We start from the raw sequence: 57,671 nt of genomic DNA on the forward strand, positions 1-57,671 counted from the left end.
TCATTCCTCTTTTGTGTATTCTAGTGAAATGACACAGATTTCTAAACACTACCTTTTTTGCCGCTTAGACTCCTTATGTTGCTATTTCTTTGCTATGGATGAATACTTAGATACATTCACCTGGTTATTACAACTTACTTCCTCTGAAAATAAGTGATTAAGAAATTTAAAAAGCAGCTCGCTAGCCCTAATATTCCGGATTGCTATAGCGAGCTGCAAAATTAATTTATTTTAAATGGTGACAACCAAAGTTAACTTATTAATTCTAAATATTCTTCCTCTGTTAACACTTCAACACCTTTATCACGGGCCGCATTAATTTTGGTTTCACCAACTTTCTCACCTGTTACCAGATAGTTAGTATTGCCGGTGACTGATTTAGCCACTTTGGCTCCAAGAGCTTTTGCTTGCTTTTCCATATCACTACGAGAACCTTGTTGCATAGAGCCGGTAAAAACGACTACTTTTCCAGCGATAGGAGAGCTTGAGTTTTCTCTATCGTATTCCTTTGGTGTGACACTTAAGTTAAAACCAAGGTTGTACACCTTGAAAAACTCTTCTCTAACGTTTGCAAGTCCCTCGACAATTGCTTCTGCACTTAGTTGTGCAAAGCCATCAATTTTAACCATCTCCTCGACTGATACTTCGAAAAGCTCAACGATTGAGTGATGTTGAAGTAATTTTTCACAGTTTCCTCCAGCTAATCGGCTAACACCAAATGCTGCAAGAAATTTCCAATCTTCAATTTCGATGTCTTTACTTGCTTGCAATTGGTCAACGAGGTTTTGAGATGTTTTATCACCGAATCCAAAACCAACAAACTTATGCTTTGGTATTTCATAGATTTCGTGAATATGCTTTATGCCGTAATTGGTTATTTTTTCAATGACTTTCGGGCCAAAACCGTCGACATTACCTAATGTCTTAAAGAAATGAATAAGCGTATTCTCTGTTTGAGCAGGACAATCTGACTTATTTGGACACATTAAATGATCACCTTCCCAAATAAGGTGAGCATTACAGCTAGGGCATTTTTCTGGCAACTCAGGTTTTGTTGGTTTTATAACCATTTCAATTTTTGGAATAACCAAGCCACTTCTAACTAGCTTAATGATTGCCCCAGGACCAACTCCATTTGTTTTCACCATATTATAGTGATGGACTGTTGCTTTGCTTAAAGTAGCTCCACTCAGTTTGGTCGGGACCAATTCAGCTACAGGGGAAACACGACCAGTCCTTGAAGTCTGGGGAATAACTCTCAACACTTCAACTTCAGCAGATTCATTATTCACTTTGAACGCAATTTGCCACCTATGGAACTTTCTAGTAGCCCCCATATGTTCTTTAACTAGCGTATTAGTCGATTCTATGATTAATCCATCAATATCAAAATCAACTGCATTCCACATCTTTTCAAGAATACTCTCGAAATTTGACAACAATTCATCAATACTTCCTGTCCAGTTTTGTAATTCTGAAAAAGGGTAGAAAACACAGGCGCCGTCGTCGATTGCTTTTTGGACGTCTTCATCGACTTTCTTTTCAGCAATAATCGCTGCTTGTATATTTCGAGAGTTCTCAAATTTATCACTTAATACTTCATCAAAATAACTTTTCTTAATTACGATTTCACCGGGTCCTAATCCTCTTGCTGCGTTATTTGCAACTTTGAGTCCTCGTTCAAATGCACGAGTAATGTCTTGGCCTCTAGTACCATCACCTCGGGTATAAAGTTTGCTCCCATCATCATATGCAGCATAGCCATCAAGCTTTGGAGTAATTTTTAGCTCAATTAACTTTTGATTAAAGTTAATTTCTGAGGCTGCTTTGACAATTCTTTCAGTCCACTTTTTAATTTCTTCAAAGGAATAAGCCTTATCAGTCGACAGCATTTTTTGAGGGAGAGGGACCGTTTTACTGTCAATTAGAACTTCAGGCTCTACATTTGATAAGAAGGGATTGTCAGGATCTAAATCACGGAAGTAAGCTAAAAAGCCATCGTATGTTTCATCTTCAATAATAGGGGAACCAGATCTATAAAGTGCATTGGCAACTTTAAGAAGTGTTTCCAACTCTTCAACGCTGTGCTCGTTTAAAGAAAAAAGACTCTCTACATCAGTGACACTAAGTTCTAGATTTAGCTTTTCAATAATAGCGATTTGGTTTTCGTTTAATTTATAGTTAGACATCACTACTACCCTTATGCTGCCATTTGGAATTCTAATTGCGTTCTATTTGAAACATTTGTGTTCAGGGTGACACCCATTGCCCCTGTACGCCCAACTTGAAATTCAACATCCAATAATTGAGTAATTTCTTCTTGTGCTGGGAATTTGAAAGCAATGGCCCATCTTGGTGCCCGAGCCACAAAGCCAAGCTGCTCCTGCTGTTGTTTGTTATTGACTTTGATCACCACGCCATCAATTTCATAAGGCAACTCACTTCGGCGTGCCATGATGTCTTGATAGTAACCCAGCGCTTGCTGGGCATTGTCTACTAACTTGGTCTCTGGGCTCATGGGCAGCCCCCAACTCTGAAGTTGTTGCAACTGAGCATAGTGCTCATCAGCCAGTTCACCCCCTTCAACTAGGCCCATTGAGTAGGCATAGAACATTAAAGGGCGCTTTGCGGTGATCTTGGAATCGAGTTGTCGCAGGCTGCCAGCTGCAGCATTTCTAGGGTTAGCGAAGGTTTTCTCGCCTTTTGCTTGTGCGGTGGCGTTTAACTTCTCAAACCCCACCGTATCTATAAAAACCTCACCTCTGACTTCCACTTCTTGCGGAACGTTCTCACCTCTGAGCTTCAGCGGCACATTGCGAATGGTCTTAACATTCTCAGTGATGTTCTCACCGACCTGACCATCACCACGAGTTGCCGCCTGAACTAGCACGCCATTGCGATATAAAATCGATACTGCTAAGCCATCAAGTTTCGGTTCACAACAGTAGGCGATGTCGTTACTTACCATTAAGCGCTCTTTTAAACGGCGATTAAACGCTGTGAATTCAGCTTCATCAAAGGCATTATCCAACGATAGCATGGGGACTTTATGGGTCACTTGTTGAAACTTACTCAGCGCTTCTCCCCCCACTTTTTGCGAGGGTGAGTCGGGGGTCAGTAATTCTGGGTGCTGTTGCTCCAAAGAGATAAGCTGCCGCATCATACGGTCATACTCAGCGTCAGGCACGCTTGGGTTGTCTAATACATAATACTGATAATTAAAATCTTCTAGTTGCTGTCGCAATGCAGCGATTTGACTCTCGACGGTTCCTGACATCTTAATCATTACCTCTAAACGTAAAAAGCCACCAGCGTGATCTGGTGGCTTAGTAGCAAATTAATCGATTGTTATGCGGCAAACTCGCGCACTTTCTCAACATACCCTCTTACGGCTTCTACAGTAAGTGGTTCACGGTCTTTATCAAGTACAGTGGCACCAAATTCTTCAGCGAGCTTTTTCGCAGCACTATGAAGCATATTGAATGCGGCCAAGTTATCGCCTTCACAGGGTAACGTCATAAACAAGCTGATCCCTGCAGTACTAAACTGTTCCATATGATCAATATCAAAGGTGCCCGGGTTATACATATTCACTAACCTAAACAGCACAGGGCCATTTCCCGAGGGCTCTAAATGGCGATTGAAAAAACCTTCGTCTGAATACTTAAAACCCAAACTTAACACCGCAGGCAACAGGCGAGATCCTGCCATAGTCAGACCCTCAGGCATTTGCACGTGCAGAATAATAAAGTCTTGTGGCTCGCTGACCTGACTATCGCTCTCCTCTTCACTAACAGCCTCAGACGTGTCTGTCTCGGGCTCATGGTCGACAGTTGGCGCTTCAGTCACCGGCTCGTCATCTACCGCAGTAAACGCCATTTCTCCAATCTCAGGTTCGTTTGGCTCTTTAATATGATCGCTTGTTGTGTCATCAGCTCGCTTCGGTTGCGACCCTTCTGCGTCTTTCTTTCTCACCGACCAAAGTCCATGGATCAAAAGTCCACCTATGACCAACGCACTGATCACGATTAATGCCCATCTTAACTCTGTGGCCATTGCTCACCTTTTTGTTGTTATGCCTGTGCCATTTGCACTGCTTGTTCTATATCTACGGCAACCATGCGAGACACCCCTGGTTCCGCCATAGTTACCCCCGTCAGTCTGCCCGCCATTTCCATCGCGACTTTATTGTGACTGATATAAATAAATTGCACCGTTTGTGACATTTCTTCTACTAAGCGACAAAATCGCCCAACATTGGCATCATCAAGTGGTGCATCTACCTCATCCAGCATACAAAACGGCGCTGGATTTAGTCTGAATATTGAAAATACCAATGATAATGCGGTCAGCGCTTTTTCTCCACCACTTAGCAGATGAATTGTTGAGTTTTTCTTACCAGGAGGCCTTGCCATGATGGATACCCCACTTTCTAATAGGTCATCACTGGTGAGTTCTAAGTAAGCACTGCCGCCACCGAAGACTTTAGGAAATAGCTCAGCCAAATCTGAATTCACCTGCTCAAAGGTCGCGCTAAAGCGCGCCTTAGTCTCTCTATCAATTTTTCTTATAACCCCTTCAAGTGACGCTAGCGCATCACTGAGGTCTTGCAATTGCGCATCTAAATACTCTTTGCGCTGCTTTGCTTCAGCAAACTCATCAATTGCCGCTAAGTTTACCGCCCCCAACTTTTCAACATCACTACTGATTTGGTTCAGTTGCGCTTGGTAGCGCCCCAGGTTGGCATCATCAGGCAAATTTTCTAGCTCAGTTTTAAGCTGACGCCCTAACACCTCTAAAGGCTCCAAGGCATTTTGTGCTTTTAACATCAAGCTTTGTTCATCCAGTTTGAGTTGCTGTAACGACTCAGTGAGTTGCTGCACTTCACTTTGCGTCTCTTTTAAACTGGCTTGTTTTTCACTCAAGTGCTGCTTTGCTTGTTGCATCTGCTCAAAGTAATTGTGTTTTTGCTCTTGCGCCTCGAGCTGTTGCATCAGCAACACTTCCACTTGCTCCTGCGCCGCTTCAAGCGGTTCTTCACAACTGTTGAGACTGGCCTGGGTTTGCTGCAACCAAGACTGTAACTCTTGCTCACGCTGCTGCAAATGCAGCAATTTGGAGTGGCTAAGCTGCTGCTCACTGTGCACTTGTTGTAACGCCAACTTTTTATCATGCAATTGCTGCTGTGCTTGCTGTGTTGCTAAGTGGCGTGATTGTGATTGCTGCTTGAAGTCGCGTAGCGCTTCTGCACTGGCCGTTTGCGCCGCTTGTGCCTGCTCCATTTGCTCCATTAGCAGCGCTAAGTTGGCATTTTCCTGGCTGATGTTGTCTTGTAACTGCTTTAGCTGTTGCTCAACTTGTGCTTGACTGGCTTGGATCTTAGTCGCCGTGGTTTGCCACGTTTCGACACCAACTTGCAACATTTCAATTTTACTCTTTAACCCTGCAATCTGTTGCGCATGCTGGTGCACTTGTTGCTGTGTATCCGCTAATGCCTCTGCTGCCTCTGCACGAGCTTGCTGCTGAGTGGTAATTTGTGACTGTAATTCGGTTACTTGCGCGGCTAATTTAGGTAATGCTGCCTGACACGCTTGCAGCTCAGCATAGCGTTTTAAAGCACCGCCTTCATCGTTTTTTATTCTAGCACGGAAGTTTTCACCGATAACCAGCCCCGTCGTTGTCACCGCAAAAAGGTACTCAGAACAGGCAACAAATGGTTGTGCTTCCGTTTGCAATTTAACTTTGCTCAGAAAACTGGGAAACACGCCCTGATGAATTTTACTGGCCACAGACTCTGGTGCGATTTCCATATCACAATGCCACACGCCGTTATGGTTTGGCTCTTCAGCTAACGATAAGTGACTAAACCCTAACAGCGCCGCTTCAACTGCATGTTCAAACCCAGCGGCAACACGCAACTGCGATAACATGCTGATACCGCTTTGTTGCTGCGATTGTTCTGCCCATTGCGACAACGCCTTAATCGTGGATTGCTTATCTTGCAGTGCTTGTTGTGCCTGCGCATGCGCTTGCTCTAACGCTGCGAGCGATTCGCTTTGCTGATTTTGTTGTGTTTGTTGTTGTTGAGCTTGGCTTTGTAACGATGCCATGGCTTGAATAAGCTGCTGCTGCTGTGCTTGTGCTTGTTGTAATTCAGCGTCAAGCGCTTGTGATTGATGCTCTTGTGCTTGCTCCTCCAGCTCCGTTTGCCGTGCTTGTTGATGAGCTATGGTGTGCTGGTGCTGAGCAATTTGGTGCTCGAGCTGCTGATGCTGACGCTCAAGCTGCTGCACTTGCTGTTGACAATCTTGGTGCTGTTGCTCTAACTGGTGTTGTTGCTCGCGGTGTTGTTCACCGCACTGCTCTAATTCTTCCAGCGCCAACTCCGCTACTGCTACCGCTTCGCTTGCATCTTCCACCTGTTTGACCATGGTGCTGGCGCTGTCGTCTTGCTGCTTAAGCTCAGTCGCCACCTCTTCTTGTTGCAGTTGCAGCTCTTGGGCTTGTTGTTCCAGCTGACGGCGCTTTTCAGCGAGGCTGAGCTTTTGCTGCTCTAGTTTTGCTAGCTGCGTTTCAATGTTATGTTGAGATTGTTGGGCGTGCTCATAGCCATCACTAAGGTGTTTAATTTCTTGTTCAAGACCCGCTAACAGCGCGTCATGGCCACTGTTGGCGTCGGCAAAAAAAGCCAGTTTATCTTCCAGTTTGGCTATTTGCTCAGCTTTGTCAGTTTGTTTTTGCACAAACCCCTGCCACTTTAATACCGCAGTCCAACTACGCAGGTCGCGCTCTTGGCTCTTTAAGGTTTTATATTTGCTGGCTTGCTGTGCCTGCAGCTCCAGCTTCTCAAGCTGATTCTGTAGCTCCTGGCGCACATCCAGGAGCCGCTCCATGTTTTCGCGGGTGTTTTTTATTCGAGTCTGGGTTTCTCTACGACGCTCTTTATACTTCGAGATCCCCGCCGCCTCCTCAAGAAAGATACGCAGCTCTTGCGGCTTACTTTCAATCAGCCGTGAGATCATACCCTGCTCAATAATGGCGTAACTGCGCGGCCCAAGCCCAGTGCCTAAGAAAATATCGGTAATATCGCGTTTACGACACTTGCTGCCATTAAGAAAATATAAAGACTGGCCATCACGGGTCACCAAACGTTTAATGGCAATTTGATTGCGATCGGCAAAGGTGCCGGGCAAGCGCCCCTCGGTATTATCAAACAACAGCTCAACCGATGCTTGTGAGATGGCTTTACGTTTGGTTGAGCCGTTAAAAATAACGTCGGTCATGGCATCGCCACGCAAGTTTTTTGCCGAGCTCTCACCAAGCACCCAGCGCACCGCATCGATGACATTGGACTTGCCACAGCCGTTAGGCCCAACCACACACGTCATTTGGTCTGGAAATGGAATTTTGGTTGGCTCAACAAAAGACTTAAAGCCGGCCAGCTTGATACTGCTCAGTCGCATAAATTTTTATTGTTATTCGCTATTACTGTTCAGAATAAGGTAATTTGCCACCAAGATCTATTGCTTAGCCAAGGTGTCGCTTCATATTATCCAAGATTATGCCTGTCGCCATTGCCACGTTTAACGACTCAGCGCCGCCAAATGCGGGGATGGTAACTTTATCACTGATGAGCGGCGCAATGGTGTCACTGATCCCATGAGACTCACTGCCCATTACTAATACCCCATTGGCTGCAAAATCACATTGATGCACACTCTGCCCGCCTAAAAAAGCACCATACACTTTGCCCGCATAGTCACTCAAAAACTCGGCTAAGTCGACTCGCACCGCAGCAACTCGGACAAAAGAGCCCATGGTGGCACTGATCACCTTAGGGTTAAACTCATCGGCACAGTTATGATTTAACACTACTTGCTTTAGTCCATACCAATCCGCTAAACGAATAATCGTCCCTAAGTTGCCAGGATCGCTCACGCCATCCAAGGCTAAAGTTAACCCACTGCAATTGACCGTTTGGGGTTCTGCCATCGGCACTACTGCAATGGCTGCATTATTCGATACCAGCGTGCTTACTTTACTTAAAGTAGTTTCATCTGCAGTAACACAATTGCTGTCATTGAGTTTATCTTGGTACTTGGCGATAAAATCCGCGGTGGCAAAAATATGGTCAGTGGTAACCCCGGCATCCAGTAACTCGACCACATTTTTTTCACCTTGTACTAAATATTGGCCATGTTGTTTGCGGTATTTCTTTTGCCCTAAAGCCCGAAGTAGTTTTTGTTGGTTTTTGGAGATCATGTGCACCTCAAATGTTAGGGTCGATAGTATAGCAATTTGCTCGCTCAATTGGGGCACTTTCAACACAGAAAGTTTGCATTAACCGGCCGTCAGTGTGGTATGTTTATAAGCAGTTACTTATCACAATGTTGAGCCCAGTATGTCACCAGAGTGGACGCTAATTTTACTTAATGTCATCTTATTATTTATTGCCTATGTGGTGATTTACCCCAAACTCGAGGATAAAAGCTTTAGCAATATCAGTAAGCAAGATCTAATCGTGACAACGGTATCTTTAGTGGTTGCCGGAAGCCTCTACTACGACCGTGATATTAGTTTTTCATTAGTGCTATTAGATAGCAATTGGATTGTCTTTACCATCGTGGCCTTTAGCGTCATCGAAATCCCCTTTTTACTGTGGTTTAAACAGCGCTATAACATTCGCTTTCGGGAATAAAAAAAGCGAGGTATCTGACCTCGCTCTTTGCTTTAATTAAGCCCAACTGGCAATGCTTACTCAGCACGCTTTTCGCGACCAAGCAACGCCATAGCGGCTTCTTTTACGTCTTTTTGCTCATACAGCACTTGATAGATTTGCTCAGTAATGGGCATTTCAATACCTGTGCGTTTGGCTAGCAGGTACACTTCTTTAGTATTGCGATAACCTTCCACTACTTGACCAATACTGGCCATGGCCTCATCAACCGATTTACCACTGCCAAGTGCCAAGCCAAAGCGACGGTTGCGCGACTGGTTATCGGTGCAAGTTAGGATCAAATCGCCCAATCCGGCCATGCCCATAAAGGTTTCAGAGCGCGCGCCTAAGGCACAACCTAAGCGGCACAACTCAGCTAAGCCACGGGTAATGAGCGCGGTGCGAGCATTGGCACCAAAGCCAAAGCCGTCAGACATCCCAGCACCAATTGCGATGACGTTTTTCACCGCCCCCCCTAATTGGATCCCAGTAAAGTCATCGTTGCTGTACACTCGAAATGAGCGACCACAATGCAACAACTCGGCAAGCTCCTCACGGAACTGCTCACACTGCGACGACACTGAGATAGCCGTTGGCAGACCAGCAGCCATTTCTTTGGCAAAGGTGGGACCGCTTAATACGGCCAAAGGCACATCTTCACCCAGTACATCCAATGCCACTTCTTGCAATAGCCTACCGGTATTGGGCTCTAAACCTTTGGTTGCCCACGCCACTTTGGCCTTTGCTAGTAGCATCGGCTTGATTAACTTCAAAGTGTCTGCAAAGGCGTGACTCGGAACCACCACTAAGATGCGTTCACTCGATGCAACAGCCGTTTCTAAATCAGCCTCAAGTTCAAGCGAGTTTGGAAACTGGATGTCGGGTAAGTAACGTTGGTTTTTACGCTCAGCTGCAAGCGCCTCAACGTGTTCACTATTGCGTCCCCATAATGTCACTTTATGACCATTTCGGGCGAAACAAATAGCAAGGGCGGTGCCATATGACCCCGCCCCTAAAACTGTTACAGCTGATTTTGCTGTACTCATGTAATTATGCGTCTGCAGATTGCTCAGGCTGTGCTTGAGCTGCACGCTGTTGCATGTACTGAGCAAACAAAGCGTCAAAGTTAACTGGCGCTAGGTTAAGCTGTGGGAAAGTACCACGGTTAACTAGGCTAGCCACTGCTTCACGAGCATATGGGAACAAGATGTTCGGGCAGAATGCACCTAACATGTGTGCCATTTGCATTTCTTCTAGATCCGCAATTGCAAAGATACCCGCTTGTTGGATTTCACAAAGGAATGCTGTTTGCTCACCAACAGTTGCCGTTACGGTTAACGCAAGCACCACCTCAAACACATTGTCATCCAGCTTGGCCGAACGCGTATCCATGTCTAGCTTAACTTCAGGAGTCCATTCTTTTTGGAAAATTGCAGGAGAATTCGGCGTCTCAAACGACACATCTTTGGTGTAGATGCGTTGAATGTTAAATTGCGCTTCTTGTTGTTTTTCTGCTGCTGCTTGGTTTTCTTCTGCCATGATTAGTTCCTAAATTCTGTAATTTTTACTGCCCATGAAGGCAGTAGATGATTCATTAAATGAGCTTTTTGCTCCGGCTTACGCCTTCAATAGTGGGTCTAGTTTGCCCTGTGCTTCAAGTGCCATCATATCGTCGCAGCCACCAATGTGTTGCTCAGCAATAAAAATTTGCGGCACGGTATGACTGCCATTCGCCTTTGCGATCATTTCATCACGAAGCTCGGGTTTTACACCGATATCATACTCAGTGTATGTTACACCTTTAGCGTCTAACAACGCTTTTGCGCGATGACAAAAAGGGCAGTAATCTTTAGTGTAAAGTACAACTTGACTCATTATTACCTCGGTTATTTTCCGTTAGAGATAGGTAAACCCGCATTTTGCCATGCGCCCATACCACCTGATAATACAAACACCTGCTCAAAACCAGCTTTATGCATGTTATCAGCGACGGCGGAAGCTGTCATACCGGTATTACAAACCAATATAATGGGCTTAGATTTATACTTTTCAAGCCCCGCAAAATCTTTTTGCTTGAGTTTATCACCGCTAAATTGCATGGCTCCAGCAATGTGGCCTTGGTTATGCTCTTTTGCTGGACGCATGTCGATAACCTGACCATCTTGACGATTGACCAATATTGTTAGCTGTTGCGGATTGATTTGTCTGATTTTAGAAAATTTACTTTTAAACCAACTCCCTACTAGCATGGCTGCCAAAACAAGCCAAATAATGCTAAGTACAGGGTGGTTTCCTAAAAACGTAACGTATTGTTCCATTAATTTACCAACCAAAAGTTACTGATAGATAGTGAGTGGCAGCAAGTATACCCTCTTTATGGCAGACAAAACAGAGCTGTTGTTTAACAGCAAAAAACCTTGGCTATGAGCAGAAATCACTTTTTCGGGGCTGAATAATCATACAGAAAAAGGTATTCTACTGCCTGTAACCAGAATAATTTTATCAACCCTGCAGCACGACACCCCGTGGTGCAACCATCCAGTGGTTGATAAAACATCAACATCGTGCCTAATTCAGGATTTCAGGAGCGCAAATGACAGCTAAGAAAAAGCCATTGGTATTAATGATTTTAGACGGTTGGGGCTATCGTGAAGATAGTGAAAGTAACGCGATTTTAGCGGCTAATACCCCAGTATTAGATGAACTATGGCAAAGCGCTCCCCATACTCTTATTTCCGGTTCAGGCATGGATGTTGGTCTGCCTGACGGCCAAATGGGCAACTCGGAAGTAGGTCACGTCAACCTCGGTGCAGGCCGTATTGTCTATCAAGACTTTACTCGCATCACCAAAGCCATTGCTGATGGCGAGTTTGAGCATAATCCAGTATTAGTAGAAAATATCGACAAAGCCGTAGCGCAAAATAAAGCGGTGCATTTAATGGGGTTACTTAGCCCAGGTGGCGTGCACAGCCACGAGGATCACATTGCTGCAGCTATCGAAATGGCAGCAAAGCGTGGTGCTACCGTTTATTTACACGCCTTTTTAGATGGCCGTGATACCCCACCGCGCAGTGCCGAGGCGTCCCTTGAGCGCATGGATGCATTGATGCAAAAATTAAACTGTGGCCGCGTAGCCTCAGTGGTTGGTCGTTATTATGCTATGGACCGTGACAATCGCTGGGAACGCATCGAGTCAGCATACAACTTGATGGTATTAGGTGAGGCAGAATACCGCTATGAGTCGAGCATGGCAGCGCTAAAAGCCGCTTATGAGCGTGATGAAAATGATGAGTTTGTTAAAGCTTCTTTAATCGTGCCTGAAGGCGAGCAGCCAGCAACCATTGATGACGGCGACAGCGTGATCTTTATGAACTTTAGAGCCGACCGCGCTCGTCAGATGTCGCGTGCTTTTGTCGACGCTGACTTCGACGGCTTTAATAAGCGTAAAGCGCCAAAGCTTAGCGGCTTTGTCATGATGACCGAATACGCCGCCGATATTAAAGCTCCCGTAGCGTTTGCCCCAGAAGCGCTAGTAAACGTGCTGGGCGAGTGGCTGGCAAAACACCATAAAACCCAGCTTCGTATCTCAGAAACCGAAAAATACGCCCATGTGACTTTCTTCTTCAGCGGCGGTCGCGAGGAGCTCTTTGCAGGGGAAAAGCGCGAGTTAATTCCTTCGCCTCAAGTCGCGACTTATGACCTGCAACCTGAGATGAATTCTGAATTACTCACCGATAAATTGGTTGCTGCCATTCACAGCGGCGAGCACGATGTCATCATTTGCAACTACCCCAACGGCGATATGGTTGGTCACTCTGGGGTATTTGAAGCCGCAGTGAAAGCCTGTGAAGCCGTCGATGGCTGCATCGGCCGAGTAGTTGCGGCACTCAAAGAGGTCGGTGGCGAAGCGCTTATCACAGCCGACCATGGTAATGCCGAGCAAATGGTTAACCCAAACACTGGGCAGGCACACACTGCGCATACTAGTGAGCCCGTGCCGTTCATTTATGTTGGTCGTGACGCTGAGCCACAATCTGGCAAAGCGCTGAGTGATGTTGCCCCAACCATGCTGCATTTACTCGGTATGGAACAGCCGAGTGAAATGACGGGCACTCCTATTATGCGCTTAAAGTAACGTCGCTTTTATGGTAATTAGAGCCATCTTTACCGCGACTTCCATGCTACTGGCGACCACTTTTGTGGTTGCCAGTGAGTCTCGCACTCAGCAAGACCTAAGTGAAGTACAACAACAGCTGAAAAGCAGTCAACAAGCTTACAATAAGCAACGCAGCGCCATTAAAGCGGCAGAAAAAAAGCTGCAAGCATTTGAATTAGACATAGCCAAAAGTGCCAAAGCCGTCTCCATGACCGAACAAGGTATTGCTACTAACCAAAAAGAGCAGCAACGTTTAGAGGCACAAGAAAAGCAACTACAACAAGACCAGGCAAAGTATCATCAAGTTCTGGCGGCACAATTGAAAAGCGCCTACATGACCGGCGGCCACGATTACGCTAGAATGCTGCTCAACCAAGAGCGCGCTGCTAAGCTTGAGCGCACCATAAGCTACTATGACTACCTCAACAAAGCCCGCATTAAGCAACTAGAAAAGCTCCAAGAGATTAGTCAGGAACTAGAGCAAACTCAAACCGAATTAAGTCGCAACCAAGAGCGCCTTGAAGCGTTAAAGCAACACCAACAAGAGCGTCTTGCTGAGCTGCAATCGGCGAAACAATCACGTCAAGCACAACTGGCCAAGCTCAACGACCAGCTACAGCAAACGCAATCTGAAATTGCTTATTTAAAAGAGAATGAGCAAACCTTATTGGATACTTTAGCGGAGCTGGCTAAAGCTCAGCAGCAGGCAGAAATTCGACTCGATGGTTTAGCGCAGTTAAAAGGCAAGCTCGACTTACCCATCAAAGGCCAAATAAAGCATCGCTTTGGCCAGCGTAAACACGCTGGGATGAATTGGAAAGGCGTACTGATTGGGGCTGATGAAGGCAAGGAGATCAACAGTATAGCGCCTGGCCAAGTGGTCTATGCCGATTGGTTAAATGGCTTTGGCTGGGTCATAGTACTGGATCATGGCCATGGCTTTATGAGTCTGTATGGACACGCGCAAACCTTACTACGCGATGTTGGCGATGAGGTAAGAGGCGGTGAAGCCATTGCTTTAGTCGGCCAAAGCGGCGGACAGCCAAATTCTGGTCTATACTTTGAAATACGGCATAAGGGAAGCGCTGTCGATCCGATTAAATGGTGCAGATCCAGTTAACTGAATAACCCGTGCTGCACCTAAGAGGAGCAGCACATGAATAAACATCACCGCTTTTACACCTTGGCAGCACGCTATCTTGCCGTGCTGGTGTTTTTGCTATTACTTTGTTTTAGCGCCCTGACCCATGCCCTGAGTAATAAGCTTTCAGCACAGGAAGTGGATGAAATTCTCTATCACATTCACACTTACTATGTCGAAGACGTACCGCTGAGCCGTTTCAATGTTAACAATGTCGACCACCTCTTTGAACAACTCGACCCTTACTCAAAATATCTTGATGAACAAGAGCTAGAGTCGATTTTCAGTGCTGCTAATGGCCGCTACACCGGTTTGGGTATTGAAGTGGAGGAGCGTGAAAACTTTGTTGTTATCTTAGACACTATCCCTAACTCACCTGCGGCGAACAGTGGCATTGAAGCCGGCGACAAGATCAAATCCATCAACGGCCACAATGTCGAAAACAAAACCATTTCAGATGTATCGGCATTATTGCGAGCGGCACAAAAGCGCCAAATTATTATGACCGTGGTAAGAGAACAAACAGAGGTGCAGCTGCGCTTACAGCGTCGTGAAATAACTCTGGAAAGCGTTGCTAGCACCCTGCTTCCAGAAGCCACAGGCTATATTAGTGTTAATAGCTTTAACCACCATACTTTTCACGATGTCGCCAAGCACATCAATCAACTTGAAAGCCAACTAGGTACCACGCTGAACAAATTAGTAATTGATTTGCGGGATAATCCTGGAGGCACGTTAAGCAGCGCGGTGGCCATCTCAGACTTGTTTCTCGACAGTGGCACCATAGTCACCACCAAAGGGCGCTTCTTTGATGCCAACCAAGCCTATGTCGCTCAACAAGGAGACATTTTAAATGGCGCGCCAATTTTGGTGCTGATCAACCACAATTCGGCTTCAGCCGCTGAAATTCTAGCCGCAGCGTTAAAAGATAATAAGCGTGCGTTAGTGGTTGGCCTGACTTCTTATGGCAAAGGTTCGGTGCAATCGCTGATCCCCATTGGCAATGGTACCACCGCGCTAAAACTAACCACCGCACGCTACTTCACCCCTGCCGGCAGCTCCATTGAGGGCAAAGGCGTAGAGCCTGATGTGCACTTTAGCAAACAAGCGCTTTCCCTTGTCGATAAAAGCGCTATAATAACTGGCGAAGAATCAAACAAAATAACAGGAATTGAACAGCTTGCCTCGCATTGGCCAAAGGCCTTGGCGTTAGTTCAATCGCAATAAAACTCACCCCTAGGGTGAATAACGATAATAATAATTTGTGTGCTAAAAATAATAACAGGATTACTGCTACTGCTGCTTTCATCGGCAGCTACAGCAGCACAACTCGCTATTGTCATTGATGATGTTGGTAATCATCAACGTGACCTTGCATTGCTAAGACTTCCCCAAGAGGTCTCTTTTTCGATCTTGCCACATACCCCTTTTTCACAACAGTTTGCCTTTGCTGCCAGTCAACAACAGCGGGAATTGTTATTACACGTCCCTATGCAGCCTCAAGATAGCAGCAAAAAACTCGGTCTAGGTGCGTTAACCACCACCATGGAAAAGTGGCAATTACAAATGACCTTAGGCCATGCTTTGTCTACTTTGCCGCAAGTCAAAGGAGTGAATAACCACATGGGCTCAGAGCTGACAGCGCAAATAGAGCCGATGAAGTGGACCATGGAGATTTTAAAAAAACGCGGTCTTTATTTCTTAGATAGCCGAACCACCAGCCAAAGTCAGGCACAGCATGCGGCCAACTTATACGGTGTAAAAAATATCGCGCGCCAGGTTTTCCTCGATAATGATGTTTCAGAAGCGGCTTTAGAGGCCCAGTGGCAACACACTTTGCAACTGCTAGCCAAACAGCGCCATGTGGTGGTTATCGCTCACCCCTACCCTGAAACCTTGGCTTTTTTACAGCGCAAACTGGCAGAATTTGAGCGCCAACCTGGACAATTGGTGACGCTCTCGAAATTGGTTGAACAAAAATACATTCGCTTAGCCAAGTTAGCTGAGCAACAACCCAGTATTGCCAGCAGGGTTAGCTTACAAAACTAATAACTCTTGTCACTGACTCGCTTAATCGATAGGAGCAAAACGCTCAGGTAAGGCGCTGAACTCAATAATAGGGTTGTGTTTCATCCATTGTGCTTTCAAGGGGATCTGCGTTTTAAACTCAGCGTCGGTAACAAACTCCACCTTGTTGCCGCTGGCATCATTAAAGTGCACTTTCGCCACTTCGCCGAAGGTAAACTCTAATTCCTCATAACTCGGTGCAAACCAAGACAAGCCTCCCGCCATCTCATCGACAAACTCATTCATGTCTTCTAACAGCACGAATAACTCACGATAGCTCACCTGTTGGCTGGTGATGGGTGCTAAATCCATATTTACGCTAATGGCAACCGCCCCTTTTTCCTGATTAATAACCAGTTTCACATCCTCGGCTTGCTCTTTGGGCAAAATGGGCAATGTAATACTGCCGTCTGTGGCAATGCCACCTTGAGCAAATTTCTTCCCTTCTCGTTCAAGCCAGAGTTTCACGTCAGTTAGTTTGATACTGGGGTCTTTTACTTCAACTTGGAACTTAGACAGGACATAAGGCGATTGTGCTTGGTTAACGATAATATCAAGCACGTTGTTAATCTCATCATAGTCAACACTGCGTTGCGCGGCCAAGGCCGTCTGACTCAATAGGCCTACAGCCAAGATACAATGGGCGAGTGGTTTCACCAGTCTCTCCTTAATGGTTATTATTATTTTACCTAAAGTATGGACTGGATGAGCGACAAAAGGTTCAAAACTTGATCTTGATACCATGCATAGCGCGGAAATAAAGCTAAAATTACAGCAATGAAGATAAGTAAAAGGAATAAGTATGAAGCAATCAGTTGCCGATTTAATGACTCCCGATCCCTTTGCTGTGACCGCGAGTAATACCTTGCACGATGCCCATAATTTAATGAAAGAAAAGAATGTTCGCCATATTCCAGTAATTGACGAGGATGGTGTTTTAGTGGGCATGTTGACGCAGAAAATTATGATTGCCAAAGTGATGGGGATCATGGCTACCTATGGCGCCAATGCGTTAGAGCGCAAAGAAAAGCAAACACTGGTGCAAGAGATTATGGCGGTAGACTTTGCCAGTGTGCAGCCGCAACAATCACTGCAAGATGTGGTGCGCTTTTTTGTCGATAACCGTCACGGTTGTATGCCTGTGGTCGATGATGAAGATAAATTAATGGGGATTTTGACGTCTTCTGATTTTGTCCGCTTAGCAGCAGCCTTACTGTCTTAATAAAGCCATAGGAGTGAGCAAACACTCACTCCTACTAAAGCCATTAGGCTTTTTCTTGTAGCGTTCTCGCTACCGTTCTCATGCCTAGTGTGGTTGCACCCGCAGACCACTGTCCAGTGCCTGAGTTTTGGAACGCAGCAGCCAAGTCGATGTGTACCCAGCCTTTGCCTTCATTTGGCACAAAACGAGATAAGAAACCAGCTGCATTCGAAGCGCCACCAAAGCCACCGCCCTTTTGTGCCCGGCTATTTGCGGTATCTGCGTACGGTGATGGACAGTTATTTTGGTGCCATTTTTCTAATGGTAATGGCCATGCCGCTTCAAACTCTTCACTGGCAAATTGCTGTACATCCGCCACCAGCTCTTTATCTAAGCCAAATAACGCATTGTATTCTTGACCCACCGCCATTAATGCAGCACCGGTCAGGGTTGCAGCATCAATGATCAACTCGGCACCAGACTCACCTGCCGCCATTAAACCATCAGCTAATACTAAACGGCCTTCGGCATCGGTATTAACAATCTCCACCGTGGTACCATTTTTATAGGTTAAGATATCGCCTAACTTGTATGCGTGACCAGAAATTAGGTTTTCAGCACAGCAAAGGTAAAGCTTAACGCGACGGTCAAAACCACGCTGAATAGCCAGCGCTAAACCGGCAGTCACAGTAGCAGCACCACCCATGTCACACTTCATGGTTAGCATCCCTTCACTGGGCTTAATAGAGTAACCACCAGAATCGAAGGTAATACCTTTACCGACTAGGGCTGCGCTAACTGGTGCATCTTCATTACCGCTTGGGTTGTAGTCAAGCTCCAATAATACCGGTGGACGCTCACTACCACGTCCAACCTCGTGGATACCTATCCACTGTTGCTCCAACAAGGCATCACCTTTAATGATCTGGTAGCTAACATGCTCCGGCGCCAGTGATTGAATAAACTCGGCCGCTTTGCCGGCAAGGCTTTCTGGGTAAATATCTTCGGCAGTGCCGTTGATCATTTGACGCATCCAAGTGGCGGCATTTTTTAATGCTTCCAGCTCCTTTAAATCAGACTGTTCATTGTCTGTGAACACCACGCTGTCTAGTGCTTTGGGTGATACAAAGCCCTGATAAAACGCCCATTGCGATTCCGTACACCATAGCTCGCCGTCGAGTTGTACTTGCTTAACACCTTGCTGAGCGATAGCTCGCGCTGCTTTTTGAATATTTTTTAAGGTTTCATCTTGCTCTAGATGAATAACAGCACCGTCCTTTTCAAACGACAGTGCCGCGCCTGAAGCAAGGTAAGCTGGCTTTGCTTCTTCGCTGAGTCGTACAATAAATTTATCTGACATTCTCTTTTCACTCTTGTGCTTGTTAGTGCCGTTAAGTGTACACTAGGCACTAAATTCCCCCAACCCAAAGCGACCAATGAAGTTTTCTAGTAGATTGCGCCCAGCGACATTAATCAAGCGTTACAAACGCTTTTTAGTCGACTTACAAGATGACCAGCACGGTGTTTTTACGGTTCATTGTGCCAACACCGGCCGCATGACCAACTGCGCCGATCCAGGCTTTAAAGCTTATTATTCCAGCTCTGACAACCCAAAACGCAAATACCTTCACTCTCTTGAGTTAACTCAAGATAATGCCGGGAACGTGATTTGTGTGAATACCGCGATTGCCAATAAAGTGGTGGTTGAAGCTATACAACAGCAGCGCATAGCTGCACTCAGCGGTTACAGCGAATTGGCGACAGAAGTAAAGTACGGTGCTGAAAATAGCCGTATTGATATATTACTGAGCCAGCCGAGCACCGCGGCTGAGCCGCAGCACTGTTACATTGAGGTCAAGTCGGTGACCTTGCTTGAAAACCAGCAAGGCTACTTTCCTGATGCGCAAACCCAGCGAGGCCAAAAACACCTCCGTGAGCTGATGCATATAAAACAACAAGGCCATCGTGCGGTGCTGTTATTCGCCGCCCTGCACACCGGAATTAATAGTGTTAAACCGGCAGCGCACATAGACAGCAAATATGCCCAGTTAATTCAAGAAGCGTTAGCGGCAGGTGTAGAAATATTGGCCTACGACGCCACCATCGATGACACGCAAGTGATCCTTTCGCAGCAAATTCCGTTTTATAGCTGTTGATTTTATTGTTCCCACCCCAATATACGGGGAGCAGATTTTTACTTCCTTTTGCTCAGTTTGAAAAAATAAGCTGACAATTAGGGTAAAAAAGTGTTTGCTAAGGGGTAAAGATTTTGCTATTTATACCCGCCGGCGGAAGCTGGGGTTATGTATTAAGGATTTAGGAGAATGGTATGCCAGACCAGAAAAAACTAGGGTTATTGGCTCAAGCCGGGTTAGAACCTTATCAAGAAAAGCAAGGCGAAGAATATATGAATGACGCACAACGTGCGCATTTCAAAGCGATTTTAGAAGCATGGCGTTCAGATCTACGTAATGAAGTAGATCGCACTAAGACGCACATGCAAGATGAAGCGGCGAACTTTCCTGATCCTGTGGACCGTGCAGCACAAGAAGAAGAGTTTTCTCTTGAACTGCGTACTCGCGACCGCGAGCGTAAACTAATCAAGAAGATTGAAAAAACGTTACAACTTATCGAAGACGATGACTTTGGTTTTTGCGAGTCATGTGGCATCGAAATTGGCATTCGTCGTCTAGAAGCACGACCCACTGCCGACCTGTGCGTGGATTGTAAATCTTTAGCCGAGATTAAAGAAAAGCAACAAGGCAGAGGTTAATCTCAGCCAACTATGCCCCCAAGCACAATGCCCTCAGGGAGCTATCGTGGCCGATTCGCTCCCTCGCCCTCCGGGCCGTTACATTTTGGCTCATTGGTTGCGGCTGTTGCCAGCTATTTGGATGCCCGAAGCAACCAAGGCCATTGGCTCGTTAGGATCGAAGACATTGACACGCCTCGTGTCGTTGCCGGTGCTGACCGCGATATTCTGCAGACGTTAGAAGCGTTTGCGTTGACGTGGGATGAGCAACCCGTTTATCAATCACAGCGTCACGCCCTGTACCAAGACTACCTAGAACACTTACATAGCTGTGGCTTAGTCTATGCCTGTCAGTGCACCAGAAAGCAAATAAAAGCCATGGGTGGGCATTATAATAACCACTGTCGAGCACTGTCGCTGCCGTGGCAAGATAATGCGCTACGCTTACAACAGCACTTTGCTGTTACGCAATTCCAAGATGCCATTTTGGGTGAGATTAATGTACCACCTGAATTAGCCAGTGAAGACTATATTATTAAGCGCCGAGATGGCCTATTCGCTTATCAATTGGTGGTCGTCATTGATGATATTGCACAGCAGATAAGCCATGTGGTTCGTGGTGCCGATTTAGTTGAGCCCACAGCAAGGCAAATCAGTTTATTTCGCCAACTCAAGCAACCCGAGCCTTTGTATGCCCATGTGCCCTTGGCGGTTGCCAAGCCTGGTTTTAAACTATCAAAGCAAAACCACGCCCCCGCAATTGATAAGCAGCAGCCACTGCCAACCCTTCATGCCGCTATGCGTTATCTCAATATTGCCGTGGGTGAGCTGAGCGATTACCACAACTGCCAGCAGTTACTAGAACACGCCACAGACCTATACTGCCGTAACAACATCCCTAAAGTGCAAGAAATTCAGCTAAACTCGACTGAAAAAGGCCAATTCAGTTTTCAACCTCTGTATCCTAGTACTTCAATTTAGGCGCGATTGAGTATATGATAGCGAGCCTTAAAGTGAGCTGTTTTAACCACAAAAACTTAGCTCATCTATTTCATTTATAGACTTGATTGCTCAGGAGACGAGTTATTATTTCCAAGCTTGTAAACTTCTGCCGCCAGATGGTATCTGGAAAAGGCGATGATATGGTGGTATCAACCAATCCAAACCCTGCGATAATTCCTCGTAGCGAGCATGGCATATCTCGTAAACACTTCAGTCCTAATGCCATTAAGGTGCTCTACCGTCTCAAAGATGGCGGTTACGATGCTTACCTAGTGGGTGGCTGTATTCGTGATATTTTACTTGGCATTGAACCGAAAGATTTTGACGTCGTTACCAACGCCACCCCTGAACAAGTCAAAAAGCTATTTCGCAACTGTCGCCTGATCGGCAGACGTTTTCGCCTTGCCCATATTGTCTTTGGTCGTGAAATTATCGAAGTGGCGACCATGCGCGGTCACCATCAAGTTGAAGACTCTAGTAACAACATCAGTAAAGCCAGTGAACATGGCCAACTGCTGCGCGATAATGTTTATGGCAGCATTGAAGAAGATGCAGAACGTCGCGACTTCACTATTAATGCCTTATATTACTCGATTAATGATTTTTCCTTGCGCGACTTTGCCGGTGGCGTTAAAGCGATAAAAGCCAAAAAAATAGAGCTGATTGGCGATCCACAAACACGCTACCGAGAAGATCCTGTGCGCATGTTAAGGGCTGTGCGCTTTGCCACTAAGCTGGATATGAGCATTGCGGAACCGACGCGTGCGCCAATTAAAGAGTTAGCGCCTTTGCTAGGTCACATCCCTGCTGCGCGATTGTTCGAAGAAACGCTAAAACTGTTTTTGAACGGTAAAGCACAAGCCAACTTTTTACAGTTACGTGAATTTGGTCTATTCGGACAGTTATTTCCAGCCCTAGAGAGCATTTTATCTCGACCTGAAAGCGACTTTGAGCGTCAGTTTATTGAAAACATGTTCGCCAATACCGATGAACGTATCAATACTGGCAAAAAGGTGACTCCTGCCTTTATCTATGCAGCTTTATTGTGGTTCCCTATTTTAGAACGTAGCCAAGCATTAAAGGCCGATGGCATGAACGATCACGATGCCTTTATACAAGCGGTTAACCAGATACTTGCTGACAATGCCAAGCAAGTTGCCGTACCAAAACGCTTTACACTAGGCGCCAGAGATATTTGGCATATTCAACAACGTTTAGATAGACGCTCAGGCCAGCGTGCTTATCGCCTCAGCCAGCAGCCACGCTTTAAGGCTGCTTACGACTTCTTATTATTACGGGTAGAAAGTGGCGAGCAGCAACAGCAAGAGCTGGCAAACTGGTGGAGCGAGTATTTAAAGCAAGACGTCAACGGCCAAAAAGAAATGGTCAGAAGCCTTGGCGGCCAAGGTAAGCCGAAGCGCCGTCCACGCCGTAAACCTAGACGCAAACCGAAAGAAGATTAAATGAACATCGCGTATATCGGTCTTGGCGCCAATTTAGCAGAGCCACAAGCGCAACTTCAGCGCGCACTGGCAGTGCTTGAGAGTCACCCAGAGCTTGAGCTACAAGCACACTCACGCCTATATGGTTCAAAACCAATGGGTCCTCAGGATCAACCTGATTATGTTAATGCCGTGGCTCAGGTTGCCACTCAGCTCGAAGCCGAAGTGCTGCTTGATGTACTGCAGCAAATTGAACAACAGCATGGCCGCGTGCGCAAAGCCGAACGTTGGGGACCGCGCACGCTAGATTTAGATATACTGTTATTCAACCAAGCAATCATCAACACCCCACGACTGACCATCCCCCACTATGGCTTGGCAGAACGTGAATTTGTGGTCTATCCCTTGTTAGAGATAGCACCTGATCTAACTTTGCCCAACGGCACCAAGTTACAATCGCTCAGTGCAACTTTGCCGCTCAATGGGCTTGAAGCCTTATAATAAAAACCAACCAAAGGGGTTAATCATGGCAAAAATCACCGTCTCCACACTTGCCAAAATGAAACGCGAAGGAACTAAAATCACTTCCTTAACCGCCTACGATGCAAGCTTTGCGAAATTATTTTACGACCATGGCGTCGACGTCATATTGGTTGGCGATTCCCTGGGCATGGTGCTGCAAGGGGGCGATGACACCCTCGCGGTTTCCACCAATGACGTGGCTTATCATACTCGCTGTGTTCGCGCAGGGAGTCGCGAGCTTTTTGTTATCGCCGATATGCCATTTATGAGTTACCCAAACCCAGAAAAGGCGTGTGAGAATGCAGCTCAACTGATGCGCGCGGGTGCCAACATGGTCAAACTGGAAGGCGGTGAGTGGCTTCACGATAGTATTAAAGCACTGACGCAGCAAGGGATCCCAGTGTGCGGTCACCTTGGCCTTACACCGCAATCGGTGCATGTTTTTGGCGGCTTTAAAATTCAAGGTCGCGATTCAGCCCAAGCACAAAAAATGATTAATGATGCTAAAGCGTTAGAACAAGCTGGCGCACAGCTATTGGTGATTGAATGTGTTCCCTCTGCTCTCGCCAAACAAATTACTGACGCCGTTTCTATCCCTGTGATTGGCATTGGCGCTGGTAAAGAAACCGATGGCCAAATCTTAGTGATGCATGATTTAGTGGGGATTTCCGCAGGCTATATTCCTAAGTTTTCGAAAAACTTCTTAGCTGAAACCGGTAACATGCCAGATGCCGTGAAAAAGTTCTGTGATGATGTTAAGTCAGGCGCCTTCCCTGCCGCTGAGCATGAGTTTAATTAATCGCGCAAGCGCTTGAGACAAGAGTAAAACATGCAAACAATTTCTGAAATTAAATCACTACGCAGCCAGGTCAAAGCATGGCGTCAGCAAGGGCTGAGCATTGCTTTCGTCCCAACCATGGGTAACCTGCATCGTGGTCACTATTCATTGGTTAAAAAAGCCAAAACATTGGCAGACAAAGTGGTGGTTAGTATTTTTGTTAACCCCATGCAATTTGGCGCTAATGAAGATTTAGATAGTTACCCACGAACATTAGAGCAAGATCAGCAAGGCCTTGCAGAACTCAATACCGACATTGTATTTACTCCCACAGTGGCCACCATTTACCCTTATGGTTTAGCTAGCCAAAGCTTTGTTGATGTTCCGGGCGTATCCGAAGATCACTGCGGTGGTGCGCGGCCAGGCCATTTCAGAGGGGTTGCCACCATAGTGACGAAACTGTTCAATTTGGTGCAACCTGACTTTGCCTGCTTTGGTGAGAAAGACTTTCAGCAGCTGCAAGTCATCAAAACCATGGTAAAAGATTTATCCATGCCCATTGAGGTTATTGGCGTACCGACTCAACGCGAAGTGTCTGGCTTAGCAATGAGCTCACGTAATGGCTATTTGAGCGATGCTGAGAAGGAAACCGCTAAAGTACTCTATCAAACCTTAACGTCTGCTGCAGAAACACTGAGCTCAGGCAGTAAAGACTTCGCGGCCATCAAGCAACAGGCAGTAGAAACCTTAACAAGCGCAGGACTCAAACCGGATTATTTTAATATATGCCATAGAGATACCTTAAAGCCTGCTACACTGAAAGACACACAATTGGTTATTCTCGCTGCGGCCTACCTAGGCAAAGTGCGACTAATCGATAACATTCAAGTCTCCGTGTAGAGAAAGGAAAAGATATGAAGCTCGCGTTCACATTGCTGTCACTCACCGTTTTAGCTGGTTGTACTAATACCCTCTCTCCAGAGTTAAATCAGTGTGCACAACAAAGTTACCAGTGTGAACGCGGCTGCGAACAACAAAACACTCCCGATACCATGTCGATGCAGATTTGCTTAGATAAATGCATCGAACAGCATAATGCTTGCAAGGTGCAAGCAGAAAAAATCACTCAGTCAAAACGTTAAAAGACTGTCTTTATTATTCCTCTTATTGATTATTATCAGAAAAGTGGCCATTAGTCCTCACATTGTATCTGCTTTCAGGTAAAATAAACTGGTCTGATGAGCAGTTGTAAATGGGATAAATAGCCAAGGGGCTTTGTGGCCTAAGCGGTTAATTAATAAGTGCTCACTAAGCTTTAAGCTTGCAGTTTATTACTTTTATTCTATTCTCAACAGTATAAGTAACAGCCTTTTAGTAACACTCAATGTGTTTTTCAGACCTATCACTCTTTGCAAGTAAATGGGATTTAATATGAATAAATCAGCTATTGCCCTGTCAGTTGCACTGGCAACAACCAGCTTCAGCAGCGCGGCAGAAATACGTATCAATGGCTTCGCCTCAATTATTGGCGGGCAAACCTTAGACAGTGAAGATACGCTCTATGGTTACGATAACGACTTCGATCTAGAAAACCGCAGCCTGTTTGCGCTGCAACTTTCAGCAGATTTGCAAGATAACCTCAGCGCCACCGCACAAATTGTGGGCCGTGGCAAAAATGACTTTGATGCCGAGTTTGAATGGGCGTATATGACCTATAAACTGTCTGACTCATCACAGTTTAGCGCCGGTAAAATGCGAATTCCTTTCTATCGCTATTCTGACTTTTTAGACGTCGGCTACGCCTACCGCTGGATAAAGCCACCACAATCGGTGTATAACCTCAGCTTTAGCACCTACAACGGAGTAAGCTATTTACACAACAGTACCTTAGGTGACTGGGACAGCTCAGCACAATTTGTCTTTGGCAGTGTTGATGATGATATCGTCGCCATCACTAACTCCGATGCCGCACAGTTAGATAACACCCTAGGTGTCAACTGGACCTTAAGTAAAGACTGGTTCAGCGCTCGCGTAGCCTACTTTGTAACTGAAGCCAGTATTAGTGCCGCCAATAGCCCTGAGCTGAGCAGCTTACTTGCCGGCCTTAATGGCTACGGCCTTTCTGAGCAGGCCAATAATATTGCTATCGATGAAGATGATGCTTACTTTGCCGCGGTGGGTTTTTCAATCGATTACAATGATTTCTTATTTGATGCCGAATACACGCAATTTGAAGTAGACAATAGTATTCTGGCCGAGCAACAACAATATTACGCGTCCTTTGGCTATCGTTTAGATGCGTGGACCTTACACCTGACATACGAGCATAACGAAGATAAAAATGGTGCGGATGAGTTTAATACCGTACCACTGACTATCAATGCCGCTAACGGTGCCACTATCCCAGTGACCACAAATCCTAGCAATGCCAACGCCCCTTACCTGCGCAGCTTAGTAAATGGTGCGCTGAATGGCGTACGTTCTGAGTCTGAAACCTGGAGTGTAGGTGCTCGCTATGACTTCCACCCAGCCGCGGCGTTTAAAGTTGAATTGAATCAATTCGACAACACCCTAAGCAATGAAAAAGCTGAGCTATTAAGCTTCGGCATTGATTTAGTATTTTAGGGAGAGCTAAAATGATTAAAAAAACCATTATTGCACTTGGCTTAGCCCTTACCAGCCAAGCTGCTGTGGCTGATATTGCCGTCATAGTAAACGCGCAAAATGGCGCTACAGTGGACGAAAATACCATTAAAAAGCTGTTTTTAGGCAAAGCCAAGTCATTTGCTGATGGCAGCAGTGCGACACCAGTAAACCAAGATGCGACCACCCTATTTGATGAGTTTAATGACAAAGTCATTGGTAAGTCGAGCTCGCAGCTTAACGCTCATTGGTCAAAACTGGTTTTCACCGGTAAAGGGACACCACCGAAAAAGTTAGCCAATGATCAAGCTGTTCTCGAGTTTGTTAGCAGTAATGCCAATGCCATTGGTTATGTTGATGCAGCAGCCGTAAACAGTAAAGTCAAAGTGGTTGCTAGTTACTAATACCAATCCGCATTAATACTTGCTCAATTTGAGGGAGTAAATTCGACGCTAACAGCGTTAAAAATTTCTTATTTAGAACAACTAAATAGCAAAATTTTCGCCTAGTTATCGACAGAATTTTCTTGCCTCAAATAGACCACTTAATTAAGCGAATTGGTATAATACATCGCACCAAGCATAAAAAAGAGGCTATCTTAGATAGCCTCTTTTTTATTTCTACAGCCATTTATGCCATTTAGCATAGAGTCATCAACGCGATTAAACTCGAAACTTAGAAGTGGCGTCTTTTAGGTTATCTGAGTGTGAGTTGAGGTTCTCTGCCACATCTTGTACCTCAGATAGAGCTTGCATGGTGTCTTGGAATGACTGGTGCATGGATGTCACGTTATCTACCACCATTGCCGCCACTGAGGTTTGCTCTTCAGTCGCTGCAGCAATTTGACCATTCATGCTGTTAATTGACAAAATTTGCTCGGCAATTTGCTCTATCGACTGCCCAGTTTGCGCCGCCGCATCGGCATTATTAATGGCCATACTGCTGGCACTGGTCATGGCTTTTACCGCCTGATTCGCCGCATCGGTTAACACATTCAGTAACTCGCGAATTTCATTGGTCGATTGTGCCGTTCGAGATGCCAATTCACGCACTTCATCAGCGACCACCGCAAAACCTCGGCCTTGCTCACCAGCACGGGCCGCTTCAATGGCCGCATTGAGTGCCAATAAATTCGTTTGTTCAGCAATAGACGTGATCACATTCAAAATTTGCGTCACATTCTGAGTATCGTCAGCCAACTTATTAATGGTTTCTGCCGCTCGGTTTATTTCTTCACTTAACGCTTGAGACTCGTTGACTGAAACCTGTATTTGTCGCTTACTTTGCTCTACCTCTTGCTCAGCGACTTGCGCTGCATCTGAGGCCTGAGAAGCCGATTGCGAAATATCGCCAACACTTAAGCGCATTTCTTCCATCGATTGCTTAACTACTTCAGCATCGTGGGTTTGTTGGTTGGTTGCGGATTCCGCTTTTTCCATGCCTTTGACTAAACGACCAGAATCATGGGTAAGTGGTTCCACCACGCTCATTACCTCAAGCACTGCGCCTTTGAGTAACGCAATAAACTCATTGAAGTTGACAGACACTTGGCCTATTTCATCGTGTGAGCGAACATTTAGCGTGGTGGATAACGACCCCTCCCCTTGCGCCAGTAACTTTAAGTTTTGCGCGGCATCTTTAGCTGAATTACCAATTCCTCTGGCAATCATTACAGCTAAAAAGATCAGTACAATTAAAGAGATGACCGCGACAATCAACATAATAGTCAACGCATCGGCAGAGCGCTCTTCGGTATTTTTAAGTAGTTCAATAAAGCGATTATGGGCGTTGTTTTTAGCGCTGCTAAAATCCGCCACCAGCGCCTCGTAAATTTCTGTTTTTTTACGGGCATCTTCTTGAATACGGGAAAAGTCAGCTGTGCCATCAATCATGCCGCTGGCAATTTGCCGAGCGATGTTGGCGTACTGTTGTAGCTCGTCATCACTGTTGCTGGGCATAAAGCCGCTTTGTACTGACTCAATTTTTTTTAGGTTGGCAAGGATCTGTTGTTGCTGCTCCTGCGCTTTATCTAATAGCTCGGCATCGCCAAATGTAACCGCTTGAGTGTATAACTCGTCTAAGTTTTGCAGCTTATTAGCATTTTCAGTGGTGAGATTAAGAATTTTATAGGTTTCTAACTCAAGTTCTGTCAGCGCCTTTTGATTGGAGTTTATAGCATTATAATTAACGAAGACGATAACGACAAAAGCCACCACCGCTACCAATGTGATTGCGTGGATCTTTTTGGTGATACTCAGATCAGCAAAAGCACTACCTAGACTCATAAATACACCTTTTAAAATAAGACGAGTTCATTATCGACCGTAATACTATTTATTTTAACTAAATATAGAATAAATCCAGCTTTTTTTCCCTGTATTTAGTAAGAAGTTTGTCTTTTTAACCCAATAAAGGAACAAAGGTATTTAAACAGCCTCTCTGTGCCATCAATACGAAACAAAAAATGCCGCATAAAATGCGGCATTTTTTACTGATTAAACGTTCTTTAATGCGGCTTATAGTAAGCCCAGCTTTTTCAGCTCACGAGTAGCCATTTGGCTTGAAAGCGGCACATAGCCGTCTTTTTCTACGATTTTCTGACCCGTTTTTGACAGTACCATTTTCAAAAATTCAGCTTCAATTGGTGACAATGGTTTGTTTGGGTGCTTGTTTACGTATACGTACAAGAAGCGTGATAGAGGGTACTTACCAGTGGCTACGTTTTCTAAAGTAGCATCAACAAAGTTAGTGCCTTTCTTCGCTAGTGGTACAGTGCGAACACCTGAAGTTTTATAACCAATGCCTGAGTAACCAATGGCATTTACCGATGAAGAAATAGACTGTACAACTGACGCAGAACCTGGCTGCTCGTTAACGTTGTTACGGAAGTCACCTTTACACAGCGCTTTTTTCTTAAAGTAGCCGTATGTACCTGATACCGAGTTACGACCGTAAAGCTGAATATCTTTCGCCGCCCAGTCACCTGTTAAACCGATATCGCTCCAGCGATTCGCTTGCGAAGCCGCACCACATTTGCGCGTAGAAGAGAAAATTGAATCTACTTGCTCAATAGTCAAGCCTTCAATTGGATTGTCCTTATGAACAAAAACAGCTAACGCATCGATAGCAACGCGAACTTCTGTTGGTTTGTAACCATAGCGTTTTTCAAACGCTTCAATCTCTTTTGACTTCATTTTACGGCTCATTGGACCGAAGTTTGCTGTGGCTTCAGTCAGTGCCGGCGGTGCAGTAGAAGAGCCCGCTGCCTGAATTTGAATGTTTACGTTAGGGTAAATTCTTTTATATTCTTCTGCCCAAAACGTCATCATGTTAGCAAGCGTGTCTGAGCCAACAGAAGAGAAGTTCCCTGAGATACCGCTGGTCTTGTTATACTCTGGTAGCTTTTCATCTAATGCAGATACTTGCGTCGATACTAAGGTCGTAACAGCCACACCCATTGCGGCAACTAAGCTTTTAAATTTCATCGGGGTCACTCCAGTTGTTCATCCCAGTTATTTTACGTGAGCCATTGTGCAGCCATTAAATGACAATCAAATTACCCTTGTATTACACTTTTGTGACTTACATCGTTTGTCATAAAACTGCATTTTTCTTTGTTGAAAGCGAACCAAAAGTGCGAACCTTTACCCACCTGGCTTTCAATGTGTAATGTTGAGTCATGGCGAGATAATACGTGCTTAGTGATCGCCAGCCCAAGTCCCGAGCCGCCGGTTTTTCTACTGCGAGCTTTGTCCACTCGGTAGAAGCGCTCAGTGAGCCTGTTAATATGCTCAGGCGCAATACCATCACCATTATCCTCCACACTAAAGGTGGCCATGCCATCGTTAAGGTACCAACGCACCCTAATAACGCCTTGCGGTTTGGTATAGTGAATTGCGTTAAACACCAAGTTGGAGAAAGCGCTTCTTAACTCATCGGCCGCCCCTTTAATGTCTAACTCGGCATCGACAGCAAAGCTAATATCATGGCCCTTGTCTTGATTTAACGAGCGCGCTTCTGTTTCGATAAGTTGTAGCATCGCCGGCACATTAACAGGCTTGTCATTGTCTTGCTTTCTCGCCCCTTCAATACGAGACAGCGATAGCAGTTGATTAACCAGGCCATCCATGCGCTTACACTGATCAATCATGGTGCCATGGGCTTTGTTCCACATTGCCGGCGGGGGCATGTTATCGCTATCCATCATCTCTAGATACCCTGCCATCACTGTCAAAGGCGTTCTTAGCTCATGAGACACATTGGCGACAAAGTCTTTGCGCATTTGTTCTAGCTGCTTTAAGCGGCTAATGTCTCTGGCAACCAGCATCAGTTGCTCAGCGTAAGGCATAACTCGAATTTCTAATACTTGCTCATGAGCAAGCCCAGTCTCTAACTCAAGCGGCTCTTCAAACTGGTGAGCATGAATGTATTTGACAAATTTTGGGTCACGGATGAGGTTATCAAGGCGCTGACCGTGATCGGTTGGCCATTGTAGACCTAATACATTAAGGGCAAGCTGGTTACACCAGACAATACTGAGGTCTTGTTGTAGCACCACCACAGCGTCTGGAATGGCTTCCGCCCCTTCACGAAAGCGTCGGATCAGTTCAGCCAGTTCGTTGCGTTTTTTTCGGTTACGTAACTGTAGTTGATATATGCCTTCAAATACCTGCTCCCAAGCGCCTTTTCCTTCTGGCGGATTAAAGCTGCGCTGATTCAATAGCCAGTCACTTAAGCGGTATAGTTGCTTATAATGCCAAACCAGTAAAACAAAGGCGCCAATAAACAGAAAAAGGAAAGGTGCGCTAACTAAATAACCAATTAACGCCAAGGGTAAGAAATACAAAAACAGGCGTCTGATCAGCGCCTGCTTGTCAATCACTCGATACATAGACTAAGTCCATTATGGCGCAGCCATCGATTCACCGCGCCCTTGGAAAAACGATTTAAACCGACCAGTGTTATACCATACAACTTAGTGTAATGCGCAGCATGACTCGGCATAGGCCGAGCGATTATATTGCTTAACTGGTTGAGATAAAAATTGTTTAGAATCAATAGCGAAATAGTTTTAACCTTAATAACGCTTGCTCTAAACAAGCTGCATTTATACTTTACTAGAAAAGCGATAGCCAGCACCGCGTACCGTTTGCACTAAACGATCGTGCCCAAGTGGTGCGATTGCTTTACGCAGGCGACGTATATGCACATCCACAGTTCGGTCTTCAACATAAACATTCGTTCCCCAAACATGATCAAGCAACTGTTCTCGACTGTACACGCGTTCAGGGTGTGTCATAAAAAAGTGCAGTAAGCGAAATTCAGTCGGTCCCATGTCCAGTTCAGTACCCGCCGAGGTAACACGGTGTGAAATCGGGTCTAAGCGCAGGCCGTGGACTTCAATTGCTTCTTCCAACGAGGTTGGTGAAACACGTCGCATTACCGCTTTAATACGCGCCATTAATTCTTTTGGAGAGAAAGGTTTAGTCACATAGTCGTCAGCACCAACTTCTAATCCTTTAACTTTATCCTCTTCTTCACCGCGAGCAGTGAGCATGATGATTGGAATGGAGCGGGTATACTCACTTTGCTTAAACTTTTTCGCTATTTGAATACCACTTCCGCCGGGTAACATCCAATCAAGCAGAACTAAATCTGGATACGGTTCTACCATAGCGGCTAAGGCCGAATCGTAGTCTTCTGCTTCAATGGCCTGAAAACCATTTTGTTCCAATACAAACACCAACATCTCTCTGATAGGTGCTTCATCATCAACTACAAGTACTTTACGTGACATTCCCAATGTTCTCTCGTTACCGATGTTGTTGATGTCATTATTATGACTTACTGTGACATTTTTATGAAAGTGTAACGCGTAAACATCAAAGTCACCAAAAAAAATCTCTTTTTTAGTGACAAAGGAACACTTGTATACAGTGTAATCATATGATTAATAATAAGATTTTTTACTGGAACAGCACTAATTTATTAATTTCGTGATGATACAAATAAAATTTCTTAAAACGCTAAAAATCATATCTTAAGGTCACCGCCATGGCATCAAAGTCCGGCTTATTGTCTAGTGAAAACTTGGAATACCATAGATACATTCGCGCTTGTTTGGTAAAGCTTTTCTCCACCCCCAGTGATGCCGCACTGCCGGAATCTTTGAGTTTGCCAGTGGCGCCATCCGCGCCTTGGTATTGTGCTAATAAAGTATAACTATTGATTTGATAAGAAGCGCTGACCATGTAGCTATCAACGTCTTCATTACTCGCTAACGCTTCACTTTGCTGATACATGGCGCCGAGCTTTAATTTGTCGAGCTTACCTTGCACCGTAACGCGGTTGATATCTTGCCCCGCCACCTCGCTGTCATGAGCTAGGGCGACATAAACATTGGTTTGCTTGAGTTTACTATCGCCATAACTGGCTGCCATCGACAGGCCTGACTCACCTTGTTGCTTGCTGTTTTCTTCAGCAATGTAGCTGACTGTAAACTTCAAATGGTTAAGCGCTGGCGTGGTGTATTGGATAGTATCACCGAGACGGTTTTCACCAACAAAGAAGGAATTAATATCACCAGAAAACTCATTCATTAAATCGCTCTTGCCCTGAGATTTCTTCATTGGTGTATCGTTACGACCAACTAAAACCTCACCATAATCGCCTCGCAAGCCGACGTACTGCGAGCGGGCTGTAATGTTGTCACTGCCATTATCGTCTGACACTTCAACGTTAAACTCAAAGCGATAGAAAACCTCTAAACCGGAATCCAAACTGGCATCGCCTTTTACCCCCAAACGGGAGTTGTAGCTTTCGATGTTTGTTTCTCTTTCTCCAGATTTATCAGTGCTTTGTACTCCTAAATGAGCACGACCATATAAAGTAACCGCGTCATTAGCAGTCACTAAAAATGGCATCATGGTAAAACCTAACAGCAAAGAGCAATTCGTAATTTTCATTTAAACTCACCATCGAATGAGAACACGCAGTTTAAGCTGAGGAAGGATTTTATTAGCGTTATTTATTACCAGCTCGTTTAATTTAAAGCTAGTCAATTTTGGTAAGAGATCAAGGCGCTGATCATGGATCAGTGTTTTATTAACTGTGGCGATGAACTGAGTAAGAGATCAGCTTTTTACTAAGCGATCATTATAAGGATCACGATTTTACCTACATGAAGGCCCAGAACCGCAAACAGAGCTGGTAAAATACTGATCTTTATGACGATACATATTGCTAACTGATTGATCTTTGCATTGGATCATCTTGGCAGTTGATATAACCCTGATCCCACTTGGTATAAACCTGATCTGAATCATGTCAGCCAGTAAAATAGCGATCCGTAATTAAAAGGTAGGTGTTGATATCAGTGACTTAGCTGAGAGCTGAACAGGCGATCATCGCCCCTAGCTTATTGTTTATGAAATGTAGTAATACACTGATGTGAAATGCTTTTTGGATTAAAAAGGCCTCCTAAATGGAGGCCTTTTACGAGGGATCATTTGCCTACTTAGTAAAGCAATGATCCCAGTATAAGTCACTTATTGGGATTTATGATCACACTTTATAAGCTAGCAATAGCAGCTATTAATGCTGTTACTTCACTTTAGGATCAAGTTCACCTGATAAGTACTTCAGATGCATATCGTCTAAAGAAATAGGTTTGATCTTAGCGGCATTACCTGCGGTACCAAATGCTTCGTAACGAGCAACACAGATCTCTGTCATTGCCTTAGTTGCTTCCGCCAAGAACTTACGCGGATCAAAGTTACTTGGGTTATGAGCTAAGTGACGACGAATAGCACCGGTCGACGCTAAACGCAGATCGGTATCAATGTTTACCTTGCGCACACCGTGTCTGATCCCTTCTACAATTTGCTCTACAGGCACACCATAAGTTTCTGGAATATCACCACCAAACTCATTGATCACTGCAAGCCAATCTTGTGGAACTGAAGAAGAACCGTGCATTACTAAATGCGTGTCCGGAATACGGGCATGAATTTCTTTAATACGATCAATCGCTAAGATGTCACCCGTTGGTGGGCGCGTGAACTTGTAAGCACCGTGCGAAGTGCCACAGGCAATGGCAAGGGCATCAACATTGGTTTTCTTAACGAAATCGGCTGCTTCTTCCGGATCAGTCAGGAGCTGATCTTGAGTTAACTTACCTTCAGCACCAATGCCATCCTCTTCACCGGCTTCACCCGTTTCCAATGAGCCCAAAACCCCCAGCTCACCTTCTACAGATACCCCACACGCGTGCGCCATCTCAACGGTGCGCTTGGTTACATCGACATTGTAGTCGTAGCTTGAAGGCGTTTTACCGTCTTCCAATAACGAGCCGTCCATCATCACTGATGAAAAGCCTAATTGAATTGAGCGCTGGCATACCGCAGGAGAGGTGCCGTGATCTTGGTGCATTACAACTGGAATATGAGGCCACTCTTCCACAGCGGCTAGAATCATGTGACGAATAAATGGGGCGCCAGCATATTTACGCGCACCGGCAGAACCTTGAACGATCACAGGGCTGTTAGTCTTGTCAGCTGCTTCCATAATCGCACGCATTTGCTCTTGGTTGTTCACGTTAAATGCTGGAACGCCATAACCATGCTCAGCGGCATGATCGAGTAGTTGACGCATACTGATTAAAGCCATATTGCTTTCTCCAATTGTTGATAGCCACTGCTATCGGTTTGAACGGGATAATATTTACTCACCAATTACTATTGGTGTTGGTTAGCACGAAACTAACCTGAAGCTACGCTTCATAAGCAGGCCACCTATTTGTGAGAGAGCGGCGACCGCTACAAACAAAAGAGGCAGCATGATTGCTACCCCTATACTGATTAACTTTTTGCGCGTTGCTCTAACATGGCAACCGCAGGTAAGGTTTTGCCTTCCAAGAATTCTAGGAATGCACCACCACCGGTTGAGATGTATGAAATATCTTTTTCAACACCGTATTTGTCTATTGCCGCGAGAGTATCACCGCCACCAGCGATTGAGAACGCCGAAGACTTAGCGATAGCATTAGCAATGGCTTCCGTACCGTTGCCGAATTGATCAAATTCAAATACGCCTACAGGACCGTTCCAAACCACGGTGCCCGCTTTAGCAATAATGTCTGCCAGTTTAGTTGCGGTGTCTGGGCCGATATCAAAAATCATGTCTTCATCGGTCACTTCGTTGACATCTTTAATAGTAGCCACCGCGGTTTCAGAAAACTCATTACCAACGACCACATCACTCGGCACAGGAATTTCACCATTATTGGCTTTAGCAGCATCACTGAGCTTATTCGCTTCTGTCATTAAGTCGGCTTCGTAAAGCGATTTGCCTACTGGGTGCCCTGCTGCGGCAATAAAGGTATTGGCAATACCGCCACCGGTAACCAGTTGGTCGACCACCTTAGACAGTGAATCAAGTACGGTTAGCTTAGTCGATACTTTTGACCCACCGACAATCGCCACCAACGGACGTGCAGGATTATCTAACGCTTTACCTAGTGCCTCTAGCTCAGCGGCAAGTAATGGTCCAGCACATGCAACCTCAGCGAACAAACCCACACCATGGGTAGACGCTTGCGCGCGGTGAGCGGTACCAAAGGCATCCATCACATACACGTCACATAACGCTGCAAGCTGTTTGGCCAGTGTTTCGTCGTCTTTTTTCTCGCCAACATTAAAGCGTACGTTTTCAAATACAACCACTTCATCTGGCGCAACGGTTACGCCATTTAAATAGTCTTTTTCCAGACGTACCGTTTGTGACAGTGCATCGTTTAGGTAATCCACCACCGGCTGCAGTGAATATTGGCCATCATATTCGCCCTCAGTTGGACGCCCAAGGTGAGACATCACCATCACTTTAGCGCCTTTTTCTAAGGCCAGCTTGATGGTTGGAAGGGCTGCACGAATGCGCGCATCTGACGCAACTTTGCCATCTTTAATTGGCACATTTAGGTCTTCGCGGATCAATACGCGCTTACCGTTTAAATCTAAATCCGCCATCTTAATGACTGACATTGGACATCTCCTTAAAGAACGATACATTTTTGTGAGCTTAGAACCAGCAACCTGCGTGCTATTTCGTTATTTCTTTTTCGTTTTGCACTTTTAGTTTGAATATTATACCAGCCTTACCAGCAAATGATGAGTAGCTTTTAAGATGCTCGCATCATGGCGCTGGCGGTATCGAGCATACGGTTGGCAAACCCCCACTCGTTGTCGCACCAAACTAATAATTTTACTAAGCGCTTATGACTAACCCGTGTTTGCGTGCCATCGATAATACAAGAGTGAGGATCATGATTAAAATCCACCGATACCAGCGGCTCTTCGGTGTAACTTAAAATCCCCGCTAAGCGACCCACCTCCGACTGCTGCAGCACTTGGTTCACTTGTGCAATGGTGACTTCTTTGTCTAGGGTCACACTCAAGTCCATCGCCGTTACATTAATTGTAGGTACGCGCACCGCGATTGCCTCAAAACGACCATGAAATTTTGGCAAGATGCGCTCAATGCCGCGTGCCAGCTTGGTATCCACCGGAATAATCGATTGGCTGGCAGCTCGAGTTCGGCGTAAATCGCTGTGATAAGCGTCTATCACTTGCTGGTCATGCATTGAGGCATGAATGGTGGTGATAGCACCAGATTCAATGCCAAAGTTATCATCCAGTACTTTGATCACAGGGACGATACAGTTAGTGGTACAAGAACCATTAGAGACAATAGTATGGTCAGACTGCAACACCTCATCATTAATACCGTAAATCACAGTGGCATCAACATCGGCGTCGGCGGGATGGGAAAATAAAACCTTCTTCGCACCCGCTTGAATATGAGCCAATGCATGCTGGCGGGAGTGATACACACCAGTACAATCTAACACCACATCGACTTCTAGCGCACGCCAAGGTAAATGACTTGGATCCGGCTCGCTAAACAATTGGATCTTATCGCCATTGACATCTAAAAAAGATTCGGTCAGCGAAACGGGATAGGCAAAACGCCCATGGGAGGTGTCGTATTTAAGTAAATGGGCAATGCCATCTGGGTCTGCCAGCTCATTGATAGCAACGATTTTAATATCGTGTTGACGGCCAGATTCATACAGCGCTCTGACGATATTGCGCCCGATCCGACCAAAGCCATTGATTGCAAGCTTGATTGTCATTGAGTTGAAAATCCATTAAGTCGCAAGTACGAAAGTTCCCCTCCGCTTTGATGGCGCTATTGTAATCGACCTGAATAAAATGTGTAAGGGGCTAGCGTAAATTTTTAGCAGCGCTTTCAGTTAGCTATTGCACTATGCTAGGTAAGCTCAGCAACCTTACATTTGCCGTTAATGGAAATCGCCTGCACTTGCGCCAGCAATAACTCGGCGGTCGCTAGGGCATCACTTAAGGCATTATGCTGTGAGCGCTGTGCCGGCAAGCCATACCGAGCTCGACAGGCACTCAAGGTTAAGGCATCTTGCGCAAGCGGGTAACCCTGTTGCAATATCCGCCGCTTTTCAAGCGCTAAGGTATCCACCAACAACTTTGGCCTAATCGTCACGTGATGCTTGCGCATGGCCGCTTTAAGAAATCCCCAATCCATGGGTAAATTATGACAAACCAATACTTTACCCGTTAACGCTCGATGTAATTCAGCTAAGATAGTGGCCATGGTTTCACCCTGAGCTACTGTATCAGCGTCAATACCATGGTACACCGGACTTTGTGCTAATGCCGTGACTTCTTTATTGATGTGATACTGGGCTTTGGAAACGGCAATACGCCCGGCTTTTATTGGTAGCCAGCCTACTGAAACAATTTCGTGTTGTCGCGGGTCTAACCCGGTCAGCTCCAAATCGAGTACCAACAGTTCAGCTTGCTCAACTAGCAACTGTTTCGTTTGCCACTGGCTGTAGTAGTTGGTTAGCCATTTCATCAATTACAAACTACCTCGTGCAAATTTAAAGGCACTGGCTTGCTGTGCTTGTTTTACCAAATAAAATGCCTCTTTGAGTTGATGGCGCTCCAGCGACGAAAGGTTCTCTGGGTTAATGCAGTTGCCGGGCAAACCCTCGCGATTAATTTGGGTTTTAAGTCTGAGCTGGGTTAAAAATCGCCAGCAGTCTTTTAAGTTTTCTACATCCTCTTTGGCCAGAAGCTGATGCTTAGCTAAGGCTTCTAAACGCTCCAAAGTGTTGGCTCGAGCCACCCCTGCCTTTAACGAATAAAGTCGCACTACATCATTAATGATGGCCACCCCACGCTTTTTAAGGTCGAGATACTTATGCTTACTTTTATCGGTTTCTAACTTAAACTGCTGAAAAATACCAATGGGTACTGAATTGGTATTGATGTCGGTAGCCATGGCAGCATAAAACAGTTCATTCTTACTGATATTAGCCAGACCTTGACTGAGTGCACTGTATAAATCGCCGGCACCATCAATAAAGCGCATATCAAAATAAATTTTACAGTTCAGCATGGCTTTGGGAGTTGGTGAGAGGATCCACTTAGAGAAGCGTGCCACCCATTCATTCACCGTACCCCGACATGCCGGGTTGCTGGCCATAATATTGCCCGGGCAAGATTGAATACCACACTCATTGAGTTGCTCACACACAAAACGGCCCAGTCCGGCAAAGTAATCTCGCTCGCTGTTACTGATGTTATCGGGCAGTAATAAACCATTGTCTTGATCTGAATGTAAGGTTTGCTCTTCCCGTGCTTGCGAGCCAAAGCAAATCCAAGCAAAACGGCAAGGTGCGTTACCATGCTCTTCCTGGTACAAGTAAATTAGCCTGGCGGTGAGTGCGTCGGTTAAGCCACTGAGCAGTTTGCCAATTAAAGAAATGTCTTCAATATGATGAGAAAACTGCCGCAGCAGATCGGGGATTTCCTGAGCACACTGTTTAACTCCATATAAATTCTGAGCTTTATAAATGCGCCCAATTAACTGCACCGGATCGCTTTTTTGCTGGCGCAGCAAATCGGTGCTAGTTAACATTCCCAAGGGCTTATAGTCTTCGTTTAGCACCGGTAAATGGTGAATATTATGCTTTAGCATCAAGTGCAAAGCTGAGAACACCCGGTTATTTTCAAAAATGTGCTTTGGCTGTGCTGTCATAATCTCAGCTAAAGGTGCGCTGGGGTCCTTATCTTCGGCAAGTACCCGATTACGTAAATCGCGGTCTGTGACTACCCCCACCAGCTGGGCATCTTCGGTAACCATAATCGACGACACTCGGTGCTCACTCATTAGCTTGGCCGCCTCTCGGATCGAGGCAGTTGGTGCTATGGTCACCGCTTCTTTGGTCATCAGTTCAGAAATTTTACGCTCCGACCAGGTTTCACTTTGCTGTTTGTAACGTGACGCTAATAAACGGTTGGCGTGGGCTCGAACAAAATATTGCTCAAACATTTTGTATTCTCGGCGCAAATAATCAAAGCCAGATTCAGGCAACACGTAAACCAGACTGTCTTTTTGCACCTCGATGCGATTTTGAATGCTATCCCCCGTGAGCAAAGACGGATAACCAAAATAGTCTCCTTCACTCATGCGACCAATGACTTCATCTTTGGCTGAAATCAAGTCAATCACACCAGAGCGAATGAGGTAGAGGTTAGGCTTACCATCTTGCAGCCAGTCCTGTTGATTGCCATTGGTCACATAAACAATGTCTATATGACGGGCAAAATAACTCGCCGCAGCCTCAGGAAGATCGCTAAATGGCGCTTGCTGCTCAACAAATTGCAACACATCTTGGATTTCGGGGGTCATAGTTATCCTTACAAATACAGGCTTGTTATGGCTTGGATAAAAACAAAACTGCCCAGTAACCAAGTGACGGGTTACTGGGCATGTTCACTCAACAGTTCCTTAGTGAGCTTGGGCGGCGCTAGAGCCTTTTGGATTGCGGATCCCTTCTACCATCAGTTTGATTTCATCTGGTGTTTCTGCGGTTAGCTTCATTACAATGGCAGCCACCACAAAGTTAATCACCATACCAATAATACCGATGCCTTCTGGTGAGATACCAAACAACCAGTTAGCCGGCGCATTCAGTTCAGGGCTAACAAACTTGAAGTAAATGATATAAGCCGCAGTAAAGCCAATACCCGTTATCATGCCTGCGATGGCCCCTTCTTTATTCATGCGTTTTGAGAAAATACCCATGATAATTGCTGGGAAGAAGCTCGCTGCAGCTAAGCCGAAGGCGAACGCCACCACCGATGCCACAAATCCAGGCGGGTTGATACCAAAGTAAGCAGAGATAGCAATTGCCGTCATTGCTGCTAAACGGGCTGCAAGGAGCTCTTGCTTATCGTTAATATCTGGCTTTAAGGTGCGTTTTAGTAAGTCATGAGACACCGACGTTGAAATAACCAGTAGCAGACCTGCCGTGGTTGACAGTGCCGCGGCAATACCACCGGCTGCAACCAGTGCAATCACCCATGCTGGTAAATCCGCAATTTCTGGGTTTGCCAATACCATTATGTCACGGTCTACTTTCACTTCGTTGGCACTTGCAGGATCATTGATGCTACCTGCTGAGTACTGCATTTTGCCGTCACCGTTTTTATCATTAAATTCGATAAGGCCGGTTCTTTCCCAGTTTTTCACCCATTGTGGTGCATCTGCATAAGCTGTACCACTGCCGTCTTTACCATTAATGGTGTCAATCATGTTGACTCGAGCAAATGACGCCACAGCAGGAGCCGTTGTGTAAACAATGGCGATGAAGACCAATGTCCATGCCGCTGAGATACGCGTATCTTTTACTCGTGGTACGGTGAAAAAGCGTACGATAACGTGTGGTAAGCCGGCAGTCCCCACCATTAGCGCTGCGGTAATAGCAAACACATCTACCATACTCTTAGAGCCTTCAGTATATTGGGCAAAGCCAAGTTCGGTGGTGAGACCATCGAGCTTATCGAGCATGTAATTACCAGAACCATCAGCTAAGGTAGCCCCAAAACCGGTTTGTGGTAGTAAGTGACCTGTCATCATCAAGGAAATAAAGATAGCCGGAACCAAGTATGCAAAAACCAATACGCAATACTGCGCAACTTGGGTGTAGGTGATGCCTTTCATCCCGCCCAGTACCGCGTAGAAGAATACGATAACCATGCCGATGTACACACCGGTTTCAATGTCGACTTCTAAGAAGCGAGAGAACACGACCCCAACACCACGCATTTGACCTGCGATGTAGGTGAAGCAGATAAAGATGGCACACAAGATCGCCACTACGCGAGCAACCTGTGAATAGTAGCGGTCACCAATAAAGTCTGGCACCGTGAATTTACCAAACTTACGTAGGTAAGGCGCAAGGCACAGGGCAAGTAGTACATAACCACCGGTCCAACCCATCAGGTATACACCACCATCGTAACCGGCGAAGGAAATGATCCCCGCCATTGAAATAAACGACGCTGCACTCATCCAGTCAGCGGCCGTTGCCATGCCATTTGCAACCGGTGGTACACCGCCGCCTGCAACATAGAATTCGTTGGTAGAACCGGCTCTTGCCCAAATCGCAATGCCGATATACATCGCAAAGCTAAGACCGACGATAATAAAAGTTAAAATTTGAACATCCATCGTTTAGCTCCTTACTCGTCTACGCCGTATTTTTTATCTAGCGCATTCATTTTTGAAACGTAGACAAAAATTAACGCGACAAAGGTATAAATTGCGCCTTGTTGCGAGAACCAAAATCCGAGTTTAAAACCAAAAAAACGGATCTCGTTAAGTACATCGACTAACAGGATGCCAAATCCAAATGATACGACAAACCAAACAGTCAGTAGCTTAAACATCAAGGCGAGATTTTCTGACCAATATGCTTTTGCTTGTTCTTCACTTCTAAAAGCCATTTTAAATCTCCTATCACACGTTCAAGGTGAACGGGTTGTGTTAATTGACCCTATTGAGATTAGCAATGGCTTAACAAGATGAAATTGAGACCTTAGTCGTAACGGCCAGTTAACGTTTACGTAAACTGCTAAAACCACATTAATTAAAACCCACAATAATCATACAAAACATATAGTTACATAATTTCCACGGTTTCATTGCTGGTAGATAAAGAAAAATGGCAGTCATGTAGACATTAGTCTTACTTACTGTAAACACAACCGCTAATAAGACGCCTAACCATAAATAACAAATTGAAATTATTATATTTTAAATTTCAAGCTAAAAATCTTAGTGACAATTTCACTGTGCACATCGTTTGTTTGCTAAGGTATGATGAGTTTAATAATAACAATTACAGCTTGTTTACTATGACCATCATTCTGTTACTTGTGGCCGCGGCATACATCGGGGTGTTATTTTGGCTTGCCAACTGGGGGGATAAAACCACCCCAAGAGCGCTTAAAATTAGTCACCACCCATTTGTCTATGCGTTTTCTTTGGGGATTTACTGTACCTCTTGGACCTATTATGGCTCAGTAGGCACCGCCGCAACCAGTAGCTGGCATTACCTGCCTATTTTGCTCGGCCCTGCGCTGCTGTTTATATTTGGTCATGGCTTTTTGCGCAAGCTTATTTTGGTCAGTAAAAAACAAAATATCACCACCATTGCCGACTTTATTTCGGCTCGCTACGGCAAACGACAAACCACAGCGGTAATGGTGACTATGATTGCGCTATTAGCAACCATTCCCTATATCGCATTGCAGCTAAAAGCGCTTAGCAGCAGCTTTTTATTGCTGCAACAAGGAGAGCAAGTGTCGGGGGCAGCGATAGCCTTAGTGGGAACCTTGTTAATGGCCTTATTCGCGATTTTCTTTGGTACTCGCAAGGTCGATGTCACCGAGTATCGCTCCGGCCTGATGCTGGCGGTGGCATTTGAATCTTTAGTTAAGTTATTGGCCCTGGCCATTGTGGCGTTTTTAGCCTGGCAATCTTTAAGTTATATGCCAGACTCCATGGCCGAGCTAAGTAGTCACTGGCAGTCGTTTAACTTTTTTAATTTTAACTTTATTGGCCAAACATTGATGGCCGCCGCCGCCATCGTTTGTTTACCACGGCAGTTCCATGTGGTGGTGGTCGACAACCATAACACCGCGCATTTAAAAACGGCTCGCTGGGCCTTTACACTTTACTTGCTGCTGATCGCCGCCATGATAGTCCCTATCGCCAGCGCAGCTATTCACCCTGGTATTGGCCACGGTGCGGCACCAGATAGTTTTGTTTTAGCCCTGCCTATCATGATGGACCACCCCATTTTAGCCACCATTGTATTTATAGGTGGGTTGTCTGCCGCCACCGCCATGATAGTAGTGGCAACCTTAACACTCAGTACCATGCTCTCGAATGACGTTATTTTGCCATTGTTATTCAAGCGCAAATTTAAGAGAAACATTCTCGATAGCAGCTTTAAAAACCAAATATTACTGGTTAGGCGTTTTGTTATTGCCGCCATTTTATTACTGGCTTACATGTATCAACAGTGGTTTGGTCACGGTGAGGCACTAGCAAACATGGGCTTAGTGGCTTTTTCTTTGGTCACCCAACTGCTGCCTGCTATTGTCGGAGGGCTATATTGGCGTAAAGGTCATGCTTATGGTGTTTACGCCGGACTGGTGGCAGGTTTTATCTGTTGGATGCTGTTTTTAATGTTTCCGATCTTAGAAGCGGGCAACTTACTAGACTTCGAATTACGACAAACCATTATAACGCGTGGCACCCTGCTGGCATTACTGGCCAATGTCAGCTGTTATATTACTTTTTCACTCGGTGCCCAAGAGCGCTTAGTGGACAAAATTCAAGCCGCCGCTTTTGTTAACCCCAAAGATCAAGCCGCGCTCACCAAGCGGCTTAACAAGCAAGTTAAAGCCACCGTGTATGACTTTAAAATCCTGCTACAAACCTTTTTAGGGGTTCAGCGCAGTCAGCAGTTGCTGGGCCATTACACCCAAAATAATGAGCTCGATGAAAACGATGCTCTGCCCTCACCTGAGTTTATTTCCTTTTGTGAACGTGCTCTAACTGGGGTATTAGGGGCTTCGTCAGCCCAAGCGCTGATCCGCAGTGTCTCTTCGGGTAAACAAATGGCCTTTGAAGAAGTGGTTAACTTTTTTGATGAAACCACCCAAGCGCTACAATTTAACCAAAATCTACTGTTCACTTCATTGGAAAACCTCAGCCATGGTATTTCGGTGGTGGATAAAGACCTAAAGCTGGTTGCCTGGAATAAGCGCTACAATGAAATGTTTGCCTACCCAGATGGCTTTTTAGAAGTGGGGCAGCCCATTCAGGAGATTATCCGCTTTAACGCTGAGCGAGGCGAATGTGGCCCAGGTGAAATTGAAAAACACGTGGAAAAGCGCGTACAGCATTTAAAAAATGGCACACCACATCACTTTATTCGTCATCGCCGCAATGGCCAGGTTTTTGAAATGACGGGAAACCCATTGCCAGAAGGCGGCTTTGTAACCAGCTTTGCTGATATCACCAGCCACATTGAAACGCAAAACGCACTGGAAGAAATCAACATGGATCTGGAAAACCGCATTGAGGCCAGAACCCAAGAGATCAGAGCCATTAACTTAGACCTCAAAGCCGAAATTGCCAGCCGCCAAGAAACCGAACAAGCCTTAATGGCAGCTAAAAAAGAAGCCGAACAAGCCAATGAAAGTAAAACACGCTTTTTGGCCTTAGCCAGCCATGACATTTTACAGCCGTTAAATGCAGCCAGACTGTACCTCGGTGCTATTGATAGTCAAAGTTTACAACAACGCGACCAAGGTAACTTTGATAAGCTCGGCGACAGCTTAGACTCGACCGTGCACCTAATGAGCGCATTACTCGATATCGCTAAGCTCGAACAAGGAGCCATGAAACCCTCGCCCAGACACTTTAATATTGACGATATTTTGCAGCCTCTGGTGAATGAATACACCATTATCTCCAAAGACAAAGGCTTACAACTTAGAGTACGTAGTAGTAATAGCGTAGTGCACAGCGATACCACCTATCTGCGCCGTATTATTCAAAACCTTGTTTCGAATGCCGTTAAATATACCGAGTCTGGTAAAGTGCTGATCGCCTGTCGAAAACGCAAACACAGCTTGAGATTGGAAGTGTGGGATACCGGCCCTGGGATCTCAACTCATGAGCAAAACAAAATATTTAATGACTTTTACCGTATTCAGGCCGGTGATAATAAAGGCATCGGTCTTGGGCTAGGCGTGGTGAAACGACTATGCGATCTGCTTTCTATCCACATTGAAGTCAGCTCAGCAGTGGGCAAAGGCAGTCGCTTTAGTATTGATATTCCATTTGGCAACCCCGCGCTCCTGCAGCAAAAAGACAATGTCAGCCAAAAACCACAAAATAAAACCGAGCTTAACGTGATGGCCGTTGATGACGACCCGAAAAACCTCGAAGCCATGGCCAGTTTGCTCGCCAAATGGCATTGTCATCATACTCTTATCACTCAAGTTGAAGACGCTATTGAATACGCCAGCTCTCACACCGCGCCAGATGTCATTTTGATGGATTACCAACTCAACCATGATATGGATGGCATTTCACTGATCTTAAAGCTAAGAGAGATTTGGCAACAGGATACGCCAGCCATCTTGATCACCGCAGTAAGAGATGAAGAGGTGAAGCTAAGTGCCAAGCAAGCGCAAATCCACTACCTATCGAAACCGGTAAAACCGGCTAAATTAAAAGCACTGTTGAACCATGGACGATAAGATTAAAAACAAACATAACAAAAACCAATATAAGCATTTATATTTTAAATAAATAAAAGTATTCTTAGCGCTTGGTATTGCGATAGGAATGAGGAAATGAGCTATATACTGACCACTGAGTGTGCCGATGACATTGGCCTAATAGCCAAGATCACCAATATATGTCATCAGCACAATCTCAATATTACCCGTAACAATGAGTTTGTAGATAAAGAGGCCAAACGCTTTTTTATGCGCACAGAACTAACTGGCGCGCCTGATAAGGCGTTTCTTGATAACTTAAGTCAGGCATTGCCTGGCGGTGCAAAAGTCGCGCTGCATGGCCAGCAGCGTACAAAGGTGGTGTTATTAGCCACTAAAGAGGCTCACTGCTTGGGTGGCGCCTTACTAAAACAGTATGAACACGCTTTTAACATCGAAATCCAAGCAGTGGTTGCCAATTACGATACCTTAAAGCCCTTAGTTGATGGCTTTGGTATCCCATTTCACTTGGTCTCTCATCAGGGGCTAAATCGCGAAGAGCATGACCATGCATTGGCAGAGGTTATCGCCAGCTATAAACCGGATATTATCGGCCTTGCCAAATATATGCGCATTTTAAGCCCAGAGTTTGTGTCTCGCTTTGCCGGCAAGATCATTAATATTCACCACTCTTTCTTACCTGCATTTATTGGCGCAAAACCCTACCACCAAGCCTTTGAGCGCGGCGTGAAGATCATTGGTGCCACGGCACACTTTGTTAATGATGAGCTCGATGAGGGCCCTATCATTGCCCAAAATGTCACTCAGATCACCCATGCTCATGACGCCGAAGAAATGGCAAAGATAGGAAAAGATATCGAGAAAACAGTATTTTGTAATGCCCTACAACTCGCCTGTGAGCACAAGGTATTTATAAACGGCAATAAGACCGTGGTTTTTTATAGCATAGCAACTTAATGAACACTAGGCATGGACGCCGAAACGAAAGCCCTTACAAAAGAGAATAGTAAAGATTGTAGGAACAATTTCCTTCTGGTTTTATAATCATCGGATGAACCTGCCCAAATAAACACTTATTATCGTACAAGCCATTATGGCATTTATTGGTGTGACTGCGTACTTATATCCGAGCTCTTAATGAGACACTACCTCGGCATCTTTGATGTGTTCGACCCATGAGCCTTATCTCCTAACCGGTTTTTTTGTATTTACAGGCTCTCAAGGGGGCTCACCGCTTAATGCTCTATTTTGGCTTGTTCAATTTTGTTTGCATCTAAATTCATTACCTTTATTTTTACAGCGCTTGCTCTGTAGCACCCTAATATTATGCCACTAATCATCTTTGGCTCGTAAGTTGAGCTTTTTTAGAACAAGGTGTAAGGGCTCTCACCACTTTATTGGCCAGTGCGATGGCGATACACTTCAAGACTTTTCTAGCCAGTAGTTTTTTATTCACCGCTCTTCTCTGTGGTTGCTTCTTTATGTGTGAACTTAGAGATAATGGCTCTAGTACCGAAAAATAAATTACGCCTTAATGCACCACAGCGTCTTCTTGGTATATGACTTATTTTTGCTTTGCCACCCGATGAGTGCCTTGTTGGTGTGACGCCTGCGCAGCTCTTCTAGCATGGCTAAACTGCTCTGTATTGCCTAATACATCGTTGTTATCTATTTTTTACCAAAAAAGATAACAATTAAAATAGCCTGTGTAGTGAATGACATCTTTAATTTGGTATAAGTGTTTAGCAATATCTTTATACCTGACTCATCCGTTAAAGGAGAGTAGTCCATACATCTGTTACGGGGTAGGTGATGGTGTTTAGCTCACACCTAGGGTTTCATCGCAGCAATTTTATATCGCGATGTGCCTATCGAGACACATCGCGATTAAACGCAGGTATTACTGCGACTTATTGCGGTTTTCTTTGGCAAAGGCGCGCAGTTTGCGCTTTTGCGATAGGGTCATTTTATTTGAACGGCCTGCGTATGGGTTGTCGCCTTCACGGAACTCGATTTTAATCGGGGTACCCATAATATTTAACGCTTTGCGGTAGTAGTTCATCAAATAACGCTTATAGCTATCTGGTAGCTCATGCACCATATTACCGTGGATCACAATACGTGGAGGGTTATAACCACCGGCGTGAGCGTATTTCAGCTTCACTCGGCGACCACGCACCAATGGCGGCTGGTGATCGGCTTGTGCCATGTCCATAATACGGCGCAGCATGGCAGTACTAATGCGCTTAGTCGCCGACTCGTAGGCCTCATCCACAGACTCAAATAAGTGTCCCACCCCAGTGCCATGTAGAGCACTGATAAAGTGTAAGCGCGCAAAGTCGACAAAACCCAGACGACGGTCAAGCTCGGTTTTAATCCGATCTTTAACGTAGTCATCCAAGCCGTCCCACTTATTCACCGCAATCACCAAAGAGCGGCCAGAGTTTAGGGCAAAACCTAATAAACTCAAATCTTGATCTGAAATACCTTCGCGGGCATCCACCACCAATAACACCACATTGGCATCTTCAATGGCTTTAAGGGTTTTAATGACTGAGAACTTCTCAACCACATCGCTGACCTTCTTACGCTTACGCACCCCAGCCGTATCAATCAAGATATACTCTTTATCGTTACGGGTCATTGGGATATAAATAGAATCTCGCGTAGTGCCTGGCATATCGTAAACAATCACTCGCTCCTCACCAAGAATACGGTTAGTGAGGGTCGATTTACCAACATTTGGACGGCCGATGATGGCCAGCTTTACCGGTTTATCGGTGAAGTCAGGTTTCTCTTCATCCTCTTCATCGTGCTCTAAATAAAGCTCGGCGACGTCTTCGTCATCTTGATTTAACTCGTCTTCTTCGGCGCTTAACTCAGCAATAACAGGCTGCAAAGTTAAATCCAGCAATTGCGTGACACCACGGCCATGCGCCGCAGCAATTTGCTGTACGTCGCCCAGAGCAAGCTGATAAAACTCGGCGCAGTTAGAGTCGGCATCAATACCATCGGTTTTGTTTGCCACTACAAAGCATTTCTTTTGCTGTTTACGAAGGTGCTGCGCTATGGCTTGATCTGCAACCGTCATACCCACTCGTGCATCCACCAAGAACAAAACAATGTCTGCTTCTTCGATTGCCAGCAAAGATTGCTCTGCCATTTCGGTTTCAATGCCCTCTTCAGAGCCATCAATACCACCGGTATCAACCACGATAAACTCGTAGCCATCATAACTTGCCTGACCGTATTTACGGTCACGCGTCAAACCTGGAAAATCGGCAACGAGTGCATCACGAGTGCGGGTTAAACGATTAAACAGTGTGGACTTACCCACATTAGGTCGCCCAACAAGAGCGATCACAGGAAGCATAGACTACCTCTTTTAAAAACAACAAAAGGCTTCACCTAGCGGCGAAGCCCCATAAAAAACTTAACTTTCAGAGATTTACTGTGGTATTTGAACCGCGCTTAGTTCACCATCTCGTGTTGTCACATAGACTTTGTCATCCACAACAATCGGTTCAATATAAAATCCTGAACTATCGAACTCAGAGCGAGAAAGCAACTCACCCGAGCTTTTATCCAACCAGTGAAGGTTTCCTTCCTGATCGCCTACCACGATATAATCCCCTGCTACCACAGGAGCCGTTAGATACCAACCACGTAATGCCGGTTGCGTCCAACGTTCAATCCCAGAGTCTTTATCAAGAGCGTATAACACCCCTTCGCTGTCGACTAGGTATATGGTGTTGAGTTCTAAACTCAAATCGCGGTAACTGCTGTATTCACGATCCCACACTACGTTGCCGCTACGCACATCAATGGCCACTAGTTTACCATTATAGGCGATAGAATACACATAAGCGCCGCTAACAACCGGCTTGGTATCCACGTCAACTAAACGCTCAAACTCAGATGCGCCTTTTGGTACTGCAACGTCTGTGCTCCAAGCCGTAAAGCCATTTTCAGCAATTAAGGTGGTCAGCTTGCCGCTTTCTTCACCAACCATGACACCGCCATTGGCACTGGTAGGTGAGCTCAAGCCACGTAACGTCAAGGCTGGCACTTCTTGCTCATAAAACCAACGCTCTTCACCGCTATCTGGGTGCAACGCCAGTAACTTACCTGAACCTAAATTCACGTAAATAAGGCCGTCGCCTACAGCTGGAGCCGATAGCGCTTCACCTGGCACCGACTTGCGCCAAACCACTTCACCACTGTCGCGGTCAAGGGCTATGACTTCACCGTGCTCAGAACCAATATAAAGCTTACCAAACGCTTGGGTAATACCGCCCGACAGTTTCGCACTGTCGTTGTCTTCCCACGGCCAAAAGCTGGAATTTTTTCTGACATCTACACGCCACTTTTGCTCGCCCGTTTCGGTGTCAAAAGCAATGACTACACCGTCACGAGACGCGGAGAAAATAGTATTTTGGTAGCTCACCGGCGAAAGACGCGAAAAATAGTGCTCTACACCATCGCCGACACTTTCTTGCCACACCACTTCAGCCTCAAACTGGTTATTGATTTCAGGTAGTACGAGCTCATCTTCATCATTCGACGAGCAGCCGCTCGTTAACGCAACCACACACAAAGCCAAAGAGGCCATTGTTAACTTCTTCATGGCAACTCCTTAAACCGCAGTTTTCGGTGCTAAATCATCCAATTTAATCTGCAGCATAGGGTTGTTAGCCCCGCCCTCTGCACTTAGCGCGGTTTGATAAGCTTCCCGTGCCTTTTCTTGCTCACCTTGAGCCAAATAAATATCGCCTTTAACTTCAGCTTGCTGAGAAGCAAATGCCGCAGGCATTGGCTTCGCAAGGTTAGCAAGCGCTGCATCGTATTGCTCTTGGGCCACTTGTACACGCGCTAAACGCAACAAAGCTGTAGCCTGTAGCTCAGGATTGGCAACGTTTTCTGACGCCCATGTCAGCTTTTCTGCTGCCAACGTTAGGTTGTTGTTATCCACCGCTTCTTTTGCTGCCACAAAAGCCGCTAATACCGCGTAATTAGAGTCGCCATTGGCAGCTAAAAAACCATCGGCTTTGGCAAGTACATCGTCGCTCTCCACCACTTGGGTGTACGCTTCTGATGCTGCTTCTGCATTGTCGATTTGGCTCTGGTTATAGGCTTTCCAACCATACATACCACCAATGCCAGCAATGGCTGCTACCGCTAAGGTAATGCCATTTTCGCGGAAAAATCGTTTAATCGCTTCTGCTTGTTGTTCTTCTGTTGAATAAATTTCCATTCTTACCTCTTAGCTTACCAACTCAGCCAATAGCGTTTTCGCATCGGCCAGTGGCAAGGTGACTTGTTCTTTGTCTTCACGCAGATATTTTACCGTAACTTTGCCCTCAGCAAGTTCATCTTCACCAAGTACTAAAGCCACCTCAGCGTCGCTCTTATCTGCACGTTTGAATTGTTTTTTAAAGTTGCCACCACCGCAGTGCATGAGCACCCGCAAGCCCGCAACGTCGTCACGCAGTTGCTGTGCAATCACCGGCGCTTGAATGCTGGCTTGCTCACCCATGGCCACCACGTAAACATCGGCATTACGACGAATATCACCAATGCTCTCGAGTGTTTGCAGTAACAATACCAAGCGCTCCATGCCCATGGCAAAACCTACCGCAGGAGTGGCTTTGCCACCAAGTTGCTCAACCAGGCCATCGTAACGGCCACCGGCACACACAGTGCCTTGCGCACCTAAACTGGTTGTTACCCATTCAAACACGGTGCGATTATAGTAATCGAGGCCGCGTACCAGCTTTTCATTAACCTGGTATTCGACGCCAGCGGCATCTAAACGTTCACACAAATTGGCAAAATGTGCTTTTGATTCCTCGTCTAAGTGTTCCGATAACTTAGGCGCATCCACTAAAACCGCTTGTACCTCAGGGTTTTTGCTGTCTAATACTCGCAGTGGGTTACTGTACATGCGGCGTTTGCTGTCTTCATCGAGAGTGTCTTTGTGTTGCTCTAAATAAGCAATTAAGGCATCGCGATAATCCGCGCGCGCTTCGTTTGAGCCCAGCGAGTTAAGTTCTAACTTAACGTGGTCTTGAATACCAAACTGCTGCCATAAACGCGCAGTCATTAAGATCACTTCAGCATCAATATCCGCTGAAGCGATACCAAAGGTCTCAACACCAAACTGATGAAACTGGCGATAGCGGCCTTTTTGCGGGCGCTCATGACGAAACATTGGCCCCATGTACCAAAGGCGCTGCTCTTGGTTATACAGTAAACCGTTTTGATTACCAGCACGCACACATACCGCTGTGCCTTCAGGACGCAGCGTCAAGCTGTCGCCATTGCGGTCATCAAAGGTATACATTTCTTTTTCTACGATATCGGTGACTTCACCAATAGAGCGCTTAAATAAATCGGTTGACTCAACAATGGGAAAACGAATTTCCTGATAGCCAAATGCCGCTACCGTATCTCTTAATACCGACTCTACTTTCTGCCAAATTTGCGTATCACCTGGCAGACAATCATTCATTCCACGGATAGCTTGAAGTTGTTTTGTCACTGAAAACCCTAACTAAAATCTTATTTCTGCAAATATCACGGCTACGGCGTTGCTTGCTGCTGTAGCGTTTGCGCATTGAAAATGGCTTATATTAACGATTACGCCTGTATCAGTCGATGATTTTTACATCGATTTTTTCTTCTTGCTCTTTTTTCTCAACGTAATCACGGATCTGCGCCTCAAGTTGCTCCACGATATTGTCGTTATCGATGCGCGTTTTTTGCCGTTCGCCATTGATATACAGTCCTGAGCGGCGGTTCGCCCCAGCCAAACCTAAGTCGCTGACTAATGCTTCACCTGGGCCATTCACCACACAACCAATCACCGACACGCTAATTGGAGCCGTAACATCTTCGAGGCGCTCTTCTAACTGGTTCATGGTGTTTACCACATCGAACTCTTGGCGTGAACAGCTTGGGCAAGCAATAAAGTTAATGCCACGAGAGCGGATCCGCAGCGACTTTAAGATATCAAAGCCCACTTTGATTTCTTGCACCGGATCAGCGGCCAATGACACCCGTAAGGTATCGCCAATGCCCTCAGCCAATAACATGCCAAGCCCTACCGCCGATTTCACCGAACCGGCTCTAAAACCACCGGCTTCGGTGATCCCTAAGTGCAATGGCTGGTCAATTTCTTTGGCCAATAAACGATAAGCCCCTACCGCTAGAAAGACATCTGACGCTTTCACCGACACCTTAAACTGGTCAAAGTTGTGACGTTGAAGGATTTCCACATGGCGCATCGCTGATTCTAACAAGGCCTCTGGCGTCGGTTCGCCATACTTTTCTTGCAAGTCGCGCTCTAACGAGCCGCCATTGACGCCAATTCGGATCGGGATATTTTGCTCACCGGCAGCGTCAATAACCGCACGAATGCGCTCTTCGCTACCAATGTTACCTGGGTTAATACGCAAACAATCGGCGCCGTACTTGGCCACTTTAAGGGCAATACGGTAGTCAAAGTGAATATCGGTGACCAGTGGAATATCCACTTGCTCTTTAATGCTTTTGAAGGCCTCAGCGGCATCCATTGTCGGCACCGAAACCCGCACAATATCGGCTCCGGCATCTTGAATTGCTTTAATTTGTGCCACCGTCGCATCAACATCTAAGGTGTTGGTGTTGGTCATTGACTGCACGGCAATAGGCGCGCCGTCGCCGATGGCAACATTACCGACATTAATCCTGGTTGATTTTCTACGCTTAATAGGTGGTTCTGAAAACATGATAACTACTCTGTTAACGGTAAATTAAATTTGGCTAAACGGTTTTTCTCGAATTCCGGCAAGGTGATCGCCACCCCGTCTAATTCTACTTCAACGGCCTGGTGTTTGCCTAACACAACTGAAAACGGCGCTTTGCCGGTCACTGTCATGGTGTAGCCGGCTTTTTTCACTCCAAAAGCGACGCGCTCCTGGGTGGCATCGAACATTTCGACCCAGCTTTCTTGTTTAAAGTGCATCACCACAGTATTGCCTGTCGCCGCCGTAGCAGTTGTATTTGGCTGTGGTTCGGCTGCTGGCGCAGCCGCCGGTGCTACCGTATCGCTGACAACTTTATCAACTGCGGCATCTAGCTCTGTAGTGTTTGGCTCGGCTAGCGGCTCAACGGTCGCGGCCTTATCACTTGCTTGCGGCGCTACAGCTGTCTCTGGCGCTGTAACCGCTTCACTGGTTTCGCCACTGAAAGGCTGCTCGGTGTTGTTGGTTTGCCAAAACCAGAAAGCCGACGAGCCTAGCACAATTGCCAATACAATGTAACTCACCAGCATTAAGCGGTTATCGTGGGCTTCTTTTTCTGTGCGTCGAGAAAAACTTTGCATGCGCCGTTTTTGCACCGGCACTTGCGGCTTTTGATACAAGGCCAACACCTCGTTGGCATCAATGCCCAGCAAGTTACAATAGTTTTTAATGTAGCCCTTCACAAACGTCTCAGGGCCTAAGCTTTGGTAATCGTCTTGCTCAAGCTTGGTGATTTGAGTGTGATTCAGCTTCAGCCGAGTTTCAATCTCAGCAAAACTAATCCCTGCCTTTTGTCTTGCCGTGGCAAGCGTCTGTCCTAGTGAAGGCTGCTCTTGCTCGAGTGCCTCTGGCTCTTTACTGGTTTGGTTCATAAAACGTAATTAGTTGGGTCAACGATTAATACCGCGCGGCCTGCAGTTAAGTCCACGTCGGGGGTTAATTTATTCCATCGCATAATTTCATCGATCAACACACCATATCGATCGGCAATACTGAGTAAGGTGTCTCCCGGCGCAATTTCATGAGTGACATTGGGATTTTTTAAATAGATCTTTTGTCCTGCATACAATCGCGATGATTCACGCACCTGATTATACGCCATAAGCTCGGCCATTTTGATATCGTATTTCACCGAAATGCTAAATAAATTTTCCCCTGCCACCACACGATGAAACGGCACTTGCGGCACCGACACGGCGGCATTCAATAACGCCACACCGGCGGCCACAGAAGTCGAGCGCCCGCCACGCACAGGCTGAGTGCTTGACGATGGCGCCCTAAAGCTCACTTCACCCGGCTTAGGTTGGTAAAACTCCACTGTCGCCGACTCAGTGTTTGCTTCGAGCGGCGCATTACTCGTCGATGCCATAGTGTCACTGCTCCCACTTGGCACCGCGGCGGCATTATTAGACCCAGAGAGTGAATCTTGGGTGAATGTCGTGGCCTGTTGCGAGGGCGTTTTTTTGCGTTTAATTTTTATTTTGGGGTTAGCCATAATGTGCCGTGGAGAATTATCCGTAAGCTTACTTAGCGCCGCTTCGCGCACGCGGTTGCGCAGGCGCTCAAACTCACTGGCGGCAGTATTGTCGGTGAGTATCAATGCCGCTTGCGACGACTTAGGATAAGTTTGCACTAAGGTGGTGGCAATGTCTTGGGCTTTATTTAAGTGGCCCATTTGCACGTGCACCAAATGACTTAATAATAAGCTTCGTGGCGAGATATAGCCGCGCTTAAGCATAGTATCTAGGGCTTCTTCTGCCGCCAAAAAGTCGCTTTTGGCATAATAGAGCCCAGCTAATGCCACCAATGCTGAAACCCGCTGACCTTCGTGCTTCACGGCGCTTTTCAGGTAGTCTTCTGCCAGTGCGAACTCATTTTGTTTCATGGCACACAGCGCGAGGTTTTCGTAGCTGGCGGCCACACGCAAATAGCTTGGCACGTCGATGGCTTTAAAAAAGTACTCACTGGCCTTGTCATATTGACCAATGCGACATAAAAAGGTGCCGTAGTTATTGAGGGTGTTTGGATCATTGGGCTCAATATCTAACGCCGCCTGATAGGCGTTATCGGCGCGCTGCTCTTCACCTACCTGCTCATAATAATAAGCCAGTGAATAATGCGCTTCGGCAAGACGCGGGGCCAATTTCAAGGCGCGTTCAAAGTTATATTTAGCTGAGGTGTTGTTACCAGAATTTAGGTATTCTAACGCCAGAGCGATGCGCGTTTTGGCGGCATTGACGTTATTAACTTGCTGCTCGGGCACAGGACGGCCATCGGAGCGGTAACTGTTTTCAGTTACACAACCAGTTAAAAGCAGGCTGGTACTCATTAGTAATGGCACTGCCCAGCCCATTGTGCGATTTCTTCGCGATTGCATCACTCACCTTTGCTTGCCACTCGAACGTACGTGTGCCCTATATTACCCAAAAGGCTAAGAGATTCATCTATTTTTTCAAAACATTATCCTCACCGTGCAAACTCAGCTGCACGGTGAGCAAAGCATTATTCCGCGCTGGCGTTAATGGCAATGGCGTTGTCTTCACGCTGCTTTTTCTTAGCTAAGCGTTTAGTTCTATCCACTACGTCACCCACTAACTGGCCACAAGCAGCGTCAATGTCGTCGCCACGAGTACGGCGTACAATACAGGTTAGGCCAGCTGCTTGCAGTACCTTTGAAAAACGGTCAATACGACTGTTACTTGAGCGACCATATTCATTGCCCGGGAATGGGTTGAATGGGATCAAGTTGATTTTCACCGGCGTGCCTTTAAGCACTTCCACTAATTCGTGAGCGTGGTCGGTGCTGTCGTTTACTTCTTGCAGCATCACGTACTCAATGGTGATGTCTTTGTTGGCTTTAGAGCCATCAATATAACGGCGACATGCCGCTAAGAACTCTTCAATAGGGTACTTTTTGTTAATGGGTACCAGCACATCGCGCAGTGGGTTGTTCGGCGCGTGAAGTGAAATGGCCAAAGCCACATCGATTTTTTCTTTAAGAATATCCAGTGCCGGAACCACCCCTGAAGTACTCAAGGTAACGCGGCGCTTCGACAGGCCAAACGCCCAGTCGTCCATCATGAGTTCCATGGCAGGAACGACATTATTCAGGTTAAGCAAAGGTTCGCCCATGCCCATCATGACCACGTTGGTAATTGGTCGCTTAGTGCTGTCGCCGTTTTGTAGGCCGATATCGGTGGCCACACGCCACACCTGACCAATGATCTCCGAGACTTTTAAGTTACGGTTAAAGCCCTGCTGCGCAGTGGAACAGAAGGTACACTCTAGCGCACACCCCACCTGTGATGACACACACAACGTGGCGCGGTCTTTTTCTGGGATCCACACGGTTTCCACTTCTTGGCCGCCTTCTAGTAGCAAGGCGTATTTGATGGTGCCGTCGCTGGCTTGTTGCTTGACGGAAATTTCTGGCGCTTTGATCTCACACTCGGCTTGCAAACGCGCGCGCAACTTTTTGTTTAGGTTGCTCATATCATCGAAGTTATCGACACCAAAATGATAAATCCATTTCATCACCTGATCCGCGCGGAAGGGCTTTTCGCCGTACGATGCAAACAACTCGCGCATCCCCTCGCGATTTAAATCAAGTAAGTTAATTTTTTTCTCGGTAGTGGTCATGAAACAACCTCGGTTAAAGACGGTAAGAACAGCTTAAATGGCAATAATACCAATTCGCTTAATTAAGTGGTCTATTTGAGGCAAGAAAATTTTGTCGATAATAAGGCAAAAATTTTGCTATT

General features: G+C 45.9%; 48 protein-coding genes and 2 pseudogenes. 18 read left to right on the forward strand and 32 right to left on the reverse strand.

All coding sequences use genetic code 11. From position 1 onward, the window contains the following. Positions 1-251 precede the first annotated feature (251 nt). The 5 genes and pseudogenes from ACNKW2_RS10595 to ACNKW2_RS10615 form a co-directional block, all read right to left on the reverse strand. Entirely contained in the window at positions 252-2,189 is a 1,938-nt protein-coding gene (locus ACNKW2_RS10595) for a BRCT domain-containing protein (protein WP_199527082.1), read from the reverse strand. 74 nt (positions 2,190-2,263) lie between these two features. Continuing rightward, a pseudogene (ligA, locus tag ACNKW2_RS10600) lies at positions 2,264-3,277 on the reverse strand (NAD-dependent DNA ligase LigA); the annotation flags it as partial. A gap of 71 nt (positions 3,278-3,348) precedes the next feature. Further along, positions 3,349-4,056: a cell division protein ZipA gene (zipA, locus tag ACNKW2_RS10605; RefSeq protein ID WP_419148532.1), complete on the reverse strand. Its 708-nt coding sequence runs from the start codon at positions 4,054-4,056 to the stop codon at positions 3,349-3,351. A 17-nt stretch (positions 4,057-4,073) separates the two neighbouring features. After that, positions 4,074-7,463, reverse strand: a complete 3,390-nt coding sequence (locus ACNKW2_RS10610; RefSeq protein ID WP_419148533.1) for a chromosome segregation SMC family protein — start codon at positions 7,461-7,463, stop codon at positions 4,074-4,076. Positions 7,464-7,527: 64 nt separating this feature from the next. After that, positions 7,528-8,262, reverse strand: a complete 735-nt coding sequence (locus tag ACNKW2_RS10615) for a TrmH family RNA methyltransferase (protein WP_419148534.1) — start codon at positions 8,260-8,262, stop codon at positions 7,528-7,530. Positions 8,263-8,401: 139 nt separating this feature from the next. Here ACNKW2_RS10615 and ACNKW2_RS10620 point away from each other — a divergent pair, with 139 nt between their 5' ends. After that, positions 8,402-8,698, forward strand: coding sequence for a hypothetical protein (locus tag ACNKW2_RS10620; protein ID WP_419148535.1), 297 nt, complete (start codon positions 8,402-8,404; stop codon positions 8,696-8,698). A gap of 56 nt (positions 8,699-8,754) precedes the next feature. Here ACNKW2_RS10620 and gpsA read toward each other — a convergent pair whose 3' ends face one another. The 4 genes from gpsA to ACNKW2_RS10640 form a co-directional block, all read right to left on the reverse strand. Continuing rightward, positions 8,755-9,762, reverse strand: coding sequence for an NAD(P)H-dependent glycerol-3-phosphate dehydrogenase (gene gpsA / locus ACNKW2_RS10625; RefSeq protein ID WP_419148536.1), 1,008 nt, complete (start codon positions 9,760-9,762; stop codon positions 8,755-8,757). A gap of 4 nt (positions 9,763-9,766) precedes the next feature. Then, positions 9,767-10,255 (reverse strand): protein-export chaperone SecB, encoded by a 489-nt coding sequence (gene secB / locus ACNKW2_RS10630; RefSeq protein ID WP_419148537.1) that lies wholly within the window; start codon positions 10,253-10,255, stop codon positions 9,767-9,769. A 78-nt stretch (positions 10,256-10,333) separates the two neighbouring features. After that, entirely contained in the window at positions 10,334-10,591 is a 258-nt protein-coding gene (gene grxC / locus ACNKW2_RS10635) for a glutaredoxin 3 (protein ID WP_419148538.1), read from the reverse strand. A gap of 11 nt (positions 10,592-10,602) precedes the next feature. Continuing rightward, positions 10,603-11,034: a rhodanese-like domain-containing protein gene (locus ACNKW2_RS10640; protein ID WP_336568856.1), complete on the reverse strand. Its 432-nt coding sequence runs from the start codon at positions 11,032-11,034 to the stop codon at positions 10,603-10,605. A 275-nt stretch (positions 11,035-11,309) separates the two neighbouring features. Here ACNKW2_RS10640 and gpmM point away from each other — a divergent pair, with 275 nt between their 5' ends. From gpmM to ACNKW2_RS10660, 4 genes are read left to right on the forward strand one after another with little or no spacing between them, the layout of a single operon-like run. Beyond that, positions 11,310-12,851, forward strand: a complete 1,542-nt coding sequence (gene gpmM, locus ACNKW2_RS10645) for a 2,3-bisphosphoglycerate-independent phosphoglycerate mutase (protein ID WP_419148539.1) — start codon at positions 11,310-11,312, stop codon at positions 12,849-12,851. A 10-nt stretch (positions 12,852-12,861) separates the two neighbouring features. Then, complete coding sequence (locus tag ACNKW2_RS10650) at positions 12,862-13,992, forward strand: murein hydrolase activator EnvC family protein (protein ID WP_419148540.1); 1,131 nt, start codon at positions 12,862-12,864, stop codon at positions 13,990-13,992. Positions 13,993-14,028: 36 nt separating this feature from the next. After that, positions 14,029-15,240 carry a S41 family peptidase gene (locus tag ACNKW2_RS10655; protein WP_419148541.1) on the forward strand — a complete coding sequence of 404 codons (1,212 nt, stop codon included), beginning with the start codon at positions 14,029-14,031 and terminating at the stop codon, positions 15,238-15,240. A 39-nt stretch (positions 15,241-15,279) separates the two neighbouring features. Further along, positions 15,280-16,062 carry a divergent polysaccharide deacetylase family protein gene (locus ACNKW2_RS10660; protein ID WP_419148542.1) on the forward strand — a complete coding sequence of 261 codons (783 nt, stop codon included), beginning with the start codon at positions 15,280-15,282 and terminating at the stop codon, positions 16,060-16,062. A 21-nt stretch (positions 16,063-16,083) separates the two neighbouring features. On the opposite strand, the gene ACNKW2_RS10665 is transcribed toward ACNKW2_RS10660, so the two are convergent. Then, positions 16,084-16,737 (reverse strand): DUF2987 domain-containing protein, encoded by a 654-nt coding sequence (locus ACNKW2_RS10665; RefSeq protein ID WP_419148543.1) that lies wholly within the window; start codon positions 16,735-16,737, stop codon positions 16,084-16,086. Between the two features lie 145 nt (positions 16,738-16,882). Here ACNKW2_RS10665 and ACNKW2_RS10670 point away from each other — a divergent pair, with 145 nt between their 5' ends. Continuing rightward, complete coding sequence (locus tag ACNKW2_RS10670; protein WP_419148544.1) at positions 16,883-17,302, forward strand: CBS domain-containing protein; 420 nt, start codon at positions 16,883-16,885, stop codon at positions 17,300-17,302. A gap of 43 nt (positions 17,303-17,345) precedes the next feature. Here ACNKW2_RS10670 and pepB read toward each other — a convergent pair whose 3' ends face one another. Then, positions 17,346-18,641, reverse strand: coding sequence for an aminopeptidase PepB (gene pepB, locus ACNKW2_RS10675; protein WP_419148545.1), 1,296 nt, complete (start codon positions 18,639-18,641; stop codon positions 17,346-17,348). Between the two features lie 76 nt (positions 18,642-18,717). Here pepB and sfsA point away from each other — a divergent pair, with 76 nt between their 5' ends. The 10 genes from sfsA (at position 18,718) to ACNKW2_RS10725 (ending at position 26,824) form a co-directional block, all read left to right on the forward strand. Further along, positions 18,718-19,437 (forward strand): DNA/RNA nuclease SfsA, encoded by a 720-nt coding sequence (sfsA, locus tag ACNKW2_RS10680; RefSeq protein WP_419148546.1) that lies wholly within the window; start codon positions 18,718-18,720, stop codon positions 19,435-19,437. A gap of 173 nt (positions 19,438-19,610) precedes the next feature. Further along, a complete protein-coding gene (dksA, locus tag ACNKW2_RS10685; RefSeq protein WP_419148547.1) occupies positions 19,611-20,054 on the forward strand; it encodes an RNA polymerase-binding protein DksA in 444 nt (147 codons plus the stop codon). Positions 20,055-20,066: 12 nt separating this feature from the next. Beyond that, positions 20,067-21,014: a tRNA glutamyl-Q(34) synthetase GluQRS gene (gene gluQRS, locus ACNKW2_RS10690; protein WP_419148548.1), complete on the forward strand. Its 948-nt coding sequence runs from the start codon at positions 20,067-20,069 to the stop codon at positions 21,012-21,014. A gap of 137 nt (positions 21,015-21,151) precedes the next feature. Continuing rightward, the gene (gene pcnB / locus ACNKW2_RS10695; RefSeq protein ID WP_419148549.1) at positions 21,152-22,498 is read left to right on the forward strand and encodes a polynucleotide adenylyltransferase PcnB; all 1,347 of its coding nucleotides are present in this window, start codon (positions 21,152-21,154) and stop codon (positions 22,496-22,498) included. Further along, positions 22,499-22,978: a 2-amino-4-hydroxy-6-hydroxymethyldihydropteridine diphosphokinase gene (folK, locus tag ACNKW2_RS10700; protein ID WP_419148550.1), complete on the forward strand. Its 480-nt coding sequence runs from the start codon at positions 22,499-22,501 to the stop codon at positions 22,976-22,978. Positions 22,979-23,003: 25 nt separating this feature from the next. Then, entirely contained in the window at positions 23,004-23,798 is a 795-nt protein-coding gene (gene panB / locus ACNKW2_RS10705) for a 3-methyl-2-oxobutanoate hydroxymethyltransferase (protein WP_419148551.1), read from the forward strand. Between the two features lie 30 nt (positions 23,799-23,828). Further along, the gene (gene panC, locus ACNKW2_RS10710) at positions 23,829-24,677 is read left to right on the forward strand and encodes a pantoate--beta-alanine ligase (protein ID WP_419148552.1); all 849 of its coding nucleotides are present in this window, start codon (positions 23,829-23,831) and stop codon (positions 24,675-24,677) included. Between the two features lie 14 nt (positions 24,678-24,691). Further along, entirely contained in the window at positions 24,692-24,919 is a 228-nt protein-coding gene (locus ACNKW2_RS10715) for a hypothetical protein (RefSeq protein ID WP_419148553.1), read from the forward strand. Between the two features lie 289 nt (positions 24,920-25,208). Next, entirely contained in the window at positions 25,209-26,402 is a 1,194-nt protein-coding gene (locus ACNKW2_RS10720; protein WP_419148554.1) for a porin, read from the forward strand. 11 nt (positions 26,403-26,413) lie between these two features. Further along, positions 26,414-26,824: a type 2 periplasmic-binding domain-containing protein gene (locus tag ACNKW2_RS10725; protein WP_419148555.1), complete on the forward strand. Its 411-nt coding sequence runs from the start codon at positions 26,414-26,416 to the stop codon at positions 26,822-26,824. Positions 26,825-27,082: 258 nt separating this feature from the next. Here ACNKW2_RS10725 and ACNKW2_RS10730 read toward each other — a convergent pair whose 3' ends face one another. The 12 genes from ACNKW2_RS10730 to ACNKW2_RS10785 all read right to left on the reverse strand — a co-directional run bounded on the left by ACNKW2_RS10730 (position 27,083) and on the right by ACNKW2_RS10785 (position 42,307). Then, a complete protein-coding gene (locus ACNKW2_RS10730; protein WP_419148556.1) occupies positions 27,083-28,705 on the reverse strand; it encodes a methyl-accepting chemotaxis protein in 1,623 nt (540 codons plus the stop codon). Between the two features lie 231 nt (positions 28,706-28,936). Continuing rightward, positions 28,937-29,905 carry a PstS family phosphate ABC transporter substrate-binding protein gene (locus ACNKW2_RS10735; protein WP_336568836.1) on the reverse strand — a complete coding sequence of 323 codons (969 nt, stop codon included), beginning with the start codon at positions 29,903-29,905 and terminating at the stop codon, positions 28,937-28,939. Positions 29,906-29,976: 71 nt separating this feature from the next. After that, positions 29,977-31,311 carry a phosphate regulon sensor histidine kinase PhoR gene (gene phoR, locus ACNKW2_RS10740; protein ID WP_419148557.1) on the reverse strand — a complete coding sequence of 445 codons (1,335 nt, stop codon included), beginning with the start codon at positions 31,309-31,311 and terminating at the stop codon, positions 29,977-29,979. 216 nt (positions 31,312-31,527) lie between these two features. Next, a complete protein-coding gene (gene phoB, locus ACNKW2_RS10745; RefSeq protein WP_336568833.1) occupies positions 31,528-32,217 on the reverse strand; it encodes a phosphate regulon transcriptional regulator PhoB in 690 nt (229 codons plus the stop codon). A gap of 229 nt (positions 32,218-32,446) precedes the next feature. Continuing rightward, a complete protein-coding gene (locus ACNKW2_RS10750; protein ID WP_419148558.1) occupies positions 32,447-33,385 on the reverse strand; it encodes a porin in 939 nt (312 codons plus the stop codon). A gap of 637 nt (positions 33,386-34,022) precedes the next feature. Further along, on the reverse strand, positions 34,023-35,087 hold the full coding sequence (fba, locus tag ACNKW2_RS10755) for a class II fructose-bisphosphate aldolase (RefSeq protein ID WP_419148559.1): 1,065 nt from the start codon (positions 35,085-35,087) through the stop codon (positions 34,023-34,025). Positions 35,088-35,278: 191 nt separating this feature from the next. Further along, on the reverse strand, positions 35,279-36,457 hold the full coding sequence (locus tag ACNKW2_RS10760) for a phosphoglycerate kinase (RefSeq protein ID WP_419148560.1): 1,179 nt from the start codon (positions 36,455-36,457) through the stop codon (positions 35,279-35,281). A gap of 137 nt (positions 36,458-36,594) precedes the next feature. Next, positions 36,595-37,608 (reverse strand): erythrose-4-phosphate dehydrogenase, encoded by a 1,014-nt coding sequence (gene epd, locus ACNKW2_RS10765; protein ID WP_419148561.1) that lies wholly within the window; start codon positions 37,606-37,608, stop codon positions 36,595-36,597. 137 nt (positions 37,609-37,745) lie between these two features. Beyond that, the gene (locus tag ACNKW2_RS10770) at positions 37,746-38,366 is read right to left on the reverse strand and encodes a 3'-5' exonuclease (protein ID WP_419148588.1); all 621 of its coding nucleotides are present in this window, start codon (positions 38,364-38,366) and stop codon (positions 37,746-37,748) included. A gap of 3 nt (positions 38,367-38,369) precedes the next feature. Beyond that, complete coding sequence (locus tag ACNKW2_RS10775; protein WP_419148562.1) at positions 38,370-40,208, reverse strand: DUF294 nucleotidyltransferase-like domain-containing protein; 1,839 nt, start codon at positions 40,206-40,208, stop codon at positions 38,370-38,372. Between the two features lie 99 nt (positions 40,209-40,307). Beyond that, positions 40,308-42,032, reverse strand: coding sequence for a sodium:solute symporter family protein (locus ACNKW2_RS10780; protein ID WP_419148563.1), 1,725 nt, complete (start codon positions 42,030-42,032; stop codon positions 40,308-40,310). 11 nt (positions 42,033-42,043) lie between these two features. Beyond that, on the reverse strand, positions 42,044-42,307 hold the full coding sequence (locus tag ACNKW2_RS10785; RefSeq protein ID WP_336568824.1) for a DUF4212 domain-containing protein: 264 nt from the start codon (positions 42,305-42,307) through the stop codon (positions 42,044-42,046). 411 nt (positions 42,308-42,718) lie between these two features. On the opposite strand from ACNKW2_RS10785, the gene ACNKW2_RS10790 reads away from it, so the two are divergent. Both ACNKW2_RS10790 and purU read left to right on the forward strand, forming a co-directional pair. Beyond that, positions 42,719-46,144 (forward strand): PAS domain-containing hybrid sensor histidine kinase/response regulator, encoded by a 3,426-nt coding sequence (locus ACNKW2_RS10790; protein WP_419148564.1) that lies wholly within the window; start codon positions 42,719-42,721, stop codon positions 46,142-46,144. 96 nt (positions 46,145-46,240) lie between these two features. After that, positions 46,241-47,083 (forward strand): formyltetrahydrofolate deformylase, encoded by an 843-nt coding sequence (purU, locus tag ACNKW2_RS10795; RefSeq protein WP_419148565.1) that lies wholly within the window; start codon positions 46,241-46,243, stop codon positions 47,081-47,083. A 491-nt stretch (positions 47,084-47,574) separates the two neighbouring features. Here the strand turns inward: purU and ACNKW2_RS10800 are convergent. The 9 genes and pseudogenes from ACNKW2_RS10800 to rlmN form a co-directional block, all read right to left on the reverse strand. After that, positions 47,575-47,733 (reverse strand): annotated as a pseudogene (locus ACNKW2_RS10800) (hypothetical protein); the annotation flags it as partial. A 293-nt stretch (positions 47,734-48,026) separates the two neighbouring features. Continuing rightward, the gene (gene der, locus ACNKW2_RS10805) at positions 48,027-49,499 is read right to left on the reverse strand and encodes a ribosome biogenesis GTPase Der (protein ID WP_419148566.1); all 1,473 of its coding nucleotides are present in this window, start codon (positions 49,497-49,499) and stop codon (positions 48,027-48,029) included. 75 nt (positions 49,500-49,574) lie between these two features. Continuing rightward, positions 49,575-50,753, reverse strand: coding sequence for an outer membrane protein assembly factor BamB (bamB, locus tag ACNKW2_RS10810; RefSeq protein ID WP_419148567.1), 1,179 nt, complete (start codon positions 50,751-50,753; stop codon positions 49,575-49,577). Between the two features lie 9 nt (positions 50,754-50,762). Continuing rightward, positions 50,763-51,380: a YfgM family protein gene (locus ACNKW2_RS10815; protein WP_419148568.1), complete on the reverse strand. Its 618-nt coding sequence runs from the start codon at positions 51,378-51,380 to the stop codon at positions 50,763-50,765. Positions 51,381-51,389: 9 nt separating this feature from the next. Next, a complete protein-coding gene (gene hisS, locus ACNKW2_RS10820) occupies positions 51,390-52,667 on the reverse strand; it encodes a histidine--tRNA ligase (protein ID WP_419148569.1) in 1,278 nt (425 codons plus the stop codon). Positions 52,668-52,776: 109 nt separating this feature from the next. Continuing rightward, on the reverse strand, positions 52,777-53,895 hold the full coding sequence (gene ispG, locus ACNKW2_RS10825) for a flavodoxin-dependent (E)-4-hydroxy-3-methylbut-2-enyl-diphosphate synthase (RefSeq protein WP_419148570.1): 1,119 nt from the start codon (positions 53,893-53,895) through the stop codon (positions 52,777-52,779). Positions 53,896-53,900: 5 nt separating this feature from the next. Continuing rightward, on the reverse strand, positions 53,901-54,782 hold the full coding sequence (locus ACNKW2_RS10830) for a RodZ domain-containing protein (RefSeq protein WP_419148571.1): 882 nt from the start codon (positions 54,780-54,782) through the stop codon (positions 53,901-53,903). Further along, positions 54,779-56,263 (reverse strand): type IV pilus biogenesis/stability protein PilW, encoded by a 1,485-nt coding sequence (pilW, locus tag ACNKW2_RS10835; protein ID WP_419148572.1) that lies wholly within the window; start codon positions 56,261-56,263, stop codon positions 54,779-54,781. The genes ACNKW2_RS10830 and pilW overlap by 4 nt, the downstream gene beginning before the upstream one ends. Positions 56,264-56,412: 149 nt before the next feature. Beyond that, entirely contained in the window at positions 56,413-57,549 is a 1,137-nt protein-coding gene (gene rlmN, locus ACNKW2_RS10840) for a dual-specificity RNA methyltransferase RlmN (protein ID WP_419148573.1), read from the reverse strand. Between the last annotated feature and the right edge of the window lie 122 nt (positions 57,550-57,671).

The sequence above is a fragment of the Pseudoalteromonas 'SMAR' genome (assembly GCF_048515945.1).
In the GTDB taxonomy this organism is placed as follows: Bacteria; Pseudomonadota; Gammaproteobacteria; order Enterobacterales; family Alteromonadaceae; genus Pseudoalteromonas.

Bases quoted from the DNA above. Each gene is read 5' to 3' on its own strand.
- ACNKW2_RS10595 (WP_199527082.1), bottom strand. From the start codon at position 2,189: ATGTCTAACTATAAATTAAACGAAAACCAAATCGCTATTATTGAAAAG.
- zipA (WP_419148532.1), bottom strand. From the start codon at position 4,056: ATGGCCACAGAGTTAAGATGGGCATTAATCGTGATCAGTGCGTTGGTC.
- ACNKW2_RS10610 (WP_419148533.1), bottom strand. From the start codon at position 7,463: ATGCGACTGAGCAGTATCAAGCTGGCCGGCTTTAAGTCTTTTGTTGAG.
- ACNKW2_RS10615 (WP_419148534.1), bottom strand. From the start codon at position 8,262: ATGATCTCCAAAAACCAACAAAAACTACTTCGGGCTTTAGGGCAAAAG.
- ACNKW2_RS10620 (WP_419148535.1), top strand. From the start codon at position 8,402: ATGTCACCAGAGTGGACGCTAATTTTACTTAATGTCATCTTATTATTT.
- gpsA (WP_419148536.1), bottom strand. From the start codon at position 9,762: ATGAGTACAGCAAAATCAGCTGTAACAGTTTTAGGGGCGGGGTCATAT.
- secB (WP_419148537.1), bottom strand. From the start codon at position 10,255: ATGGCAGAAGAAAACCAAGCAGCAGCAGAAAAACAACAAGAAGCGCAA.
- grxC (WP_419148538.1), bottom strand. From the start codon at position 10,591: ATGAGTCAAGTTGTACTTTACACTAAAGATTACTGCCCTTTTTGTCAT.
- ACNKW2_RS10640 (WP_336568856.1), bottom strand. From the start codon at position 11,034: ATGGAACAATACGTTACGTTTTTAGGAAACCACCCTGTACTTAGCATT.
- gpmM (WP_419148539.1), top strand. From the start codon at position 11,310: ATGACAGCTAAGAAAAAGCCATTGGTATTAATGATTTTAGACGGTTGG.
- ACNKW2_RS10650 (WP_419148540.1), top strand. From the start codon at position 12,862: ATGGTAATTAGAGCCATCTTTACCGCGACTTCCATGCTACTGGCGACC.
- ACNKW2_RS10655 (WP_419148541.1), top strand. From the start codon at position 14,029: ATGAATAAACATCACCGCTTTTACACCTTGGCAGCACGCTATCTTGCC.
- ACNKW2_RS10670 (WP_419148544.1), top strand. From the start codon at position 16,883: ATGAAGCAATCAGTTGCCGATTTAATGACTCCCGATCCCTTTGCTGTG.
- pepB (WP_419148545.1), bottom strand. From the start codon at position 18,641: ATGTCAGATAAATTTATTGTACGACTCAGCGAAGAAGCAAAGCCAGCT.
- sfsA (WP_419148546.1), top strand. From the start codon at position 18,718: ATGAAGTTTTCTAGTAGATTGCGCCCAGCGACATTAATCAAGCGTTAC.
- dksA (WP_419148547.1), top strand. From the start codon at position 19,611: ATGCCAGACCAGAAAAAACTAGGGTTATTGGCTCAAGCCGGGTTAGAA.
- gluQRS (WP_419148548.1), top strand. From the start codon at position 20,067: ATGCCCCCAAGCACAATGCCCTCAGGGAGCTATCGTGGCCGATTCGCT.
- pcnB (WP_419148549.1), top strand. From the start codon at position 21,152: ATGGTATCTGGAAAAGGCGATGATATGGTGGTATCAACCAATCCAAAC.
- folK (WP_419148550.1), top strand. From the start codon at position 22,499: ATGAACATCGCGTATATCGGTCTTGGCGCCAATTTAGCAGAGCCACAA.
- panB (WP_419148551.1), top strand. From the start codon at position 23,004: ATGGCAAAAATCACCGTCTCCACACTTGCCAAAATGAAACGCGAAGGA.
- panC (WP_419148552.1), top strand. From the start codon at position 23,829: ATGCAAACAATTTCTGAAATTAAATCACTACGCAGCCAGGTCAAAGCA.
- ACNKW2_RS10715 (WP_419148553.1), top strand. From the start codon at position 24,692: ATGAAGCTCGCGTTCACATTGCTGTCACTCACCGTTTTAGCTGGTTGT.
- ACNKW2_RS10720 (WP_419148554.1), top strand. From the start codon at position 25,209: ATGAATAAATCAGCTATTGCCCTGTCAGTTGCACTGGCAACAACCAGC.
- ACNKW2_RS10725 (WP_419148555.1), top strand. From the start codon at position 26,414: ATGATTAAAAAAACCATTATTGCACTTGGCTTAGCCCTTACCAGCCAA.
- ACNKW2_RS10730 (WP_419148556.1), bottom strand. From the start codon at position 28,705: ATGAGTCTAGGTAGTGCTTTTGCTGATCTGAGTATCACCAAAAAGATC.
- ACNKW2_RS10735 (WP_336568836.1), bottom strand. From the start codon at position 29,905: ATGAAATTTAAAAGCTTAGTTGCCGCAATGGGTGTGGCTGTTACGACC.
- phoR (WP_419148557.1), bottom strand. From the start codon at position 31,311: ATGTATCGAGTGATTGACAAGCAGGCGCTGATCAGACGCCTGTTTTTG.
- phoB (WP_336568833.1), bottom strand. From the start codon at position 32,217: ATGTCACGTAAAGTACTTGTAGTTGATGATGAAGCACCTATCAGAGAG.
- ACNKW2_RS10750 (WP_419148558.1), bottom strand. From the start codon at position 33,385: ATGAAAATTACGAATTGCTCTTTGCTGTTAGGTTTTACCATGATGCCA.
- fba (WP_419148559.1), bottom strand. From the start codon at position 35,087: ATGGCTTTAATCAGTATGCGTCAACTACTCGATCATGCCGCTGAGCAT.
- ACNKW2_RS10760 (WP_419148560.1), bottom strand. From the start codon at position 36,457: ATGTCAGTCATTAAGATGGCGGATTTAGATTTAAACGGTAAGCGCGTA.
- epd (WP_419148561.1), bottom strand. From the start codon at position 37,608: ATGACAATCAAGCTTGCAATCAATGGCTTTGGTCGGATCGGGCGCAAT.
- ACNKW2_RS10770 (WP_419148588.1), bottom strand. From the start codon at position 38,366: ATGAAATGGCTAACCAACTACTACAGCCAGTGGCAAACGAAACAGTTG.
- ACNKW2_RS10775 (WP_419148562.1), bottom strand. From the start codon at position 40,208: ATGACCCCCGAAATCCAAGATGTGTTGCAATTTGTTGAGCAGCAAGCG.
- ACNKW2_RS10780 (WP_419148563.1), bottom strand. From the start codon at position 42,032: ATGGATGTTCAAATTTTAACTTTTATTATCGTCGGTCTTAGCTTTGCG.
- ACNKW2_RS10785 (WP_336568824.1), bottom strand. From the start codon at position 42,307: ATGGCTTTTAGAAGTGAAGAACAAGCAAAAGCATATTGGTCAGAAAAT.
- ACNKW2_RS10790 (WP_419148564.1), top strand. From the start codon at position 42,719: ATGACCATCATTCTGTTACTTGTGGCCGCGGCATACATCGGGGTGTTA.
- purU (WP_419148565.1), top strand. From the start codon at position 46,241: ATGAGCTATATACTGACCACTGAGTGTGCCGATGACATTGGCCTAATA.
- der (WP_419148566.1), bottom strand. From the start codon at position 49,499: ATGCTTCCTGTGATCGCTCTTGTTGGGCGACCTAATGTGGGTAAGTCC.
- bamB (WP_419148567.1), bottom strand. From the start codon at position 50,753: ATGAAGAAGTTAACAATGGCCTCTTTGGCTTTGTGTGTGGTTGCGTTA.
- ACNKW2_RS10815 (WP_419148568.1), bottom strand. From the start codon at position 51,380: ATGGAAATTTATTCAACAGAAGAACAACAAGCAGAAGCGATTAAACGA.
- ispG (WP_419148570.1), bottom strand. From the start codon at position 53,895: ATGTTTTCAGAACCACCTATTAAGCGTAGAAAATCAACCAGGATTAAT.
- ACNKW2_RS10830 (WP_419148571.1), bottom strand. From the start codon at position 54,782: ATGAACCAAACCAGTAAAGAGCCAGAGGCACTCGAGCAAGAGCAGCCT.
- pilW (WP_419148572.1), bottom strand. From the start codon at position 56,263: ATGGGCTGGGCAGTGCCATTACTAATGAGTACCAGCCTGCTTTTAACT.
- rlmN (WP_419148573.1), bottom strand. From the start codon at position 57,549: ATGACCACTACCGAGAAAAAAATTAACTTACTTGATTTAAATCGCGAG.